This window comes from Mycobacterium asiaticum (genome assembly GCF_001668675.1).
Classification (GTDB): domain Bacteria; phylum Actinomycetota; class Actinomycetes; order Mycobacteriales; family Mycobacteriaceae; genus Mycobacterium; species Mycobacterium asiaticum_D.
Genome location: NZ_LZKQ01000276.1, coordinates 1 through 40,707 on the forward strand (window position 1 = coordinate 1; position 40,707 = coordinate 40,707).

The 40,707-nt window shown below is 66.7% G+C and carries 34 protein-coding genes and 1 pseudogene; 20 read left to right on the forward strand and 15 right to left on the reverse strand.

From position 1 onward, the window contains the following. Positions 1 to 113: 113 nt before the first annotated feature. From A9X01_RS23035 to A9X01_RS23055, 5 genes are all read right to left on the reverse strand, one after another. Positions 114 to 1,808 carry an FAD-binding protein gene (locus A9X01_RS23035; RefSeq protein ID WP_065122947.1) on the reverse strand — a complete coding sequence of 565 codons (1,695 nt, stop codon included), beginning with the start codon at positions 1,806 to 1,808 and terminating at the stop codon, positions 114 to 116. Then, positions 1,805 to 3,166 (reverse strand): aromatic ring-hydroxylating oxygenase subunit alpha, encoded by a 1,362-nt coding sequence (locus A9X01_RS23040; protein WP_065122969.1) that lies wholly within the window; start codon positions 3,164 to 3,166, stop codon positions 1,805 to 1,807. Before A9X01_RS23040 ends, A9X01_RS23035 begins: the two co-directional genes overlap by 4 nt. Positions 3,167 to 3,191: 25 nt before the next feature. Further along, a complete protein-coding gene (locus tag A9X01_RS23045) occupies positions 3,192 to 4,724 on the reverse strand; it encodes an acyl-CoA synthetase (protein ID WP_065122948.1) in 1,533 nt (510 codons plus the stop codon). Positions 4,725 to 4,742: 18 nt separating this feature from the next. Continuing rightward, positions 4,743 to 5,618, reverse strand: a complete 876-nt coding sequence (locus A9X01_RS23050; RefSeq protein ID WP_065122949.1) for an enoyl-CoA hydratase-related protein — start codon at positions 5,616 to 5,618, stop codon at positions 4,743 to 4,745. Positions 5,619 to 5,722: 104 nt separating this feature from the next. Beyond that, positions 5,723 to 6,565, reverse strand: a complete 843-nt coding sequence (locus A9X01_RS23055; protein ID WP_065122970.1) for a mycofactocin-coupled SDR family oxidoreductase — start codon at positions 6,563 to 6,565, stop codon at positions 5,723 to 5,725. Between the two features lie 237 nt (positions 6,566 to 6,802). On the opposite strand from A9X01_RS23055, the gene A9X01_RS23060 reads away from it, so the two are divergent. From A9X01_RS23060 to A9X01_RS23080, 5 genes are all read left to right on the forward strand, one after another. Then, positions 6,803 to 8,023, forward strand: a complete 1,221-nt coding sequence (locus tag A9X01_RS23060; RefSeq protein WP_065122950.1) for a CaiB/BaiF CoA transferase family protein — start codon at positions 6,803 to 6,805, stop codon at positions 8,021 to 8,023. 104 nt (positions 8,024 to 8,127) lie between these two features. Beyond that, entirely contained in the window at positions 8,128 to 10,008 is a 1,881-nt protein-coding gene (locus A9X01_RS23065) for a PE family protein (protein WP_065122971.1), read from the forward strand. A 119-nt stretch (positions 10,009 to 10,127) separates the two neighbouring features. Further along, positions 10,128 to 11,357 (forward strand): amino acid deaminase/aldolase, encoded by a 1,230-nt coding sequence (locus tag A9X01_RS23070; RefSeq protein WP_065122951.1) that lies wholly within the window; start codon positions 10,128 to 10,130, stop codon positions 11,355 to 11,357. Between the two features lie 24 nt (positions 11,358 to 11,381). Beyond that, on the forward strand, positions 11,382 to 12,677 hold the full coding sequence (locus A9X01_RS23075) for a D-arabinono-1,4-lactone oxidase (protein WP_065122952.1): 1,296 nt from the start codon (positions 11,382 to 11,384) through the stop codon (positions 12,675 to 12,677). A gap of 200 nt (positions 12,678 to 12,877) precedes the next feature. Next, positions 12,878 to 13,159, forward strand: a complete 282-nt coding sequence (locus A9X01_RS23080; protein ID WP_065122953.1) for an ANTAR domain-containing protein — start codon at positions 12,878 to 12,880, stop codon at positions 13,157 to 13,159. Between the two features lie 52 nt (positions 13,160 to 13,211). Here the strand turns inward: A9X01_RS23080 and A9X01_RS23085 are convergent, their stop codons facing one another. After that, entirely contained in the window at positions 13,212 to 13,958 is a 747-nt protein-coding gene (locus A9X01_RS23085) for an IclR family transcriptional regulator (protein ID WP_065122954.1), read from the reverse strand. Positions 13,959 to 14,024: 66 nt separating this feature from the next. Here A9X01_RS23085 and A9X01_RS23090 point away from each other — a divergent pair, with 66 nt between their 5' ends. Together A9X01_RS23090 and A9X01_RS23095 are read left to right on the forward strand one after the other, a co-directional pair. Continuing rightward, positions 14,025 to 15,365, forward strand: a complete 1,341-nt coding sequence (locus A9X01_RS23090) for an FAD-binding oxidoreductase (RefSeq protein WP_065122955.1) — start codon at positions 14,025 to 14,027, stop codon at positions 15,363 to 15,365. Continuing rightward, positions 15,365 to 16,174 (forward strand): DAPG hydrolase family protein, encoded by an 810-nt coding sequence (locus A9X01_RS23095; protein ID WP_065122956.1) that lies wholly within the window; start codon positions 15,365 to 15,367, stop codon positions 16,172 to 16,174. The genes A9X01_RS23090 and A9X01_RS23095 overlap by 1 nt, the downstream gene beginning before the upstream one ends. Positions 16,175 to 16,179: 5 nt before the next feature. Here the strand turns inward: A9X01_RS23095 and A9X01_RS23100 are convergent, their stop codons facing one another. After that, a complete protein-coding gene (locus tag A9X01_RS23100) occupies positions 16,180 to 16,737 on the reverse strand; it encodes a TetR/AcrR family transcriptional regulator (protein WP_065122957.1) in 558 nt (185 codons plus the stop codon). A 193-nt stretch (positions 16,738 to 16,930) separates the two neighbouring features. Between A9X01_RS23100 and A9X01_RS23105 the strand changes: the two genes are divergently transcribed. Beyond that, positions 16,931 to 18,145, forward strand: coding sequence for a cytochrome P450 (locus A9X01_RS23105; RefSeq protein WP_065122958.1), 1,215 nt, complete (start codon positions 16,931 to 16,933; stop codon positions 18,143 to 18,145). 26 nt (positions 18,146 to 18,171) lie between these two features. Here A9X01_RS23105 and A9X01_RS23110 read toward each other — a convergent pair whose 3' ends face one another. Further along, entirely contained in the window at positions 18,172 to 18,618 is a 447-nt protein-coding gene (locus tag A9X01_RS23110) for a DUF6941 family protein (protein ID WP_036360357.1), read from the reverse strand. 168 nt (positions 18,619 to 18,786) lie between these two features. Then, positions 18,787 to 20,577, reverse strand: a complete 1,791-nt coding sequence (locus tag A9X01_RS23115; protein ID WP_081282569.1) for a DUF4407 domain-containing protein — start codon at positions 20,575 to 20,577, stop codon at positions 18,787 to 18,789. Between the two features lie 203 nt (positions 20,578 to 20,780). On the opposite strand from A9X01_RS23115, the gene A9X01_RS23120 reads away from it, so the two are divergent. Further along, on the forward strand, positions 20,781 to 21,344 hold the full coding sequence (locus A9X01_RS23120; protein ID WP_036360355.1) for a hypothetical protein: 564 nt from the start codon (positions 20,781 to 20,783) through the stop codon (positions 21,342 to 21,344). A gap of 10 nt (positions 21,345 to 21,354) precedes the next feature. Here the strand turns inward: A9X01_RS23120 and A9X01_RS23125 are convergent, their stop codons facing one another. Continuing rightward, entirely contained in the window at positions 21,355 to 23,082 is a 1,728-nt protein-coding gene (locus A9X01_RS23125; RefSeq protein ID WP_065122973.1) for a molybdopterin-dependent oxidoreductase, read from the reverse strand. Positions 23,083 to 23,300: 218 nt separating this feature from the next. Here A9X01_RS23125 and A9X01_RS23130 point away from each other — a divergent pair, with 218 nt between their 5' ends. Next, entirely contained in the window at positions 23,301 to 23,729 is a 429-nt protein-coding gene (locus A9X01_RS23130) for a type II toxin-antitoxin system Rv0910 family toxin (protein WP_065122959.1), read from the forward strand. Between the two features lie 9 nt (positions 23,730 to 23,738). Here A9X01_RS23130 and A9X01_RS23135 read toward each other — a convergent pair whose 3' ends face one another. The 3 genes from A9X01_RS23135 to malQ all read right to left on the reverse strand — a co-directional run bounded on the left by A9X01_RS23135 (position 23,739) and on the right by malQ (position 26,769). Then, a complete protein-coding gene (locus tag A9X01_RS23135) occupies positions 23,739 to 24,008 on the reverse strand; it encodes a CPBP family intramembrane glutamic endopeptidase (protein WP_065122974.1) in 270 nt (89 codons plus the stop codon). Positions 24,009 to 24,124: 116 nt separating this feature from the next. Next, the gene (locus A9X01_RS23140; RefSeq protein ID WP_065122960.1) at positions 24,125 to 24,598 is read right to left on the reverse strand and encodes a nuclear transport factor 2 family protein; all 474 of its coding nucleotides are present in this window, start codon (positions 24,596 to 24,598) and stop codon (positions 24,125 to 24,127) included. After that, positions 24,595 to 26,769, reverse strand: a complete 2,175-nt coding sequence (malQ, locus tag A9X01_RS23145; protein WP_065122975.1) for a 4-alpha-glucanotransferase — start codon at positions 26,767 to 26,769, stop codon at positions 24,595 to 24,597. The genes A9X01_RS23140 and malQ overlap by 4 nt, the downstream gene beginning before the upstream one ends. Before the next feature lie 308 nt (positions 26,770 to 27,077). Here malQ and eccB point away from each other — a divergent pair, with 308 nt between their 5' ends. Together eccB and eccCa are read left to right on the forward strand one after the other, a co-directional pair. Beyond that, on the forward strand, positions 27,078 to 28,601 hold the full coding sequence (gene eccB / locus A9X01_RS23150; RefSeq protein ID WP_065122961.1) for a type VII secretion protein EccB: 1,524 nt from the start codon (positions 27,078 to 27,080) through the stop codon (positions 28,599 to 28,601). After that, positions 28,598 to 32,767 (forward strand): type VII secretion protein EccCa, encoded by a 4,170-nt coding sequence (gene eccCa, locus A9X01_RS23155; RefSeq protein WP_065122962.1) that lies wholly within the window; start codon positions 28,598 to 28,600, stop codon positions 32,765 to 32,767. Before eccB ends, eccCa begins: the two co-directional genes overlap by 4 nt. A gap of 32 nt (positions 32,768 to 32,799) precedes the next feature. Here eccCa and A9X01_RS23160 read toward each other — a convergent pair whose 3' ends face one another. Next, on the reverse strand, positions 32,800 to 33,975 hold the full coding sequence (locus A9X01_RS23160) for a cytochrome P450 (protein ID WP_065122963.1): 1,176 nt from the start codon (positions 33,973 to 33,975) through the stop codon (positions 32,800 to 32,802). 156 nt (positions 33,976 to 34,131) lie between these two features. On the opposite strand from A9X01_RS23160, the gene A9X01_RS23165 reads away from it, so the two are divergent. The 5 genes from A9X01_RS23165 to A9X01_RS23185 all read left to right on the forward strand — a co-directional run bounded on the left by A9X01_RS23165 (position 34,132) and on the right by A9X01_RS23185 (position 37,965). Continuing rightward, positions 34,132 to 34,326: a ferredoxin gene (locus A9X01_RS23165; protein ID WP_065122964.1), complete on the forward strand. Its 195-nt coding sequence runs from the start codon at positions 34,132 to 34,134 to the stop codon at positions 34,324 to 34,326. Positions 34,327 to 34,696: 370 nt separating this feature from the next. Beyond that, on the forward strand, positions 34,697 to 35,935 hold the full coding sequence (locus A9X01_RS23170; RefSeq protein WP_065122976.1) for a PPE family protein: 1,239 nt from the start codon (positions 34,697 to 34,699) through the stop codon (positions 35,933 to 35,935). Positions 35,936 to 36,068: 133 nt separating this feature from the next. Beyond that, positions 36,069 to 36,368 (forward strand): PE family protein, encoded by a 300-nt coding sequence (locus A9X01_RS23175; RefSeq protein WP_065122965.1) that lies wholly within the window; start codon positions 36,069 to 36,071, stop codon positions 36,366 to 36,368. Positions 36,369 to 36,379: 11 nt separating this feature from the next. Further along, positions 36,380 to 37,609 (forward strand): PPE family protein, encoded by a 1,230-nt coding sequence (locus tag A9X01_RS23180; protein ID WP_065122966.1) that lies wholly within the window; start codon positions 36,380 to 36,382, stop codon positions 37,607 to 37,609. Positions 37,610 to 37,641: 32 nt separating this feature from the next. Next, on the forward strand, positions 37,642 to 37,965 hold the full coding sequence (locus tag A9X01_RS23185) for a DUF732 domain-containing protein (RefSeq protein ID WP_065122967.1): 324 nt from the start codon (positions 37,642 to 37,644) through the stop codon (positions 37,963 to 37,965). Here the strand turns inward: A9X01_RS23185 and A9X01_RS23190 are convergent. Further along, complete coding sequence (locus A9X01_RS23190; protein ID WP_065122968.1) at positions 37,960 to 39,009, reverse strand: class I SAM-dependent methyltransferase; 1,050 nt, start codon at positions 39,007 to 39,009, stop codon at positions 37,960 to 37,962. The two genes, A9X01_RS23185 and A9X01_RS23190, sit on opposite strands and share 6 nt — an antisense overlap. A 607-nt stretch (positions 39,010 to 39,616) precedes the next feature. Here A9X01_RS23190 and A9X01_RS23195 point away from each other — a divergent pair. From A9X01_RS23195 to A9X01_RS23205, 3 genes and pseudogenes are all read left to right on the forward strand, one after another. Continuing rightward, the gene (locus A9X01_RS23195; RefSeq protein WP_036361188.1) at positions 39,617 to 39,916 is read left to right on the forward strand and encodes a type VII secretion system ESX-5 target PE19; all 300 of its coding nucleotides are present in this window, start codon (positions 39,617 to 39,619) and stop codon (positions 39,914 to 39,916) included. Positions 39,917 to 40,241: 325 nt separating this feature from the next. Further along, positions 40,242 to 40,538, forward strand: a complete 297-nt coding sequence (locus A9X01_RS23200) for a WXG100 family type VII secretion target (RefSeq protein ID WP_065034164.1) — start codon at positions 40,242 to 40,244, stop codon at positions 40,536 to 40,538. A gap of 50 nt (positions 40,539 to 40,588) precedes the next feature. Next, positions 40,589 to 40,707: pseudogene (locus tag A9X01_RS23205) on the forward strand (type VII secretion protein EsxI); the annotation flags it as partial.

Below are 40,707 nucleotides of genomic sequence, written 5' to 3' on the forward strand. Positions count from 1 at the left end.
CCCCCCGGCCCCCCCCCCCCCCGGGGGGCCCCCCCCCCCGGTGTTGCCGCGCGCTGCTCGCCCCGGCGCCCGCCCCGGACACCGCCCGCCCCCCCCGGGGGGGGGGGGGACTTTCACGTCTTTTCGCCAGGTAAGCGGCGCCCCGCCGCGTGGCGGGCGGCCACGTAACCGAACACCATCGAACTCGCGATGCTCGCCCCGGCGCCCGGATAGGTTCGGCCCATGACCGTGGCGGTGGTATTGCCGGTCGCGTAGAGACCCTCGATCACCTGATCCTGCTCGTCGAGGACCTGCGCATACTCGTTGGTGATCACCCCACCGCACGTCCCGACGTCGGCCGGCAGCACCCGCGTCGCGTAGTACGGCGCCCGGTCCAGGGGGCCGAGCGCGGCGTTGGGCCGGTAACCGGGATCGCCCAGGCAGTCGTTGTAGGCCGACTGCCCGCGCCCGAAGTCGGGATCGAGGCCCTTGGCCGCGAACTTGTTGAACCGCTGCACGGTTCGCGTCAATTCGGCTGCGGGCAGGTCGATCTGGGCGGCGAGTTCGCCGAGGGACCCAGCGCGCTTGACGGCGCCACTTTCGATCAACGCCGGCGGCAGGTGCTGGCGGTTGAGCGGGTTGGTTCCGGCCACATAGCGGCGCACGTACCCGTCGTCGAAGATCATCCAGCACGGCACCGCCTTGTTGGCGTACATCGCCTTGCCAACCTCGACATAGGAGTTCGACTCGTTGCAGAACCGACGCCCGGTCGAGTCGACGTAGATGGCGCCGGGCCGCTGCCGCCCCGAACCCAGCGACGCGGCGGCCGCGCCCCCGTTGGCGATGAAAACCGAAGGCAACCACCAGGCTTCGTCAAGCAGATCGGTCTTGGCGCCCAGCCGCATCGCGGTCTGCAACACCTCGCCGGTGTCCCCGGCGTTGGCGATCGACCACTGGCCCTCATTGGGCTGGTCACCACTGTACTGGCGACGCATCTCGGCGTTGTGGCCAAAACCGCCGGCCGCCAACAGGACTCCCTTGCGGGCCTCTACCGTCATCGTCGCCCCGTCCCGGGTGACGCGGGCACCGACGACGCGACCATCCTCGACGATCAGGTCCGCCATGGCGGCATTGATCCACAGCGGAGGCCGGCCGTCACTCAGATCGATGAGCACCTTGAGCATCTGACCGATCAACGAGGCGCCATTGGTCAGCAGTTGCCGGCGGGCGATCCGCGCCGCCCTGGTGCGGGCGAACACCTTGGCCGCCACCGCGAACGCCCGCGGCGAGCGGTTGTAGTACTGGACCGAACGCAGCTCGTTGGTGAGCACGACGTACCCGTAGTTCTTGGCCAGCGCCGGCTGCACCTTGTCGTGCCATGCCCCGAGTTCGGCGGCATCGAACGGGATTCCCTCGACGGCACGACCGGATTCGTTGCCGCCCTTGTGGTTCGGATAGTAGTCGCTCCAGCCGGCGCAGCGGATCAGCCGAACCCCACGGCGCATCAGGAAGTTGATCATCTCGTAGCCTGCGGTGAGAAACATTTCCCGCCGCGCGGGGGAGGATGGCGCGCCCATGTCGCCGACCACATCGGCCAGGTAGGCAAGACCGTCCTCATGCGAGTCGGCGATGCCGTCGGCCCGCATCAGCGGATTGTTCGGCAGCCAGACGATCCCGCCGGAAAGCCCGGTCGAACCCCCGACCAGCGGCTGCTTCTCCACGATCAGCGGTTCCAGCCCGGCGTCCAGCGCCGCCAGGCCGGCCACCATGCCGCCCCCGCCACTACCGACGATCAGCAGATCGACCGAATGGTCCCAGTCCGTGCTCATCGCGCCACCCCCGGTGCGGTGAGGCCGAGGTCGGCGATGGGGACGTCGATGGTGGTGTTGGTTTTCTGGATCGCCGGCACCAGAACGTCATACGGCAGGTCGGCGAGGAACCCGTCGATGACGCGTTCGAAGTTGGAGATCAGCCCCTCGATCTGGCTGGACAGGCGCATGTACTCGAAACCCTTTGAATGCAAGCCCTTCTGCTGCTTGGGCAGATTGGAGAAGTCCTGGGCCGGGATCGGCGGCCAGCGCGGGTCGTCGGGGGCCATGGGTTCCGGTGGGGTGGGTTTGCCGGTGACCTGATCCGGCGGGATGCGAGTGAGCGACCAGATCTCGAACAGTGTTTCCTCGGGGCCCAGCGGCCGGATCCGGTATGACGACGCGCTGCTGTACTGCGGCAACAGGAAATAATGCGGGAAGCAGAACCCGATCGCGTCGACAATGCCGCGGCGCTGCAGTTCGTTGAGGTCGGGCATGTCGCAGCCCCTGGCCCGGTGCCAGCGCACCACCGCGTCATTCAGGGTGGCTTTCCACAGTGCCATTGCCTCGGCCGGGTCGGTGGGCAACTCCATGTTCTGCAGGCCTTCGGCGATGCGGATGTCGTTCTCGTGGGTCATCCCGGCCATGCCCTCGCCGAGCGTCCGCATGAAATACAGGCTGGTTTGGATCAGTCCCGGCGGCTGTCCGGTGGCCGGTTGCGCCGACGGCAGCAACTGCGGGTGGGTCTGGGGAACGTGATAGCCCTCCATGAACGCTGCCGTGGCAAGCTTCCAGTTCACCGGAAGCCGGCACGACTGCCACCACTCGGTCCGCAACGACTCGACCTTCCAGGCGTCGTAGATCGTCGCGAACGGTTCGAAGCAGTCCCGTAAACCCGGTGCGCTGTCGTCGAAATTGATCCACGCGCAGCCGCCCCAGAGTTCGCAGCGCACCGGAACCAGCGCCAGGTCCTGCGGATCCAGGTTCGACTCGTCGAACGCATCGCAACGCAGCACGAACGTGTTGCGGCCGTCGATGCCCCAGCACCAGCCGTGGAACGGGCACACGAAGGTGCGGCGAGACCCGTTGCCCTCCACCAGTTTCACGCCGCGGTGCCGGCAGGCGTTGTGATAGGCGCGCACGTTCTCGGCGTCCAGACGCACGACGATGACCGACTGGTCGAGGATCTCGTATTCGACGAAATCGCCCGGCTTGGGGATCTCCTCGAGACGGCACGCCATCTGCCATACCCGGGGCCAGAACTTCTCGTTCTCCAGCGCGTAGAACTCGGGGTCGTAGTAACGCTGCTTGGGGATGCGGTCAGCGGTCTGCACCGCCCACGGCACCGGGAGCGGTGTCCAGTTCACGTCGGTACGCATCGGGTTCACCTCGTTCGTTGGCTGTTCACAGGATCCGAGACATGCGTCCCTGCCAGTACTTTTCGCGGATTCGCCGTTTGTAGAGCTTGCCGTTCGGGTCCCGTGGCAGCTCGGGGTCGAAGTCGACGGTGCGCGGGCACTTGTAGGTCGCCAGGTGTGCCCGGCAGTAATCGATGAGCTCGGCTTCCAGGTCGCCGTCACCCACCACGCCGGCCACCGGTTGCACGACGGCCTTCACCTCTTCACCGAACTCGTCGTTCGGCACGCCGAAGACCGCCGCGTCAACCAGTTTGGGGTGCATGACCAAGAGGTTCTCCACCTCTTGCGGGTAGATGTTCACCCCGCCGGAGACGATCATGAACGTGGCACGGTCCGTCAGATACAGGTAACCGTCTTCGTCGACGCGGCCCACGTCACCCAGTGTGCGCCAACCGCGGTCGTTGTAGACCGCGGCGGTCTTGGCCGGATCCTTGAAGTACTCGAAGTCGGGACCGCCCTCGAAATAGAGCTCGCCGGATTCACCGACCGGCAACTCGTTGCCGTCCTCGCCGACCACGTGCACGGCGGTCATCGGGATGCCCACCGAACCCGGGTGCGCCAACCACTCCTGCGGCCCGATCGTGGTACCGGCGAAACCCTCGGTGCCGCCGTAGTATTCGTGAATTATCGGGCCGAACCAGCTCATCATCTTGTGCTTGACGGCGACGGGGCAGGGGGCGGCCGCGTGAATCACGCACTGCAGACTCGAAACGTCGTACCTGTCGCGCACGTGCTCGGGCAGCTTGAGCATGCGCACGAACATGGTCGGCACGAACTGGGCGTGCGTCACGCGATGCGTCTCGATGAGCCGCAGCACCGTCTCGGCGTCGAACCTGGGCATCAGGATCGCCGCGGCCCCAACCCGATTGACCGCCATGGTGTAGTTCACGCCGGCCGCGTGATACATCGGCGCGGGGGACAGGTACACGCTGGACGGGCTCATGCCGTACTTACGGGTCAGGGCCATCTCCAGAACCGCCTGCGCCCACGACCCGTTGCCGTCGCCGGGCAGGGGCCGTCGCACCGCCTTGGGCCTGCCGGTGGTGCCCGAGGAGTACAGCATCTCCGAACCGTCCGAGGGCGGCGGCGGCTCGCCCGCGGTGGCCAGCGCATCCTCGTACGCCCGCCAGCCCGGCCGGTCACCGCCGACCACGAGGTGAATGTCCACCCGCTGGTTGACATGTCGGACGTGGTCGGCCAGCTCCGGCATCGAACCGTCGACAACGACCGCGCGAGCGTCCGAATCGTCGATGACGTAGGCGACCTCGTCGGCGGTGAAGTGGGTGTTGACGGCGGTGTAGTACAGACCGGAAAGCTGACAGCCCCAGGTGATTTCGAAGAACTCGGGCCGGTTCGGCAGGATCAGCGCCACTCCGTCACCGCGGCGCAGCCCCGCATCGTGCAACGCCGCGGCGACCTGCCGGCTCCGATCATAGAGCCGTGCATACGAAATCGGGTCGCCGTCGACGATCAGGGCCGGTGACTCCGGCGCTGTTCTCGCGTGGTCGGCGATGTTCACGGACGAACCCCGGCAGGCCTAGGCGCCGGCGGCACCGTCGGTCGATGCGGCCGCCGCAGCCGCCTGGCGCCGGGCCTGTTCGGACGGTAATACCTTGTCCCGGAACACCGTCTGGATCAGCTCCTGGACGTCTTTGCTGATCGAGGCGAGGGCGACCAGGTCGTTGGAGCTCTGCCAGTGCACCCGCATGCCCATCAGCTCCCAGGCCCGCTTGAGGTTTGCCTTGGTGGCCAACAGGGTCGTCATGGGCGCCTGGGCGATATGGCGGGCGATCGCCTCGACGCGGGCGTCGAGCTGGTCACGCGGCACGACCTCGTTGACCAACCCGACTTCCAAAGCCTTCTTGGCGTCGATGACCTCGGCCAGGAACAGGTAGTAGGCGGCGCGCCGCCAGTTCATGAAAACCCATGGCTCGATCGAGCATTCGCCCGACGGCATACCGAATCCCTGCAGCGGCGGGTAGGAGAAGTAGGCATCCTCGGAGGCGATCACGATGTCGGTGGTGAGCCCGTAGTGCGTGCCGCCGCCGACGCAGTAACCGTGCACCTGCGCGATCGTCGGCTTGGAGAACTCCCACAGGTTCAGCACCGGCTTGACGAACAGATCCGTCTGCGGCTTCCACGGGGTACCCATCACCTTGGCGCCTTCGACGAACGCCGGGTAGTCGACCGCGTTGTTGCCGATAGCGTGTCCGGAACAGAACCCCTTGCCGTTGGCCTTGAGTACCAGCACCTTGATGTCGTAATCGCGGTCCGCGTCCAGCAGTGCCGCGTCGACCTCTTCGGACAGTTTCTGGTCCTGGGCGTTGGCCTTCTCCGGCCAGTTCAGCGTCACACGCGCTATGGGACCTTCCTTTTCGTAGATGATTCTTTCGCGGGTCTCGTTGAGATCCATGGCTCCGCCTTTCCGTTGAGAGGTGATGACGCCTGATCAGCACCATCAATTCGTAGATCCGCCGCTGCAGGGATGAATCTGACTGCGGCACAGCCCCATCGCCGTCATGCTCCCGACCAAGGCTTGACCTTGAGGAAGCCACCGGCGTCGACCCGCAGCTGTTGGCCGGTGACGTAGCGGGCGGCGTCGGAAGCCAGGAACAACACAGCCTGGCTGATGTCTTCGGGTTCCACATAGGGGACCGGCATCGCCTGCACCAACGGGAAGATCGGTTCGGCGTCCTCGCGGGTCGGATTCGGCAGGTCGGGCCGGAACGCGCGGTACATCGGCGCGCTGTGCAGCATGTCGGTGTTGACGTTCGTGGGATGCACGGCGTTCATCCGGATCGAGAACGGTGCCAGCGCGCGGGCGAAGTCGTTGACATAGTGCGACGCAGCGATTTTGGCGAACGCGTACCCGGCGCCCCCGGGCCCGCCGTCGATGCCGGTGGTGTTCATCGAGGACATGAACGCGGCGTTCGATCCGATGACGATCACCGACGCGCCCGCTTGCAGATGCTTGAGACTGCTGTGCACGAGATTGAGCACGCCGACCAGATCCACGTCGACGGCATCGGCGAACGCTTGCGGCGGCAGACCGGCGGTCAACGGGCAAATACCGGCGTTGGCCACGACGACGTCCAGGCGGCCGAACTCGGCGACGCCGTCATCGAGCGCGGCGGACAACGCGGCACGATCACGGACGTCGACGATCGCGGAGAAAACCCGCTGGCCCTCCTTCTCCACCAGGCGCACGGTCTCTTCCAGATCCTCGGGCCGCGCCAGCGGGTACTCGTTGGTCTCGATGTCCGCACACAGGTCCAGGGCGATGATGTCGGCGCCCTCGGCCGCCAGCAACCGGGCGTGCGATCGACCCTGCCCCCGCGCCGCCCCGCTGATCACCGCCACCTTGCCGGCTACCCGGCCCCCCGACCGAGTCACGCTGCGCCCCGCACCTTCAACGATCCGCGTTGTGCCATAAGGCTATTCGCGATCGGACCAATGGTCGGCTCCATAGCATCTCTTTCACGAGCAGCCGCGCCGGACGCCCCCGCGCATGGCTGCAGTCGCGCCATCAATATGGCCTACAGTAGCTAGAATATCTAAAATAGCAAGAAATGACGCGGGCGACCGGAAGGGCGGGCTATGACGGGGATGCTCAGCGGTGTTCGAGTGGTCGAGTTGGCGTCCTGGACATACGTTCCGTCGGCCGGAGTGGCCCTCGCGGATTGGGGCGCCGATGTCATCAAGGTCGAAGGTGTCACCTCCGGAGATCCCGCTCGGGCGTTGGTGGTCGGCGGTTTCACCCGTGACGCGGCGCGTGCCGACGCCGACTTCATTCTGGAGCTGAGTAACCGGGGTAAACGCAGCATCGCCATCGACATCAAGACCGATACCGGACGGGAGTTGTTCGGCCGCCTGCTGGCATCGGCGGACGTCTTTTTGACCAATTGGCTGCCCGGCGCTTTGCAGCGGGCCCAGCTGACCGTGGACGATCTGCGGTCGTTCAACCCGGACATCATCATCGCCCGGGGCACCGGCCTGGGCGTGCGCGGGCCCGACCGCGACCGCGGCGGCTTCGACGCCGCCACCTATCTGGCCCGCGGTGGAGTCGCCTACACGCTGACGCCGTTCGGCACCGAGCACCCAGCGGTTCAGGGGCCCGCTTTCGGTGACCTGCAGGGTGGCGCGACGTTGGCCGGCGGAGTATGTGCCGCGTTGTTCCACCGGGAACGGACCGGCAAGCCCAGCGTCGTCGACTCCTCCCTGCTGGCTCAGGCGATGTGGGCCATCGCGCCGTCGATCTCGGTTGCCGACCTGTTCGACATCGACGGAATCCCCGGCGCCCCACCTGGATTGACGATCAATCCTCTGGTGGCCAGGTACCAGACCAAGGACGACAGGTGGATTCAGCTCGTCTTCCTGCAACCCGACAAATTCTGGGCCGGTTTCTGCCGGCGCATGGGCCTGGGCGAGCTGGCCGACGACGAGCGCTTTGTGCCGTCGGCCAATCTGATCGCCAACGCCGCCGAAGCAACGGCCATCTTCACCAACGCCTTTGCGCGCCATGACCTCGCGCATTGGCGGGAGGTGCTGAAGGACGAGCCGGGAGTGTGGGGTGCCCTCGCGACCCCGAAGGAAACCCTGAACGACCCGCAGGTCGAACCCAACGGATACGTGATCACCAATGTCGATGACAAGGGCGAGCAATACCGAACCGTGGCCGCGCCGGTGCAATTCGACGAAACCTCGCCCGGCCCAACGCGTGCGCCCGAACACGGCCAGCACACCGAGGAGATCCTGCTTGAGCTCGGTGTCGACTGGGACGAGATCGCCGAGGCGAAAGACGTGCGCGCGATTCTGTGAACCGGCCGACGCAAATGCGCGGTTCACCGCCCTGACCGGGATACCCTTTGCCCGAAATTGATGCCGCTGGGCGGTGACTGCGCCAGCGGGTGGCGGGAGGCAAAGTGTCGTATCTCATCGCGGCGCCCGAGTTTCTGTCGGCGGCGGCCTCGGATCTGGCCAATCTCGGCTCGTCGCTGGGCGCGGCCAACGCAGCCGCCGCGGCCCCTACCACCGCGCTGATCGCGGCCGGCGCTGATGAGGTATCCGCTGCCATTGCAGCGCTGTTCGGTGGGCACGCGCAGGCCTACCAGTCGCTGAGCGTTCAGGTGGCGGCGTTTCATCGGCGATTCGTTCAAGCCCTCACCTCCGGCGCGGGCAGCTACGCGTTGGCTGAGGCCGCCAACGCAACTCCGCTGGCCGCGCAGTCGGTGGCAGAAGATTTCCTCGCGCTGATCAACGCGCCCACTCAAGTCCTGTTTGGGCGACCTCTGATCGGTGACGGCGCCAACGGCGGCGTGGGACAGAGCGGCGGCGACGGCGGGATCCTGTTCGGCAACGGCGGCAACGGCGGTCCGGGCGGTGCGAATCAGGGCGGTGGCAACGGCGGGAATGCCGGGCTGTTCGGCAACGGCGGAAACGGCGGGCAGGCGGGCAACGCGACGGTGCCCGGAGCCGGCCCCAACGGCGGTGCCGGGGGTAGCGGCGGGTTGCTGTGGGGCAATGGCGGTACCGGCGGCGGCGGTGGAAACGCCTTCGGCGTGCCCGCGGCCGGGCTGGTCGGTTTCTCCGGCGGCAACGGCGGAAACGGCGGCGGGGCCGGACTGCTGTACGGCTTCGGTGGCGCGGGTGGCGCGGGTGGCACCGGCGGGGCGGCGCCCGCGGGCGGCCCGACCATCCCGTCGGCCGGTGGCGTCGGGGGCTCCGGCGGTATCGGCGGCGGCAGCGCGGCGTTGTTCGGCTACGGCGGCGCCGGGGGCGCCGGCGGGACCGGCGGACTCAGCGATGCGGCCACACCCAGCGTGGGCGGCTACGGTGGCCAGGGCGCAGGCGGCGGGCAGAGCGGCCTGCTTTACGGCGCCCCGGGTGTCGGGGGAGCCGGCGGTGCCGGCGGGGCGGGTGTCGGCGGCGTCATGGACGGCAATCCAGGCGGCCACGGCGGGGCGGGTGGCAACGGCGGCCCGATCGGCCTGTTCGGCAACGGTGCCCGCGGCGGTGACGGCGGCATCGGCGGCAACGGTGCCGCGTTCGGTGCCATCGGCGGCAATGGCGGCCTCGGCGGACTCGGCGGCGACGGCGGACCCGGCGGTTTGCTCCTCGGCAACGGGGGCGCCGCGGGCAACGGCGCACTCGGCGGCAACGGCGGCGTCGGCCTGGCCACCGGCGACGCGGGATCCGGCGGTTTCGGCGGCACCGGCGGGCAGGCTTCGTTGTTCGGCGTGGGCGGTCAGGGCGGCAACGGCGGCGGCATTGGCGGCGGCACCACCGTGGCGGGGCTGCCGAGCCTGCAGCCGGTCGGCGGCATGGGCGGCACCGGCGGCCGCGGCGGGGTGCTGATCGGGCTGGGCGGCAACGGCGGCGACGGCGGGGCGACCAGTGCGGGCGGCGTGCTGTATGCCGGCGGCGGCAATGGAGGCAGCGGCGGCTGGGTATTCGGGTTCGGCGGCAACGGCGGCAACGGCGGCACCGGGGTAGGCAGTGTCGCCAACGGGGGTGCGGGCGGTAACTCGGCGGTCCTGTTCGGGTTCGGTGGTGCGGGAGGCACCGCGGGTGCCGGCGGCATCGGCACGGGCGGTAGTGGCGGTTCGGGCGGGCTGCTGTTGGGCAACGGCGGGGCCGGCGGCAACGGCGCCCCCGGCGGCGCGGGAGCCGGTGGCGCCGGCGGCAATGCGCAGCTGATCGGCAATGGTGGAAACGGCGGTGCCGGCACCGGTGGCGCACCCGGCGGCGCCGGCGGTTCGCGCGGATTGCTACTGGGCCAGAACGGGGCCGCCGGGCCCAGCTGAGCGCGAGGGAACAGGGCGATTTGCACAGTGTTCGGTGATCCGGACGGCGAACTGCACAGACTGATATGCATCCGCGTCGAATGCGCGGCAATCGCGGAATTGTTCAGTAAGGTGACGGCGTGAACGCCGGTCGCGAGTCGGGGCAGGTCAGGCTGGATCTGCCCGGCCGGCTGCAGCGTTACGAGCAGGCCTTCGCCGATCTCGACGCACCGTTCGCGTTCTTGGACCTCGACGCGCTGTGGAGCAACGCCACACAGCTGCTTGACCGGGCGGGTGACAAGCCGATCCGGGTCGCGTCGAAATCGTTGCGGTGCAGAGCGATCCAGCGGGAGATCCTCGATTCGAACCGTCGCTTCGACGGACTCATGACCTTCACCCTGGCCGAGACACTGTGGCTGGCCGGACACGGCTTCGACAATCTGCTGCTGGCCTACCCGCCGACCGACCGGGCCGCGCTACGCGAGCTGGGCGAGCTGACGGCCGAGAATCCCGACCGGGCACCGATCGTGATGGTGGACAGCGTCGAACATCTGGACCTGATCGAGAGCGCCACCCACCAGCCGGTCCGGCTGTGCCTCGACCTGGACGCCGGCTACTGGCCCGCCGGTGGCCGGCTGAAGATCGGGCCGAAGCGTTCGCCGCTGCACACGCCCGAACAGGCGCGCGCGCTCGCGGTCGAGATCGCCCGGCGCCCGGCTTTGAAGCTCGTCGCGCTCATGTCCTACGAGGGTCATATCGCCGGGTTCGGTGACCGGGTGGCCGGCAAGCATGCGCAGAACCTCATCGTCGGATGGATGCAGCGTCAGTCCATCGCCGAGTTGCGCGAACGTCGCGCCCGGGCGGTCGAACTGGTGCGTGAGGTGGCCGACCTGCAGATCGTCAACGCCGGCGGCACCGGCGATCTGCAGCTGGTCGCCCAGGAACCGGCGATGACCGAGGCGACCGCCGGTTCGGGGTTCTATGCGCCGACGCTGTTCGACACCTACTCATCGTTCACCTTGCAGCCCGCGGCGATTTTCGCGCTGCCGGTGTCGCGTCGGCCCGATGCGCAGACGGTGACCGCCCTCGGTGGTGGTTATCTGGCCAGCGGTGTAGGCGCCAAAGACCGGATGCCGACGCCCTATCTGCCGACCGGTCTGAAGCTCAACCCGATGGAGGGCACCGGCGAGGTGCAGACCCCATTGACCGGCGCCGCCGCCGCGCGGCTGAAGATCGGCGACAAGGTCTACTTCCGTCACACCAAGGCCGGCGAGCTGTGTGAGCGGTTCGACTGCCTGCATTTGGTGCGGGGCTCGGCGATCGTCGGCACCGTGCCCACGTATCGGGGTGAGGGGCGCACCTTCCTGTGATTGCAACGAACGAAAGCTGATGCGATGAGCGATAACTGGAGCAACTGGGCCGGTGACCAAATCTGCGCGCCGTCGGCGATCAAGCGGCCGACGTCGGAGGCCGAACTGGTCGAGATAGTTGCCGGCGCCGCGCAGCGGGGCGAACGGGTGCGCGCGGTCGGCACCGGGCACTCGTTCACCGACTGCGCCTGCACCGACGGCGTGATGATCGATATGACGGGCTTGCAGCGGGTCATCGACGTCGACCGGGCCAACGGACTGGCGACCGTCGAAGGTGGGGCCAAGCTGCACTCGCTGTTCGCCGAGCTGGCTCGGCACGGCTTCGGCATCGAGAACCAGGGCGATATCGACAAGCAGTCGATCACCGGGGCCACCGCGACCGCCACGCACGGCACCGGCGCGCGCTTCAAAAACGTCTCGGCGCAGATTGTTTCGGCGCGACTGGTCACCGCCGCCGGCGACGTGGTGACCGTGTCCGAGGACTCGGACAAGGACGAATACCTGGCCGCCCGGGTCTCCCTCGGTGCGCTGGGGGTGATCTCCCAGGTCACCTTCAAGGTGGTGCCGCTGTTCACCCTGCACCGCACCGACGAGCGACGTCCGTTGATCACCACGCTCGAGCGTCTTGACGCCGACGTGGACGCGAACGACCATTTCGAGTTCTTCGTGTTCCCCTACGGCGACACGGCTTTGGCGCGCACGACCCGTCGCAGCAACGAGGAGCCCCGCCCCGCGCCGGCGTGGAAGAAGCGGCTGGGGGAGGAAGTCGAAAACACCGGCCTGAACATCATCTGCCGCACCGGCCGGCGATTCCCCGGCGCGGCACCGCAACTGAACCGCCTGATGACCAGCCTGATGTCGCCGTCAACCGTGCAGGATCACGGGTGGAAGGTGTATGCCAGCGCCCGCAACGTCAAGTTCACCGAGATGGAGTACGCGATCCCGCGCCAGCACGCGCGCGAGGCGGTACAACGGATCATCGACCTGGTGCGGCGCCGCAAGCTGCCGATCATGTACCCGCTCGAGGTGCGCTTCAGCGCTCCCGATGACGCGTTCCTGTCAACGGCGCACGCCCGCGACACCTGCTACATCGCGGTGCACCAGTTCATCGGTATGGAATACGAGAACTACTTCCGCGCCGTGGAAGAGATCATGAACGAATATGCGGGACGACCGCATTGGGGCAAACGCCACTACCTGACCGCGACCACCCTCAAGGACCGTTATCCGGAATGGGGGCGATTCACCGCGGTGCGCGACCGCCTCGACCCCAACCGGGTATTCCTCAACGACTACACCCGGCGCGTGCTGGGAGACTGATCCGCAAAGTCCGGCAGCACGTTTCGTCCGGTCTCAACACCCTTACAGGTCCATATCGATACGGACCGCTCTCTGGCGCGGAGCCTCGAAGCCACAAATCATGGCACGGTGCGCACGATGCGGCGCACCCCCAGCGAGATGTCTTCACCCGCAAGATGTTTGTTCCGCTGGCGGGCGTATCGGTAGGGGGTAAGAAAGGCATGACCGCAAGCTGGGTCCCTACCCAGATATCCGGCGACCCCAACTCGGGTCGCATTCTCGACACTGCCCGGGGCATCCTGATCGGCCTGCGCCGATGCCGTTCGGCCACCGCATTCGACGAATTGCACGGCGCTGCACAACGTCACCGGGTTCCGGTGTATGCGATGGCCTGGGCGCTGGTTCATCTGGCCGGTTCGGGGGAGGAGACCCCCAGTTTCATCGAGGCACAGTCCGCGGCGCGTCACGAGTGGGGCGAACTGCTCACGGACTCCGCCGTTTGAGTCGCTGAAACCATCGTCGGCCGCGGCAGAGGGAAGTGCCGCGGCCGACGGTTCAGCGCGTAGTCCACGCCGGCGACTGGGCCGCGGCACGCAGCGCGGCGACGATCTGCTGCTCTTTCTCTAAAAAGCGGTCCGTGGGAGTGGGCACCGAGATCGCGATCACGTTGTCCGCGATGGACCGCCGGGCGATCGCGGCCGCGGAGATTCCCGGCGTGTGCTCGTCTCGGTCGAAAGCGATGCCGCTGGAACGGATCTCGTCGATCTCCCGGTGCAGCGCTGCGGCCTCCCGGCTGCCCAGCCGGGACAGCGCGGCGCCGACGTCTTCCTCGTCGAGCACGGCGAGCGCCGCCTTGCCGTTCGCGGTGCCGATGAGGGGGAAGCGCACCCCGACGGCAGAAACCGCGCGCAGCCGGTGCGAGGACTCGATCTGATCGATGAACCACATCCGCTGACCGCGTAGCACCGACAGGTCGACGGTCTCGTCGGTCTCCGCCGCGACGCGCTCGATGGTCGGCCGGAACACCGCGGCGATGTGCGCACCGGTGCCGCTGCCGAAGCCCAGCAACCGCTCGCCGAGGGAGAACCGGCCGTTGGAATCAGCGCTCACCAGGCCGACTTCGACCAGGCTGACCAGCAGTCGCCGCACGGTTGACTTGGCCAGCCCCAGTCGCTCACCGAGATCGACCAGACGCAGCTGTCCCGGCTCGGCGGCGATCTCGTCCAGCGCGGCCGCGGCGCGACGCAGCACCTGAATTCCCTCGTCACGATTCGTCGGTGTTTTCCGTTCCGTTGGGGCCACGTTTCCAATATAGTGTTCCGCATCGCGGTCCGAAAGGGACCGGATAACGAATCATAGGAGGCGCAGATGACTGCTCTGCCGGCGGGGCGGCATTTCTTTCGCAGCGACGACGGCTATGAGGAAGCGCGCCGCGGCACGGTCTGGAACCAGCGTGTTCCCGAGCGCTACCCGGAGGTGATCGTTCAAGCCGCCGATACCGATGACGTCGTCGCCGCCCTCCGCTACGCCAAAGCCAACAAGCTCAACGTGAGCATCCGATCGGGCGGACACAGCTGGGCGGCAAACCATCTGCGCGACGGTGCCCTGTTGCTTGACATGCACCGCATCGATCACGCCAGGATCGACGCCGAGAAAGGCATCGCGGTGGTCGGCCCCGGGAAGGGCGGCAGCATCCTGATGGGCGAACTCGAAGCGCAGAATCTGTTCTTCCCGGCCGGTCACTGCAAAGGGGTCTGCGTCGGCGGCTACCTGCTGCAGGGCGGGTACGGCTGGAACAGCCGTGTCCAGGGCCTGGCGTGCGAGAACGTCATCGGCCTCGATGTGGTCACCGCCGACGGCGAGCAGATCCACTGCGACGCCGACAATCACCCCGACTTGTATTGGGCGGCAAGAGGTGCCGGCCCGGGCTTCTTCGCGGTGGTCACCTCCTTTTATCTCAAGCTGTTCCCGCGGCCGGGGGCCTGCGGCACCAGCGTGTACGTCTACCCGATCGACTATGCCGACGAGATCTACACCTGGGCCCGCAATGTCAGCGCAGAGGTGGACCGCCGCGTGGAGATGCAGATCGTGGCGGGCCGAAGCGTGCCCAGCATGGGCATCGAAACACCGTCGATCACGTTCGCATCACCGGCTTTCGCTGACTCCGAGAAGGAGGCCGAGGAGGCCCTGGCGATCTTCGGCACGGTCCCGGTGCTGGACAAGGCACTGGTCGCGGTTCCCTACATGCCGACCGACATGCCCACCTGGTACACCGCCGTGATGAGCAATTACCTGGAGGACTACCGCTACACCGCCGACAACATGTGGACCTCGGCGTCGGCGGAGGACCTGCTACCCGGCATCCGCAACATCATCGACACCATCCCGGATCACCCGTCGCACTTCCTGTGGCTGAACTGGGGGCCCTCACCGCAGCGCCCCGACATGGCGTACAGCATCGAAGACGAGGTCTATCTGGCGCTGTACGGGGCGTGGAAAGATCCGGCGGACGATGCCAAGTACGGCGACTGGGCCCGGTCGAACATGGCCGCCATGTCTCACCTGGCCACCGGTATCCAACTGGCCGACGAGAACCTCGGCCAGCGCCCGGCGCGGTTCGCCAGCGATGCGGCCATGGCCAAGCTGGACCGGGTTCGCGCCGAATACGACCCCGATGGTCTCTTCAACAGCTGGATGGGAAGACTCTGATGACCGCTGACCTCTACCTCGGTTACCGCGGCGACGATGCCGACACGCCATGGGGCAACTACTTCAAACCCGAGATGGCCGCGCTGCCAAGACATGTCGTGGAGGCACTGGAACACGGCACCCAGGCCGAGCAGACGTTGCTGGCCTTCGCCGACGCGGCCCGGGTGGCCGACGAGGGCTATCAGTGGACCGAGAACGGGTTCGGGGTTCTTGCCGATGGCGGCTATCAGGTTTCGGTACGTACAGACATGCCCGGCGTGACACCAGCGATGTGGTCGTGGTGGTTCGGCTGGCACGGCAGCGACAGCCGGCGCTACAAGTTGTGGCATCCGCGCGCCCACCTGTCCGCGGCCTGGAAGGACGGCGATGACACCGGCCGGACCGGTGCGCAACGCTACATTGGCCGCTGGTCGATGATCAACGAATACATCGGCTCGGCAATGCTCAGTGGCGCAATACAATTCGTCGAACCGGCCACCATGGGATTGCCCCCCGACTCCGACGACGCGATCGCCATCTGCGCCCGGCTGGGTTCCGGCGACGCGCCCGTGGACGTCGGATGGTTCATCCATCACGTCCGTTCGACGCCGAGCGGGTCGGAGATGCGGTCGCGGTTCTGGATGGGCGGATCGCACATCGCGGTACGAAAGGCTCCGGGCGTGGCGTCGAAGGCGGTGCGTCCGATCGCAGCCCGGATGCTCGGCAACGCGGAGTCCAGCGCCCGAAATCTATTGGTGCACTGCGCGCAGGAGATGAACCACCTGGCCGGATTCCTGCCGGAGCTGTACGAAAAGTTCGGCAACGAGTAGTCAGCTCAACGGCGTTCTGCGAACGCCGGAGCGACGAACCGTTGCACCAGCTGACGTTCCACGGCCTCGTTCTCGACCGGCCAGTAGACCAGCGAGAGCACGACCCGCACCACCCACTGGGCGGCCTGCCGGTCGTCGGCGGCCAGCCCGGCGTGCTCGCCGGCGAAGCCGCTCAGTAACGGCGACGCGGTGAGCGCCGTCATGGCGTCGGCGCCGCGCACCGAACCGATCATCAATCGGCTGACCGGATCGGAACGAATCCGCTTGAGTGCCAGTGTTATCGCCGTGACAACCCGGTCCGGGCCGGTCAGGTTGCCGACCGCCGAGCGAACCGCCTCGATGATGTCGGCCGCCGCCCGGGCCAGAACTGCGTCCCGGATCTCGGCCTTGCCGCCCGCGTACCGGTAGATCGTGGCCCGCGAACAGTGCACCTGGGCCGCCAACCGGTCGATGTCCAGCGCGTCCAGCCCCTCGCGTGCCACCAGCTCGACGGCGGCGTCGTAGATGCGTTCGGCGGCGCGCGTGCGGCGATCACCGCCGACCAGCCAGTCGCCCTTGCTCATCCGCACCTTCGAGATCTATGTGACAGTAATTCTCAGCAATGAGACGAAATGTAAAAGCATCTCAGCATAAGCGCACGTCCCGCCGTTCGGGTGAGAAATCCGTCGGCTCGCGTCCCCGGTGCTGCGTATCGACTTTCCATCGACTTCTCCCTGACCCGTTGACCTGCGGATTTCCGGCACTCAACCTTGAGTCATGACCGTCCTCCACGATCCCGTCGAGTTGTTCGACGACGGGTCCATCCAGGATCCGTATCCGCTCTACGAGCGCATGCGCAGCAATGGCCCGGTGCACCGGATCGGCGAGTCCGGGTTCTTCGCCGTATGCGGCTGGGACGCCGTCAACGAGGCGATCTCGCGAACGGACGACTTCTCGTCCAATCTGACGGCGACGATGCTCTACACCCCGCACGGCACCGTCGTGCCCTTCGAGATGGACGGGCTCGGCGGACCGACCCACGTGCTGGCCACCGCCGACGATCCCAGCCACGCCGTGCACCGCAAGCTGTTGGTGCGTTATTTGGCCGCCAAGCGGATCGCGGTCTTGGAACGCTTCGTCACCGACACCGCCGAACGGTTGTGGCAAGACGCGCTGCGCGGTGGCCGCATCGAGTGGATGGGCGCCGTCGCCAACCGGCTGCCGATGATGGTGGTGGCGGAGCTGATCGGCCTGCCAGAGGCGGACGTGGAGCAGTTGGTGCGGTGGGGCTACGCGGCGACCCAACTGCTCGAGGGCCTCGCGGATCAGGAACAGCTTGCCGCCGCGGGGGTTTCGGTGATGGAGCTCAGCAATTACATCAGCGACCAGTTCGTCCGCGCGGCCGACGACCCGCAGGACAACCTGCTCGGCGAGTTGGCGAGCGCTTGCGCCGCCGGTGAACTGGACACCGTCACCGCCCAGGTCATGATGATCACGTTGTTCGCCGCCGGGGGCGAATCGACCGCGTCGCTACTCGGCAGCGCCGCCTCGATCCTGGCCGAGCGGGACGACATCGCCGGCCGGCTGCGCGAGCAACCGGCGTTGCTCGGGACATTCATCGAGGAGACGCTGCGCTTCGAACCACCGTTCCGCGGCCACTACCGACACGTCCTGCGCGACACCACCCTGGCGGGCATGGACCTCGCTGCCGGCTCGCGACTGGTGCTGCTGTGGGGAGCGGCCAATCGGGATCCAGGCCGCTTCGAGGCACCCGGCGAGTTTCGGCTGGACCGCGCCGAAGGCCGGAATCATCTGAGTTTCGGTAGGGGAGCGCACTTTTGCGTGGGTGCGGCGCTGGCCCGGCTGGAGGCCCGCATCGTGTTGCGGCTGCTGCTGGACCGCAGTTCGTCGATCCGGGCCGCCGAGGTGGGGCGCTGGGTGCCCAGCATCCTGGTGCGACGCCTGGAATGCCTCGAGCTCACCGTCTCCTGAACCGAAAGCCGTTGCGGCGCCGGTCCTCAGACCGGAGTCGGCGGCAACGCACCCATCGACACGATGAAGGCCTCCACGGCGGTGGCCTGCTCGAAACCTTCCACCTCGACTCGCCATTCATAGATGCCCGGTTCCAGCGGAATGCCGCCGGGGATGTTGAGGGTCAGCGGCATCCGGACCGCGGTGCCGTGGATGGCTCCCGGGAGGCGGCCTGCCTCCGCGGCCGCTTCGAACAGGATGCGCTGCGGACCCTGCGGCCCCGGCACCGTCACCGATTGACCGTCGGTATCGAGCAACTGGCAGGTGAGCTTGTGCTGCTTGTTGGTCTCGTCCCAATCGATGTCCAGGAACATCACCAAAGCGAAAGGCGGCGTGGGTGTTTGACACTGCCGCCAGCCGAGGCCCAGGGTGTGCACCTTGCCGGATTGCGCATCGGCCTGGGCGGCGTCCGCGAGGAAAAGGCTGACCTTCATGCGGCGGTCAGCGTATCGGTCGACACTGCCGGTTCCACCGCGAGTTGGTGCCCTACGACTGCTGCCGTCACGAGATCCACGTCCTGTTCCGTATGCAATTGCGAGTCGCCGCCGACCTCGACTCTTGGACCGAGTCTGACTCCGTCGGCCCGATAATACTGCGCCGCGCTAGCGACCAGGAGGCAGCTCACGCGGCCCGTCGGGCGCCCGCAGCTCGCGCGGTCCCTCCCGGCCCGACAGCTCGCGCCGATCGTCGTGCCGGGACCCGACCGACAGGCCGGCCAGATCCTGCCGCGGCACGTGACCCAGCGACTGCTGTTCGGGGTAGCCGCCGACTTGCCGGTAGTCGGCTGGGTGATGCGGTTGCGCGGCATGCCCCCGCGCCGAGTCGATGCGATGGGCGCCGACAGACGTGGCAGCCTCCTCGTGCACCGGCTGCGCAGCCTGTCGCCGGCTGCCGCCCTCCGAGCTTTCCGAATCGACCGTCACCTTGCGAGTGCGCTTGAGCGAGAACGCGATCTCCTCGACCTCCTCGAACACCTGCCGCGCGCTGCGCAACGGCTGGGTCGTGTTGTCGATCACGCGCGCGACGAAGGGCGGGACCAGCGGCCGGATCCACCGGGCCGCTGCTTTGGTGGCGTCCGGAATCGACGGGATCATCGGGGCGCGTTCCTCACTCTGCTGGGGTTCCTCATAGTGCTCGACGGCAGCGGCGGCCGGTTCGGCGGGAGCGGGCAGGTGCCGGGGCTCCTCGGCGGCGGAACTCCTATCCCGCTCTGCGGCAGGCAATTCGGCGACGGCTCGGCTGGCTGCCTCGGCCTCGGCGGCGATCGGCAAGTACATGTCTTCCTCCTCGGGCTGGGCTGCCGGCTCCAGTGCCGGCTCGAAGCTGCGCTCCGACGTGGCGCGCACCGGCGCGTCGAGCGCCTCGACCACTCGACGGCGTTGCTGCTCGCGGTCGATCTCGGCCTGGGCTTCGATGGCAAGGCGGGTCTGGGTGAGTTGATGCTCGGCCCACATGATTTCGGCGGCCCGGCGGACCTCGGCCCGCTTGATCGCGATTGCGGTGTCGGCTTCCAGTTCGGCACGTTCCCGGTCGGCGCGCGCCGTCTCATGCCGATCGTGCGTGGTCTCGCCCCGCCATCTGCGCAGGATCAGTGGCAGCAGATACAGCAGCGCGAAGAAAGCTACTGTCATGACCCGCAACATCAGCGCACCCGGGCCGGCGAGCGTGATTTCGTTCATCGCGACCCACCGCGCGCCCAGGCCGTGTCCGGCATCGGCAACGGCGGTGTGTTGCGCGGCGGCCAGCGCCTGCTCGTCGCGCGACACCACGGCGTCCAGCTCGGGCGCCTGCCGGTCGCGGGCGACCAGCGCGTTGCCCAGCTCCCGCTGCGCGTCGGCGAGCAGCTCGTTGGCCGTCCGGGTCTCGGGTCCGCGGCCGGGAACACCGGTGATGCGGGTCTGCGGGCACGCGGGCGACGGGTTGTATTCGCAGCGCGCCACCACCAGGGCGGCGTCCAACTGCACCCGCGCCTGCTCCACCGAGTTGTCCAGCGCGCTGCGGGCCGCCTTTGCCTGCCGCAGCGTGCCCTCGGCCTGGGCGACCGCCGGCCCCGGTTCACGCAGAGCGCGTTCGCCCAGCCGGTGGTCGATCGCCCCGGAGAATATGACCAGGGCGGCGAGCTCGCCGACCAGGACACCGACGGCAACGGCGACGGCAGCACGCCCCGCGGTGCCGGCCGGTCCCGAATCCGGACCGGCCGCGATTCCGCGGGTCACCGCACCTACCAGCAGACCGAAAACCAGTGTCAGCCCGATGACTGCCCAGATCGGCACCGAGTCCCCGACCGACGAGTGGACGGCCAGAGCGGCTACCAGCCAGGCCAGCACGGCCCCCAGCACCACCACCGCAGGCGAGATCATCGAGCGCCGCTCAAGCGTTTCGTGCGCGCGCATGAGACTCCAATCACCTCCAATTGCCTTCCAGCGTGGCAGGCCGCCACCCGACACACCGAATCCAGGCGGCCGCTTGTGGCGTTGTTCACAAAGCCGTTGAAGCCCGTTCGAACCCTGTTCCAGCCACCATTTCGGCCCAGTATTCAAGCGACGCGAGCGGATCAGCGACCGTTAACGCGGGCGGCATGAGACGGTATGACTCTATGGAAAATTACGACTTCCTCAGCTACGAAGAGTTCGGCCGCAGATTTTTCGAGGTTGCCGTCACACCGGACCGGGTCGCCGCGGCATTGGCCGACATCGCCGGCAGCGAATTCGCTATGGAACCGATCGCCCAGGGGCCAGGCGGGATCGCCAAGGTCAGCGCGAAGGTCAAGATTCAGGAACCCCGGGTGACCCGCAAGCTCGGCGACCTGATCACTTTCGTCATCCATATTCCGCTGTCCATCGACCTGCTGTTGGACCTGCGGCTCGACAAGCAGAGATTCCTGGTCTCGGGCGACATCGCGCTGCGGGCGACCGCACGCGCGGCTGAGCCGCTGCTCCTGATCGTCGATGTCTCCAAGCCGCGGCCCTCCGATATCACCGTCAACGTGTCGTCGAAGTCGATTCGCGGCGAAGTGCTGCGCATTCTGGCCGGCGTTGACGGGGAGATCCGGCGGTTCATCGCCCAGTACGTCAAGGAAGAGATCGACTCACCCCAGTCGCAGGCCGCTCAGGTCATCGACATCGCCACCCAGGTCGACAGCGCCTGGCCCGGGGGCTGACCAGCCGGTCCTAGATCGTCTGGTGCCGTCCGAAGAACTTGTGGTCTTCGCTGTACCCGCCGTAGCCGCTGCCGATTTCGTTGTAATGCGCGACGAACTCAATGCCCTTGATCCACTTCACCTGCTTGAAGCCGTGCTGTAATTCGTTGCGCAGCCGCAGCGGTTTGCCGTGCAGATAGGGCAGTGGCTCACCGTTCATGTCGTAAGCGAGCATGCTCATGTGGTGCGTCATTTGCTCGATGGGGTGCGCGTTGTAATAGATGCCGCCGGTCGCGCCCAGCCCCATCGAATAGAAAACCACCCATTTCGCCTCGGGTAATGGTTTGACGATGTCCATGATCGTCTGCATGGACACACCACCCCATTTGGCCACGCCCGACCAGGCCTGAATGCAGAAGTGCTGGGTGATCTGGTCGTGATAGGGCAGTGCCCGCAGATCTTCCAGTGAGAACGCCGTCGGGTTCTCCACCAGCCCATAGACCCGCAGCCGCCAGTCCACGAAGTCGTTCTTTTCCAGCTCTTTGTATTCGACGGTCTCGGGGAGACGGCCGTTGCGCCAGTGATAGGGGGAGATGTCCTTCTCGGTGAAGGCGCCGGGCTTGGGGTTCAGCCGTTCCAGCGCCCGCTGGAACGGACCGACCAGCGCGTAACCCACCCGCTGCACCACCCGCGGATGCTTGATCGTGAACGGGGTCGCGGCAACCCAGCCGATGGCCACGATCACCATCGCGACGCAGAACACGCCGAAGCCGACCCAACTGTTGTCGTCGCGCGCGGCGAACATGTGGTTGAGGTTGCGCAGCGCCTCGGTGGCGAAAACCATCGTGACGTGGGTCAGGATGAAGAACAGGAAATACACCAGCACCAGGAAATGCAGCGATCGCGCGTGCTGGATGCTCAACCGCTTGCTCAGCCAGTGCACCCGCTGCGACAGCGCCGGTGACATGCCGAGCCCGGTGATGATGGCGGCCGGCGCAGCGATGAACACCGTGGTGAAGTACGCCAGCAACTGCATGGCGTTGTACGCGACCCAGCCGTTGTCCGTGGGCCAGTTCAGCGACAGGTACTGAATCGCCACCGACGCGGCATGGGGAAAGACGTCCCAGCTCGTCGGGACCAGGTGCCGCCACTGCCCGGTGGCGAACAGCAAGACGTAGAACACCGCGCCGTTGACCATCCACAGCACGTCGATGCCGAGATGCCACCAGCGGGCCAGCCCGATCGAGTGGCGGAATCCAGGCAGGCCGAACTGCGGCGGCAAGGCGACGGTGTCGGCGTTGGCGGTCCACAGCGGATCGTCGGGAACGGGCGGCCCGACGCGCAGCCACTCATCCTTGCCGGGAGTGGCGTTGCGGCTGAAGTACAGGCGCGGATGGTCGCACAGGATCTGAATTCCGGAACGGATGATGAACGTCATCATGAACAGGTTGAAAAAGTGCGTCCAGCCGATCCACGCGGGCCGACCCGGGGCGCTGCTGGAGTGCGGATCGACGCCGGGATAGCGCTCGATGAACGACTGCACGGCGGGCATGTGGTGCAGACCCTTGCCGATCGCCACGCCGGCGACCAACAGCGCGAAGCCGATCGGGATCAGCCAGAGCAGGTTGAACCACTTGTCGCGGCCCACCCGCAGTCGCGGCGCGGTGGCTCGCCGGGTCAGATCGAATCCACCGCCATACGCCTCGACGTCGACGACGTCTTCGGCGGTGTGCACCTCGCTGGCGTAGTCCACGCCCAGCTGCCGATCGAGCGTATCGACCTGGTCAGCACCGGTTGCCAGGCCTTTGTCACTGGTTCTGCTCACGCTGAGCAAATTTACACTACGGCGACTGTATAAATAAGAAACTGTGACAGACAGATCTGATCACAGGCGCCGAGGTGTTTACCGGGCCGCTGCGGCCGGGTATGTAACTGCGACTCTGGATCGACTTTGGATCCCCGCGGGAGGAGCAGAACTTGGCACGGGTAGACGTCTCGACGACATCGGAAGTCTCGCCGGAAGCCGCCTGGAAGCTCGCGTCCGACCTGAGCCGTTTCGACGAGTGGATGACGATCTTCGCCGGCTGGCGGGGTGAGGTGCCGTCGACCATCGAGAAGGGCACCTGTGTCTCGTCGTGCATCAGGGTCAAGGGTTTCCGCAACGTCGTGCATTGGGAAGTGACGAAGTACGACGAGCCCCATGCGATCGAGTTGAAGGGCCGCGGCCGCGGCGGCATCCGGCTAACCGTGGCCATGTCGGTCGAGGACAGGAGTCCGGGCTCGGACTTCCACCTCACCGCCGACCTGTCCGGCGGCGTGCTGAGCGGTCCGGTCGGCCGGCTGGTGGCCCGGGTGTTGCGCTCCGACGTCGAGACGTCGGTGAAGAACCTCGCCGAGCTGCGCTGACCCCCGTCGTCACCGCCGGTCTTGGTAGCGGCCCCTGCAGCGCAGGTCCCGCTCGGCCTGGCGCACGCGCCTGCGTTCCTCCGCGAGCCAGGCCAGGCCACCGCCGAACACCAGCATCCCGATTGACGCCGCGGCTATCCCGGCTCCGACATGTCCCAGCGCGAAGGTCACGGCGGATACCACGAACGCCAGGACGGCACCGGCGATGACGACCAGGCCGGGGGTGCGCTCGGCTCTGGTTTCGAAGTCTGCGAGATCGTGCGTCGAATCGTTCGTCAAGAACGTCTCCTCTGCTGCATTCACGTGCAGTCGACCGTCCCGATCGGCCGGTTTGGAGCCCTCCTCTCAATTACCCGAATCACGTTCTGAAGAAACGAGTTCGGCGCGCGGGGCGGCTATTCGTGGGGTCGCAGCCGGCGTATTGGGCGGGTCTCGATGGCATTGATCGTCAGCGTTCGCCGGCCGATGCGCCAACCCGCCTCGGTGTGTTCGTACTCGTCGTCGTAACGCAGGTGCCAAACCGCGTCGACCACCTCGTCGGCACGCTGACTCCAATGGTGCGCAACGCAAGTGATGCGGCCCCGGGCGAACCCGGGCCGCTCCGCCATGTCGTACACCTCGCCGACGACGGCATGCTCGGTGCGCGCGACCTGGCCGACTGCGGCCAGGGCCGCAGCGATCGCGGCCCGGCCGTGGTGGGTGCGCACCGGGTGCAGCGCGTTCGGCGGGTCGGGTACGCAGAGTTCGGCTTTGTCGGTGAAAAGCGTTGCCACCGAATCGAATTCGCGGTCATCGACGCCGGCCGCGTACCGGTGCACCAGATCGCTGAGCGCCGCCCGGTCCGCGGACGAAGCGTGCGTGCGGCTCACGCCGGCTCGGGTGTGATCGCGGCGCGCACCGCATCCAGCAGAGTTGCGGCCCGCGGGTCGGTGAAGACGTCTTCGAGGAACATCGGCGCTCCGTCCGGGCCGGCCAGCGGTACCCGCCAGTTCGGGTACTCGTCGGTGGTGCCGGGCTGGTTCTGGGTGCGCCGGTCGCCCACCGCGTCGGTCAGTGCCACGCCCAGCAGGCGCGACGGCGTGCGGCCCAGGTAGCGGTGCAGGGCCAGGATCAGCCGCTCGGGCTCGTCATCGGGGTCGTATGAGCCCTCGTCGAGCAGGCCGACCCGCCGCAACTCGGCCAGCCAGCCCTCGCGTTCGGCCGCCGCTGAGCGCAGTTCGTCCTCGACCGGACGGGCTAGCAACCCCAGGGATTCCCGTAGCCGCACATGATCGCCCGCGAGGTAACCCGCCGTCGGCGGTAGGTCGTGGGTGGTGACCGAGGACAGGCAGTACTCCCGCCACCGCTCCGCGGGAAGGGGCGCCGCCGAACCCGAGTCGCGGTCCTGCTCGAACCACAGGATCGAGGTGCCCAGCAGTCCGCGTAGAAGTAAGTAGTCGCGCACCCACGGTTCGACGGTGCCCAGGTCCTCGCCGACCACCACCGCGCCGGCCCGATGCGCTTCCAGCGCAACGATGCCGATCATCGCCTCGTGGTCGTAGCGGACGTAGGTGCCTTCGGTCGGCGGGGCGCCACTGGGAATCCACCACAACCGGAACAATCCGATGATGTGGTCGATGCGGACCCCGCCGGAGTGCCGCAGCACGGCACGGATCAACGCCCGGAACGGCCGGTACTCCAGTTCGTTCAGCCGGTCCGGCCGCCACGGCGGCTGGGACCAATCCTGGCCGAGCTGGTTGAACTCGTCGGGGGGCGCCCCAGCGGTCACCCCGAGCGCGAGCACGTCCTGCAGCGCCCACGCGTCCGCGCCATTCGGATGCACACCGACGGCCAGGTCGTGCATGACGCCCAGCTTCATCCCGGCGCGCGTGGCCTGCGACTGTGCGGCGGCGAGCTGCTCGTCCAGCTGCCACTGCATCCACCGGTGGAAGTCGACCGCGTTGGCGTTCTTGGCGACGAACTCCGCGACCCCAGCGGCGTAGGGGTGCCGCAACGATTTCGGCCATCGTCGCCAATTGGCGCCGTGCTTCTCGGCCAATGCGCACCAGGTCGCGAAGTCGTCCAGGGCGTGACCCTCCCGTGCGCGGTAGGCCGCGTAGGCCAACTCGCGGCCCGCCGAGCGCGGTTGGCGGTGAATCAGCTTGAGCGCCGCGCGTTTTGCGGCCCAGGCGCTGTCGCGGTCGATGCTGTCGCGGTGGGCGGCACGGTGTTGGACCTCGTCGCGCAGTTGCCGTACCCGGCCGCGCTTGGGCAGCTCGGCGAACTCGGGAATGGCTTCCACGCGCAGGTACATCGGATTGGCGAATCGCCTCGACGTGGGTAGATAGGGTGACGGCTCCATCGGCTTCAGCGGCTCTTGGCTGCCCGAGGGCGCGGCCGCGTGCAGCGGGTTGACCAATACGTAGTCGGCGCCGTGCGCGGTGGCTGACCACAGCGCGAGATCCGCGAGGTCGACCAGGTCGCCAACCCCCCAGGAATGCCGGGACCGCACGCTGTACAGCTGGGTCGCCAGACCCCAGGCGCGCCGGGTGGCCAGCTTGTCGGGCAGGCCCAGCCAGTCCGGTGTCACGATGAGCGCGGTGCTGCTCTGGTAGTCACCGGAGCGCAGGTGGACGCGGTGATAGCCCAGCGGCAGGTCGGCCGGCAGCACGAAGCTGGCCTCGCCCACCCAGCGTCCGTCCAGGTCGAATGGCGGGGTGAAGTTGTCCACCTGCTCCACACCGCCGCGTTCGGTCCCGTCCTCGAGCTGCAACCACACCTCGGCCGGGTCGCCGTGGGTGACGTGCACCCAGAAACGGGTCTGCCCACCGGCGCGCCCCACGATGGTGGGCGGCAGTGACCGTGCCCAATGGGCGCGGAGGTCGGCGATCAGTGCGGCGTTGCGGTCCTGTTCGGAACTTGCCCGGACACCGAGGGCGCCCAGCACGGCCACCAGAGTGGACTCGGCGACCACCACGTGCCGGCCGCTCCAGTCCTGGTAGCTGGTGGCAACGCCGAACCGCCGGGCGAGCTCGACAAGCGATGGCGCAAGCTCAGTCATGCCGCTCATCTTCCGTGCCATGCCGCCCTGCAGCTCAGTGGGGTCTCAGCGGGTGTCTGCGTGAGGTTGATTTAACAGTCTGTTACTTGACGCGCCTTGTCGACGTTTCGCAGCTAACATGCCCAATGAAGATACGACGAATCCGTGGGGGATCCAGCGCTTTCGCCGACGCATGGCGGGGTCTGCGCGAGTGCCTTACGGTATCGATGTGCTTTAGCGCTTACTAGCCATGAGGGCTATATATCAAGACGCTTTGACATATTCAGACGTTATTGACAGACAGAGAACAGACCGGAAGGTGATCAAGCGTGGCCGAACATAGCCGCGGGCAGCGCGGGTCGGGGTACGGCCTTGGGTTGTCGACGCGGACCCAGGTAACCGGGTATCAGTTCCTGGCGCGCCGGACCGCGATGGCCTTGACCCGCTGGCGGGTCCGCATGGAGATCGAGCCCGGTCGTCGCCAGACGCTGGCAGTGGTCGCCTCGGTGTCCGCGGCGCTGGTGATCTGCCTGGGCGCGTTGCTGTACTCATTCCTCAGCCCGGCCGGTCAGATCAATGACGCACCGATCATTGCCGATCGCGACTCGGGCGCGCTCTATGTAAAGGTGGGCGACCGGCTCTACCCGGCGCTGAATCTGGCGTCGGCGCGGCTGATCACCGGGCGAGCGGACAACCCGCACCTGGTCCGCGGCAGCCAGATCGCCAGCCTGCCGCACGGGCCGCTGGTCGGCATTCCGGGTGCGCCGAATGAGTTGTCGCCCAAGAACCCTCCCGCGTCGTCGTGGCTGGTGTGCGACACCGTGGGAGGCGCGTCCGGCGGTGTCGCTTCGATGAGCGGCGTAACCGTCACTGTCATCAACGGCACCCCGGACATGAGCGGTCACCGTCGGGTGCTCAGCGGGTCGGATGCCGTGGTGCTCAGCTACGGCGGCAACACCTGGGTGATCCGGGAGGGCCGCCGATCCAAGATCGACGCGACCGACCGGTCGGTGTTGCTGCCGCTGGGCCTGACGCCGGAACAGGTCAGTCAGGCCCGGCCGATGAGCCACGCCCTCTACGACGCGCTGCCGGTCGGACCCGAGCTGCTGGTGCCGGAGGTACCGAACGCGGGAGCAGCGGCTACCTTCCCCGGCGCGCCCGGTCCCGTCGGGACGATTCTCGTCACACCGCAGATCAGTGGGCCGCAACAATATTCGCTCGTCCTGACCGACGGGGTGCAGACGTTGCCGCCGCTGGTGGCTCAGATCCTGCAGAACGCCGGTCGCCCGGGCAACACCAAGCCGGTCACCGTCGAGCCGTCGGCGCTGGCCAGGATGCCGGTGGTCAACCGGCTGGACCTGTCGGCCTACCCCAACGACCCACTCAACGTGCTGGACATCCGGGAGAACCCGTCCACCTGCTGGTGGTGGGAACGGACCCACGGTGAGAACCGGGCCCGCGTGCAGGTGGTGTCCGGGCCCAGCATCCCGATCAAGGCGAGCGAGATGAAGCGGATAGTCAGCCTGGTCAAGGCGGACATGACCGGCCGCGAGGCCGACCAGGTCTACTTCGGCCCGAACTACGCGAACTTTGTCGCCGTCACCGGTAACAACCCGGGCGCCCAGACCGCCGAGTCGCTGTGGTGGCTTACCAACGCCGGCGCACGGTTCGGCGTGGACGACACCAAAGAATCACGCGAAGCGCTCGGCCTGACCCTGCAGCCCAGCCTGGCGCCATGGGTGGCGCTGCGCCTGCTGCCGCAGGGTCCGACGCTGTCCCGAACGGACGCCTTGGTGGAGCACGACACGCTACCTATGGACATGACCCCTGCAGAGTTGGTGGTACCGAAGTGAAACGTGGTTTTGCACGACCCACACCGGAGAAGCCTCCGGTAATCAAGCCAGAAAACATCGTCCTTCCGACGCCGTTGAGCATTCCGCCGCCCGAGGGCAAGCCCTGGTGGCTGATCGTGGTCGGTGTCGTCGTCATCGGTCTGCTGGGCGGCATGGTCGCCATGACGTTCGCCAGCGGTTCGCACGTCTTCGGTGGCGTCGGTTCGATCTTCCCGATCTTCATGGTCGGCGGCATGATGCTGATGATGTTCCGCGGGGTCGGCGGCGGTCAGCAGCAAATGAGCAGGCCCAAATTGGACGCCATGCGGGCCCAGTTCATGCTGATGCTGGACATGCTGCGGGAGACCGCGCAGGAGTCGGCGGACAGCATGGACGCCAACTACCGGTGGTTCCATCCGGCTCCCAACACGCTTGCCGCCGCCGTCGGATCGCAGCGGATGTGGGAGCGCAAGCCGGACGGCAAAGACCTCAACTTCGGGGTCGTCCGCGTCGGCGTCGGAATGACGCGCCCCGAGGTGACCTGGGGTGAACCGCAGAACATGCCGACCGACATCGAGCTGGAGCCGGTGACGGGCAAGGCGCTGCAGGAGTTCGGCCGCTACCAGAGCGTGGTCTACAACCTGCCGAAGATGATCTCGGTGCTGGTCGAGCCGTGGTACGCCCTGGTCGGCGAGCGCGAGCAGGTGCTGGGGCTGATGCGCGCCATCATCTGCCAGCTGACCTTCTCCCACGGCCCGGACCACGTCCGGCTGATCGTCGTCAGTTCCGACCTGGACGAGTGGGACTGGGTGAAATGGCTGCCGCACTTCGGCGACTCGCGCCGGACCGACGCCGCCGGCAGCGCGCGGATGGTCTACAGCTCGGTGCGGGAGTTCGCCGCTGAGCAGGCCGAGCTGTTCGCCGGCCGCGGCTCGTTCACGCCGCGGCACGCCAGCTCGTCGACCCAGACGCCGACGCCGCACCACGTGATCATCGCCGACGTCGACGACCCGCAGTGGGAGTACGTGATCAGCGCCGAGGGCGTCGACGGTGTCACCTTCTTCGACCTGACCGGCTCGCCGATGTGGACCGGGGTCCCCGAGCGCAAGCTCGAGTTCGACAAGGTCGGGATCATCGAAGCCCTGCCCCGCGACCGCGACACCTGGATGGTGATCGACGACAACGCGTGGTTCTTCGCCCTGACCGACCAGATGAGCACCGCCGAAGCCGAGGAGTTCGCCCAGAAGCTGGCGCAATGGCGGCTGGCTGAGGCCTACGAAGAAATCGGTCAGCGGGTGGCCCACATCGGCGCCCGCGACATCCTGTCCTACTACGGCATCGACGATCCGGCCGCGATCGACTTCGAGGACCTGTGGGGGAGCCGCACCGACACAATGGGCCGCTCCCGGCTGCGCGTGCCGTTCGGCAACCGCTCCGACAATGGCGAACTGCTGTTCCTGGACATGAAGTCCCTGGACGAAGGCGGCGACGGCCCGCACGGCGTCATGTCGGGTACCACCGGTTCCGGTAAGTCGACCCTTGTCCGCACGGTGATCGAGTCGCTGATGCTGGGCCACCCGCCGGAGGAGCTGCAGTTCGTGCTCGCCGACCTCAAGGGTGGTTCGGCCGTCAAGCCGTTCGCCGGGGTGCCGCACGTGTCTCGGATCATCACCGACCTGGAAGAAGACCAGGCGCTGATGGAACGGTTCCTGGACGCCCTGTGGGGCGAGATCGCCCGACGCAAGGCCATCTGTGACAGTGCCGGCGTCGACGACGCCAAGGAGTACAACTCCGTCCGGGCAAGGATGCGCGCCCGTGGCCAGGACATGGCACCGCTGCCGATGCTGGTGGTGGTCATCGACGAGTTCTACGAGTGGTTCCGCATCATGCCAACCGCCGTCGATGTGCTCGACTCCATTGGCCGTCAGGGACGCGCGTACTGGATCCACCTGATGATGGCTTCGCAGACCATTGAAAGCCGCGCCGAAAAGCTCATGGAGAACATGGGTTACCGGTTGGTGCTGAAAGCCCGCACCGCCGGGGCGGCGCAGGCGGCCGGTGTGCCCAACGCGGTGAACCTGCCGGCACAGGCCGGGCTGGGTTACTTCCGCAAGAGCCTGGAAGACATCATCCGGTTCCAGGCGGAGTTCCTGTGGCGGGACTACCTGCGCATCTCCTCGATCGACGGTGACGAGGCGCCGGTGCTGGTGAACACCATCGACTATGTGCGCCCCCAGTTGTTCACCAACTCGTTCACCCCGCTCGAAGTCAGCGTCGGTGGGCCCAGCGTGGAACCGCCGACGGTGCCCAGCTACACCAACGGCGAAGTCAACGGCGCGGTGGCCGAAGAAGACGAGGAAGAGGAAGCGATCCGGACGCCCAAGGTCGGAACCGTGATCATCGACCAGCTGCGCCGGATCAACTTCGAGCCGTACCGGTTGTGGCAGCCGCCGCTGACCGAACCGATCGCCATCGACGAGCTGGTCAACCGTTTCCTCGGCCACCCCTGGCACCAGGACTACGGCTCGGCCCGCAACCTGGTTTTCCCGATCGGCATCATCGACCGGCCGTTCAAGCACGACCAGCCGCCGTGGACCGTCGACACCTCGGGGCCCGGCTCCAACGTGCTGATCCTGGGCGCCGGTGGTTCGGGCAAGACGACGGCGTTGCAGACGCTGATCTGCTCGGCCGCATTGACCCACACACCCGAGCAGGTGCAGTTCTACTGCCTGGCGTACAGCAGCACGGCGTTGACCACGATCGCGCGCCTGCCGCACGTGGGCGAAGTGGCCGGCCCCACCGATCCGTACGGGGTACGCCGGACGGTCGCCGAACTACTGGCGCTGGTGCGGGAGCGCAAGCGCAGCTTCCTCGAGTACGGCATCGCATCGATGGAGATGTTCCGCCGCCGCAAGTTCGGCGACGAGGCCGGGCCGGTGCCCAACGACGGATTCGGCGACGTCTACCTCGTCATCGACAACTACCGGGCGCTGGCCGAGGAGAACGAGGTGTTGATCGACCAGGTCAACCTGATCATCAACCAGGGTCCTTCGTTCGGCGTGCACGTGATCGTCACCGCCGACCGGGAATCGGAGCTGCGGCCGCCGGTGCGCAGTGGCTTCGGCTCCCGCGTCGAGCTGCGCCTGGCCGCGGTGGAGGACGCCAAGCTGGTCCGTTCCCGGTTCGCCAAGGACGTCCCGGTCAAGCCGGGCCGCGGCATGGTGGCCGTGAACTACGTCCGGTTGGACAGCGACCCGCAGGCCGGCCTGCACACCTTGGTGGCCCGGCCGGCGCTGGGCAGCACGCCCAACAACGTGTTCGAGAGCGACAGCGTCATTGCGGCGGTCAGCCGACTCACCACCGCGGCGGCTCCGCCGGTGCGACGGCTGCCGGCGAAGTTCGGCGTGGAGCAGGTGCGCGAGCTGGCGGCGCGGGACACCCGGCAGAACGTTGGTGCGGGCGGAATCGCTTGGGCCATTTCCGAATTGGATCTGCAGCCGGTGTATCTCAACTTCGCCGAGAACGCGCACCTGATGGTGACCGGCCGCCGCGAGTGCGGGCGCACCACGACGCTGGCCACCATCATGTCCGAGATCGGCCGGCTGTATGCGCCGGGCGCCACCAGCGCTCCGACGCCACCGGCCGGCAAGAAATCCGCCCAGGTGTGGCTGATCGACCCGCGTCGTCAGCTGTTGACCACGCTCGGATCCGACTATGTCGAGCGGTTCGCCTACAACCTCGACGGCGTGGTGGCGATGATGGGTGAGCTGGCGGCGGCGTTGGCCGGCCGTGAGCCGCCACCGGGGTTGTCCGCCGAAGAGCTGCTGTCGCGGTCCTGGTGGAGTGGGCCGGAGATCTTCCTGATCGTCGACGACATCCAGCAGCTGCCACCGGGCTTCGATTCGCCGCTGCACAAGGCCGTCCCGTTCGTGAACCGGGCCGCCGACGTCGGGTTGCACGTGATCGTGACCCGTACCTTCGGCGGCTGGTCCTCGGCGGGCAGCGACCCGATGCTGCGGGCCCTGCATCAGGCCAACGCGCCGTTGCTGGTGATGGACGCCGACGCGGACGAGGGTTTCATCCGCGGCAAGATGAAGGGCGGTCCGCTGCCTCGCGGCCGTGGTCTGCTGATGGCCGAGGACACCGGCGTATTCGTCCAGGTCGCCGCCACCGAGGTGCGCCGGTAGTAATTGCCGATTGCCGCTGCGCTGGGGCTGTCTTAAGTGCCCCAGCGCAGCGGCAATGACTTGAGCGCGAACGATTTAGACGGAAACACGATGTCGGGCGCGTAGTCCGGCGGTAAATCGAAATCGGGAATCTGCCGGAGCCATTCGGCGATGACCACCGTCAGCTCGATGCGCGCCAGGTGTGAACCAAGGCAGCGATGCGGCCCGCCGCCGAATCCCCAATGCCGGTGCACCTTGCCGTCCATCACCAACTCATCGGTCGACCATTCGTCGCTGCCGTCGCGGTTGACCGCGGCCATACACAACCGCACTTGCGAACCCGGCGGAAGGGTCATCCCGCCGACCTCGACGAACTCGGTGACAATCCGAGGAGCCACCGGCGCCGGCGGCTCCAGCCGAATGACCTCTTCGATGAATACTCTGATCTGTCTTTGGTTTTCGCGGAGCTCTGCCCGTAACTGCGGCCTGCGGGCCAGCTCGAACAGGCAGAACCCGATAATTGCCGTCACCGTGTCCAGTCCCGCCAGGATCAGCAGGTGGCTCATACCCAGCAATTCGATGTCGGTGAGGTCACCCTCGCCCGTCATCAACGCCGACAACATATCCGACCCCGGACTGCGACGACGTTGCTGCACAGCGTCTTTGAGGTATTCGAACAACTCGACCTGTCCGGCTCCCAGCTCGGCGACGGTGAGGAACGGTTTGTCTCCGACGATGGCGTCCTTCCAGTCGATCAGACGGTCCCGATCCTGGATCGGCAGTCCGTAGAGGTCCAGGAACACTTGGTAGGGGTACAGCCGCGCGAAATCCGCCATCACCTCGCATTCGCCGCGTGCGGCGAGGGCAGCGATCATCTCGGTGGCGTGGCGCTGCAGCACCGGTTGCGACTTGGCCAGCGCGTAAGGGCTGAAATAGGGCTGCAGGATCTTGCGGTAGTGGGTGTGCTGCGGCGGATCGAACGCAAGCGGCAGCACCGGCAGCGGATCGCCGGGGGGCTGTAGCACAGTCGAGGAGAACACCTTCGGATTGCGCAGCGCGGCAAGCACATCCGCACGACGAGTCAGGTAGTAGTAGCCGTTCATGAAGACCACGGGCCCCGCATCGCGCAGCGTCTTCCAACCTTTGCCCCGGTCCTGGGTAAACGGCAATGCCGAGTAATCCAACCGTGGCAGATGAAATTTGCCCTGGCCCTCGTCAGGGGTGCTCATGTGCTCAAGCTCTTCCCTCTGCTTCACTGCCACTGCCGGATACCAAAGCAGCGCAACCGTACTGGCCCAGCACAATATGGCATGCGGCCGCGGGCTACGCTACGTACCACGCCACCGGCCCGATGCGGCCGGAACGGCGGAAGGAGGACACCGCAAGTGAAGGTTCGCCTCGAACGCTCGAAGTGCGTGGGACACGCTCAGTGCTACGCGGTCGATCCACAGCTTTTCCCCATCGACGAGTCGGGCTACTCGATTCTGGAGGCGCGTCAGGTGCGTCCCGAAGATGAACAATTGACCCGAGACGGTGTCGCGTCCTGCCCCGAAATGGCGTTGATTCTGCAGGAAGACTGAATAATATTTCGCCTGCTCATCGCCGTTATACCGTGTGGCAGAATGGGTTTCGTCGTTCCCACGCGCTTTCGGCAGCCTTTGCAACGTCAAAATTAACGACGGCTGAACAAAGGTTTTCGAGGAATGAATTGTTGGCTTCATCGGCGTCCAACCACCCACCCAACCCTTAGAGTTCCATATGAAAGCGGTCCAAAGTAGCTCGCAGATCGTAATGAACCGCTCTCCGCTCCGCGGTAACCGCCCGGAGCGCGTCAGACGGGCCGGCAATCCGCTCGGGCCACGGAACTGAAGGAATCGGACCAGCAGCGTGCCTGGCTTCGCGCGGTATCGGCGGTCGAGACTGCCTATCGGGGTTGGCTGAGGAGGGGTGGTGTTGGACTTCGGAGCGTTGCCTCCCGAGATCAATTCGGGACGGATATACAGCGGCCCCGGTCCCAGCCCAATGCTTGCCGCCGCTTCGGCGTGGGATGGCGTTGCGAGTGAGATGGGTGCTGCGGCATCGGGTTACACCGCGGTAGTCAACGAGCTGACGAGCGCACCGTGGGTTGGTCCGGCATCGCAGTCGATGCTGTCAGCGGTCTTGCCGTACGTGAGCTGGCTCAGCGCGGCGGCCACTCAGGCCGAGGAAACCGCTGTCCAGGCCCGGGCGGCCGCAGCCGCCTACGAAACGGTGTTCGCGATGACCGTGCCTCCGCCGGTCATTGCGGCCAACAGGGTGCTGTTGGGAACGCTGATCGCAACCAACATTCTCGGGCAAAACACCCCGGCGATCGCCGCGACCGAAGCTGAATACCTGGAGATGTGGGCGCAGGACGCCGCCGCGATGTACGGGTATGCGGCCTCGTCGGCGACCGCCACGGAGTTGAACCGGTTCCTCTCGCCGCCGAACAGCACCACCCCCGATGCGCTGCCCCAACAGGCCGCCGCGGTCAGTCAGGCCGCTGGCACTCACAGTGGCGACGTCGCACAGACGATCTCTCACCAACTGGTCTCTGCCGCAGCAGTACCGCAGGCGCTACAGCAGCTCGGGACGGCCCCGGTCGCGGCCAGCCAACCCAATTTCATCTGGAATACGATCCAGGATTTCCTGATGTACGGGCTGCCCACTCCCGCCAACAACTTCACGGCGATAACCCCAGCCAGTTACACCGCGGTGATCAAGCAGACGCTGCAGGCCTACTTCGCCGTCGGGTTGGGTTCCTTTGGCACTCAGATCGGACAGCAGCTGTTCAACGGTCTCGGTACCACGGCCGGTGCCGGCGGTGCCTGGTACCCGACACCGCAGTTCGCCGCATTGGGCGCCAGCGGTTGGCATTTCCATTCGGGTCTCGGCTTGTCGGCAAGTGTCGGCTCGGGCAGCAAGGTTGGCGCGCTGTCGGTTCCGGCGGCCTGGGGCAACGCACCCGGCTCCGTGGCAGGGGCCGGGGGAGCCGACACGAAGCTGGTGAGTGTCAATTTCGGCGCTGCAACCGCCGACGCCGGCCCAGCCAACATGGTCAACGCCGGCGGTGTTCCACCCGGTGCGCGTAGCAGGCAGCGGGGCTGGAACATGGGCGTCCGTTACGGCTTCCGATACAGCGTTTTGGCCCGACCACCTTCAGCGGGATGACACCGTGTCAATACCGCTGCGCGACAACATGATCCAGACCAAGGAGGCGCAACGATGCGTCGTCGACATACCACAATGTGCGTAACGGCACCGGAATCCGTTGCGCTGCAGAGCAAATAAGGGAGGAAAGCGGATGTCCTACGTCACCACACATCCCGAGGCGCTGGCCACGGCTGCCGGCACGTTGCAAGGAATAGGTTCGGCAATGGGTTCGCAGAATGCCGCGGCGGCCGCGCCCACAACGGGTATTGTTCCGGCCGCCGCTGACGAGGTGTCGGTCCTGACCGCGGCGCAGTTCATCGCGCACGCCCAGACGTATCAGGCCGTCAGCGCCCAGGCGCAATCGATCCACGAAATGTTCGTCAACACTCTGAGTGTCAGCTCGGGGTCTTATGCGGCGACCGAGGCGGCCAACGCCGCCGCGGCCGGCTGAGGAGTCAGCAGATGCCAGCCGATCTTGCGGCGCTGCCGCCCGAAGTCACCTCGGCGATGATGTACTCCGGTCCGGGCGCCGCATCCTTTATGGCCGCAGCTTCGTCGTGGAACGCGCTCGCCGCCGAACTGACGTCCACGGCCCAGGGCTACGACACGGTGCTGATGCAATTGGCCAGCGAGGAATGGCTAGGCCCCGCCTCGGCGATGATGGCGCAAGCGGCTCAGCCGTACGTGGCGTGGCTGACCGGCACCGCCGGCCTGGCCGAGCATGCCGCCACCCAGGCGCGAGCGGCGGCGGCCGCGTTCGAGGCCGCCTTCGCCGGGGTGGTGCCGCCGCCGCTCGTAGCGGCGAACCGTGCCAGTTTGGCGCAAGCGTTGCAGACAAACATTCTCGGCCTCAACAACGGCGTGATCGCTCAGCTGGAAGCGCAGTATGCCGAGATGTGGGCCCAAAACGCTTCCACCATGCTGAATTACGCGGCGGCCTCACAGGCCGCCAGTAGGCTGACCACCTTCACCGAGGCACCGACGATCGTCAACCCCGCCGGCAGCACCACCCAGGCCGCCGCGGTCGCCGCGGCCCAAGCCGCACCGGCCGCCTCAATCCAGAACAGCGTGCAGGGCTTCCTCAACCAGATCACCAACTCGCTGGGCCAACTCGCCACCCCGACCGGCACCGCCAACTTGGTGCAGCAGTTCGGGAACGGCAACCCGCTGCTGACCGAGATCTGGTTCCTGCTGTCCGGGCAGACGACGCTGCCGAACAACCTCGGAACATTCATGACCGGCTACAACAACTACGCCGGTTTTTTCTACAACACCGAAGGTCTGCCCTACTTCAGCGTCGGAATGGGCAACTCGTTCGTGCAGGTGGCCAAGTCCGCCGGTCTGTTGTCCGCCCCGGCCGCGGCGGCGACCCCCTCCGTCCCGATACCGCCGATCAGCGGGGCGGTCGGTGCCGCCGGCGGTCAGGTGGCCGCGGGGTTGGGCAACGGAGCCCACATTGGGCACCTCGCCGTCCCAGCATCGTGGCCCGGGGCCAGTGCGGCGCCGCCGTCAGTGCGTCCCGCGGTGCAGATGATCAGCGAGCCCATTGTCGCCGGCGAGCACGCAAGTGGCGGCGGGAATGTGCTGAACGGCATGCCCGTCGTCGGCGCCGGCAACGGTCGCGGGCCCGGCGCCGGTCCCCGCTACGGGTTCAAACCCACCGTCATGCCACGCCCGCTGCCCGCCGGATAACCCCCAACAACCATCTACCGAAGGAGACCGAAATGATCACCAAGATGTTCGTCGCTGCAGTGGCATTGCTCGCTCCGCTGGGTGCAGCGGCCACCGCCCACGCCGACACAAAAGACAACAAGTTCATTGCCGTGCTGCAGACCGAGGGCATCAGCGATCACATCTCGCCCAGCCACGCCGTGGAAGCGGCCCGGATGGTGTGCACAAAGCTGGACCAGGGCATGACGCCCTCGCAGGTAGCGGCCGACGTGCTGAACAGTAGTTCTATGCCTGCCTACCACTCCGGATATTTCGTTGGCGCCGCCATTGAGATCTACTGCCCGCAGTACGCTCCCGAGGAAGCGGCGACCTCATGAGGTCGCCGCTCTCCGATAGATGAGCCAGCGCAACTCGATCGGCGACTCCTCGGGTTCGACGTCGAACACGTCTAGGCCCGTTGCCCAACTGGCGAACCACACCGTCGGCGGCCAAGTGTCCTGCGGCAGATGGGCTTTCTCGTAATCGACGACCGAGTCGTCAGCCACCAGCTCAAGCGGCAGGTTCGCGGTCGCGCCTGCCATCTGCTCTTCAGTGAAGATCATCGAGTTGCACTGCTGTCCGAGTTCGAGGGCAGCGTCGTCGGGGACGTAGCCCGGGCGCGGCAAGAATGCATTGATGATCAGATGTCCGCCGGGATCCAAACAGTCGGCGGCGAGCTCGAATACGCCGCGCAGTTCTTGGACGGTGCGAAACTCCGGCAACACCTCGGAGGCGACGATCAATTGGTAGTCGGATCGAACGCCATCCATGGTGTCGAAGGCATCGCTCTCAATCACCTGGACGTCAAGTGATTCCCGCTCAGCTTCCGTGCGGATGATTTGAGCGAACTTCGGAGTCATCTCTACGGCATCCACCGGATGGCCGCGGCGGGCCAGCGCCAGGGCGTTGCGGCCGGTTCCCGCACCGAGGTCGAGCACGCGGTAGTTGCGCGGCTCGTGTGCCTCATCGGCGACGGCCAGCACCCGCGCATCGGCTTCGGTCCCGAACAGTGACCCTTCCCGGTTGCCGACCCAGGAGTCGTAATCGTCGGCCACCGCCAGCCACTCGGCCTTGACGCGATAGTTGATGCCGATGCCGAAGGGAGCATGGTAGGAGATGACGATCTGGGAGCGCTGTGAGGCGGCGTAGGCCCGCGCCAGTTCCGATTCGAGCATCCGCCTGAGTTGAGCCGCTTCGGCGGGGGTCTGCCTGGCACCGACACTGGCGAAAATGTGGTTGCAGATCTCGACGTACTCGTCGATCATGGCCGGCACCGCCGGCACGGTGACATGGCCCCCGGCGACTGATCGGCGGTACAACCGCCGGGCCATCGCATCGCGCAATGCGTCCGGGTCGAACGAACCGGTCGACGGATCCTCCATCAGACTCCTCTACCTGACCGCATCCACCCCCAAGCACCGCGGCGAGTCGATGCGTAGCGGCTTATTGCCGGCGGCGCCGCACCGGATCGACTTCGGCGCGCCGGCACGGACACGAGGCCGCCGGCGACATCTAGGAGACGAAAATAGATCAGCCGCCACCGCGTGGGAATGACCGGCCAGTGAACAGGGCATGTACACATCGCGCGCGGCCGGTACGCGCGCAGACCGGCCGGCCCGTCCGGGCCCAGGCAACGCCGGCCCAGGATCTCGCCGGACACGCCTCGTGTCACCGACACCTATATACGACACATATATAGAGGTACCCGCCAAGCTCGCGGCTTCGCTCGGATAATCCCAGGTCGGCGGTCGATGGATGGTCTGTCGCAAGTGCCCGCACGATTTTGGCGCAGGCCGCTCCTGTGAACTGACTGCGAGTGGCCTCCCAACCCGCCTTGACGCTGTTAATGTGTCGTAACAGCAGGTGAATTCGTATTGCCGTCGAGTGAACAAATGCGAACTGGCGGCATGGAAGGCGACTGTGCACCACACAGTCATCTACTCTCTGTGGCAGAGACTGGACGTTGGGGTGATTAAGGGAGGAAACAGCATGTCATTCGTCACCACACAACCGGAGGCGCTGGCCGCTGCGGCCGGCAACTTGCAAGGCATCGGCACCACGATGAGTGCACAGAACGCAGCCGCTGCGGCGCCGACCACCGGTGTGGTCCCGGCCGCGGCCGACGAGGTGTCGGCGCTGACCGCGGCTCAGTTCGCCGCGCACGCGCAGATGTACCAAGCCGTCAGTGCGCAGGCCGCCGCGATCCACGAGATGTTCGTGAACACCTTGACCACCAGTTCGGGTTCGTACGCGGCGACCGAAGCCGCCAACGCGGCCGCGGCCGGCTGACGAGCGCTGACAGTTCGAGATCGCACAGACTTGGGACGGAAAGCCACAGACGTGAATTTCTTGGCGCCTTCCCACCTGGCGGTGAGTCCGAGGTTTCCGGCTTGGTCGGGGCCCGTTGCTTCGGATCACCTGCATTCGCCGTCACCCAGACAACGGGGTCTGGGATCGACAACCTTCCGACCGCTACGAAGCCCGGTGGCCACCGGCTGACGGAAAAGGAGGACAGTCCGATTTTCTCCGGTCGGTAGTTGCACCTTGCAGCCGATCGGCCATCGCGTCTTTCAAAGACATCAAGGCATCAAGTAGCAGAAGAAGGAGTTATCACGTGACTACGCGTTTCATGACCGACCCGCACGCCATGCGGGACATGGCGGGCCGCTTCGAGACCCACGCCCAGACCGTTGAGGACGAGGCTCGTCGCATGTGGGCGTCCTCGCAGAACATCGCCGGTGCGGGCTGGAGCGGTATGGCCCAGGCCACCTCGCTGGACACCATGAGCCAGATGAACCAGGCCTTCCGCAACATTGTCAACATGCTGCACGGCGTGCGTGACGGACTCATCCGCGACGCGAACAACTACGAGCAGCAAGAGCAGGCCTCCCAGCAAATCCTGTCCAGCTAGCCATCCAGCTACTCGCTGCGTACGCTTTTTCACGTTAGGAGAAAACTTCAATGACCATCAATTACCAGTTCGGGGATGTTGACGCGCACGGTGCGCTCATCCGCGCCCAGGCCGCCAACTTGGAGGCCGAGCACCAGGCCATCGTTCGCGATGTGCTGGCTGCCGGTGA

Excerpts from the sequence above, each read along its gene's own strand:
- A9X01_RS23035 (WP_065122947.1), bottom strand. The coding sequence starts at position 1,808 with ATGAGCACGGACTGGGACCATTCGGTCGATCTGCTGATCGTCGGTAGT.
- A9X01_RS23040 (WP_065122969.1), bottom strand. The coding sequence starts at position 3,166 with ATGCGTACCGACGTGAACTGGACACCGCTCCCGGTGCCGTGGGCGGTG.
- A9X01_RS23050 (WP_065122949.1), bottom strand. The coding sequence starts at position 5,618 with ATGGATCTCAACGAGACCCGCGAAAGAATCATCTACGAAAAGGAAGGT.
- A9X01_RS23060 (WP_065122950.1), top strand. The coding sequence starts at position 6,803 with ATGACGGGGATGCTCAGCGGTGTTCGAGTGGTCGAGTTGGCGTCCTGG.
- A9X01_RS23075 (WP_065122952.1), top strand. The coding sequence starts at position 11,382 with ATGAGCGATAACTGGAGCAACTGGGCCGGTGACCAAATCTGCGCGCCG.
- A9X01_RS23080 (WP_065122953.1), top strand. The coding sequence starts at position 12,878 with ATGACCGCAAGCTGGGTCCCTACCCAGATATCCGGCGACCCCAACTCG.
- A9X01_RS23090 (WP_065122955.1), top strand. The coding sequence starts at position 14,025 with ATGACTGCTCTGCCGGCGGGGCGGCATTTCTTTCGCAGCGACGACGGC.
- A9X01_RS23095 (WP_065122956.1), top strand. The coding sequence starts at position 15,365 with ATGACCGCTGACCTCTACCTCGGTTACCGCGGCGACGATGCCGACACG.
- A9X01_RS23100 (WP_065122957.1), bottom strand. The coding sequence starts at position 16,737 with ATGAGCAAGGGCGACTGGCTGGTCGGCGGTGATCGCCGCACGCGCGCC.
- A9X01_RS23105 (WP_065122958.1), top strand. The coding sequence starts at position 16,931 with ATGACCGTCCTCCACGATCCCGTCGAGTTGTTCGACGACGGGTCCATC.
- A9X01_RS23110 (WP_036360357.1), bottom strand. The coding sequence starts at position 18,618 with ATGAAGGTCAGCCTTTTCCTCGCGGACGCCGCCCAGGCCGATGCGCAA.
- A9X01_RS23115 (WP_081282569.1), bottom strand. The coding sequence starts at position 20,577 with ATGCGCGCGCACGAAACGCTTGAGCGGCGCTCGATGATCTCGCCTGCG.
- A9X01_RS23120 (WP_036360355.1), top strand. The coding sequence starts at position 20,781 with ATGGAAAATTACGACTTCCTCAGCTACGAAGAGTTCGGCCGCAGATTT.
- malQ (WP_065122975.1), bottom strand. The coding sequence starts at position 26,769 with ATGACTGAGCTTGCGCCATCGCTTGTCGAGCTCGCCCGGCGGTTCGGC.
- A9X01_RS23160 (WP_065122963.1), bottom strand. The coding sequence starts at position 33,975 with ATGAGCACCCCTGACGAGGGCCAGGGCAAATTTCATCTGCCACGGTTG.
- A9X01_RS23175 (WP_065122965.1), top strand. The coding sequence starts at position 36,069 with ATGTCCTACGTCACCACACATCCCGAGGCGCTGGCCACGGCTGCCGGC.
- A9X01_RS23180 (WP_065122966.1), top strand. The coding sequence starts at position 36,380 with ATGCCAGCCGATCTTGCGGCGCTGCCGCCCGAAGTCACCTCGGCGATG.
- A9X01_RS23185 (WP_065122967.1), top strand. The coding sequence starts at position 37,642 with ATGATCACCAAGATGTTCGTCGCTGCAGTGGCATTGCTCGCTCCGCTG.
- A9X01_RS23190 (WP_065122968.1), bottom strand. The coding sequence starts at position 39,009 with ATGGAGGATCCGTCGACCGGTTCGTTCGACCCGGACGCATTGCGCGAT.
- A9X01_RS23195 (WP_036361188.1), top strand. The coding sequence starts at position 39,617 with ATGTCATTCGTCACCACACAACCGGAGGCGCTGGCCGCTGCGGCCGGC.